Annotated in this window: 42 protein-coding genes; 10 read left to right on the forward strand and 32 right to left on the reverse strand. The window is 58.7% G+C overall.

The window, feature by feature from the left end; genetic code table 11:
* The 10 genes from OC446_RS16910 to OC446_RS16955 form a co-directional block, all read right to left on the reverse strand.
* Positions 1 to 905 (reverse strand): TadE/TadG family type IV pilus assembly protein (locus OC446_RS16910; RefSeq protein WP_262030194.1); only part of this gene is annotated, 905 nt, incomplete at its 3' end.
* A 286-nt stretch (positions 906 to 1191) separates the two neighbouring features.
* Positions 1192 to 3162 (reverse strand): TadE/TadG family type IV pilus assembly protein, encoded by a 1971-nt coding sequence (locus tag OC446_RS16915; RefSeq protein ID WP_262030195.1) that lies wholly within the window; start codon positions 3160 to 3162, stop codon positions 1192 to 1194.
* Between the two features lie 176 nt (positions 3163 to 3338).
* Positions 3339 to 4211, reverse strand: a complete 873-nt coding sequence (locus OC446_RS16920; protein ID WP_262030196.1) for a type II secretion system F family protein — start codon at positions 4209 to 4211, stop codon at positions 3339 to 3341.
* 74 nt (positions 4212 to 4285) lie between these two features.
* Positions 4286 to 5077, reverse strand: a complete 792-nt coding sequence (locus tag OC446_RS16925) for a type II secretion system F family protein (RefSeq protein WP_262030197.1) — start codon at positions 5075 to 5077, stop codon at positions 4286 to 4288.
* A 194-nt stretch (positions 5078 to 5271) separates the two neighbouring features.
* A complete protein-coding gene (locus OC446_RS16930; RefSeq protein WP_410055085.1) occupies positions 5272 to 6801 on the reverse strand; it encodes a CpaF family protein in 1530 nt (509 codons plus the stop codon).
* Between the two features lie 26 nt (positions 6802 to 6827).
* The gene (locus OC446_RS16935; RefSeq protein WP_262030199.1) at positions 6828 to 8114 is read right to left on the reverse strand and encodes a CpaE family protein; all 1287 of its coding nucleotides are present in this window, start codon (positions 8112 to 8114) and stop codon (positions 6828 to 6830) included.
* A gap of 19 nt (positions 8115 to 8133) precedes the next feature.
* A complete protein-coding gene (locus OC446_RS16940; RefSeq protein WP_262030200.1) occupies positions 8134 to 8853 on the reverse strand; it encodes a CpaD family pilus assembly protein in 720 nt (239 codons plus the stop codon).
* 29 nt (positions 8854 to 8882) lie between these two features.
* On the reverse strand, positions 8883 to 10409 hold the full coding sequence (locus OC446_RS16945) for a type II and III secretion system protein family protein (protein ID WP_262030201.1): 1527 nt from the start codon (positions 10407 to 10409) through the stop codon (positions 8883 to 8885).
* A 29-nt stretch (positions 10410 to 10438) separates the two neighbouring features.
* Positions 10439 to 11251, reverse strand: coding sequence for a Flp pilus assembly protein CpaB (gene cpaB, locus OC446_RS16950; protein WP_262030202.1), 813 nt, complete (start codon positions 11249 to 11251; stop codon positions 10439 to 10441).
* Between the two features lie 112 nt (positions 11252 to 11363).
* On the reverse strand, positions 11364 to 12146 hold the full coding sequence (locus OC446_RS16955; RefSeq protein WP_262030203.1) for a hypothetical protein: 783 nt from the start codon (positions 12144 to 12146) through the stop codon (positions 11364 to 11366).
* A 268-nt stretch (positions 12147 to 12414) separates the two neighbouring features.
* Between OC446_RS16955 and OC446_RS16960 the strand changes: the two genes are divergently transcribed.
* Complete coding sequence (locus tag OC446_RS16960; RefSeq protein WP_262030204.1) at positions 12415 to 12813, forward strand: hypothetical protein; 399 nt, start codon at positions 12415 to 12417, stop codon at positions 12811 to 12813.
* 53 nt (positions 12814 to 12866) lie between these two features.
* On the opposite strand, the gene OC446_RS16965 is transcribed toward OC446_RS16960, so the two are convergent.
* Positions 12867 to 15224 (reverse strand): type IA DNA topoisomerase, encoded by a 2358-nt coding sequence (locus OC446_RS16965; protein ID WP_262030205.1) that lies wholly within the window; start codon positions 15222 to 15224, stop codon positions 12867 to 12869.
* A 311-nt stretch (positions 15225 to 15535) separates the two neighbouring features.
* On the opposite strand from OC446_RS16965, the gene OC446_RS16970 reads away from it, so the two are divergent.
* The 3 genes from OC446_RS16970 (at position 15536) to OC446_RS16980 (ending at position 18905) form a co-directional block, all read left to right on the forward strand.
* Positions 15536 to 16222, forward strand: a complete 687-nt coding sequence (locus OC446_RS16970; protein WP_262030206.1) for a hypothetical protein — start codon at positions 15536 to 15538, stop codon at positions 16220 to 16222.
* A 568-nt stretch (positions 16223 to 16790) separates the two neighbouring features.
* Positions 16791 to 17645 carry a hypothetical protein gene (locus OC446_RS16975; RefSeq protein WP_262030207.1) on the forward strand — a complete coding sequence of 285 codons (855 nt, stop codon included), beginning with the start codon at positions 16791 to 16793 and terminating at the stop codon, positions 17643 to 17645.
* Between the two features lie 9 nt (positions 17646 to 17654).
* The gene (locus OC446_RS16980) at positions 17655 to 18905 is read left to right on the forward strand and encodes a serine protease (RefSeq protein WP_262030208.1); all 1251 of its coding nucleotides are present in this window, start codon (positions 17655 to 17657) and stop codon (positions 18903 to 18905) included.
* 289 nt (positions 18906 to 19194) lie between these two features.
* On the opposite strand, the gene OC446_RS16985 is transcribed toward OC446_RS16980, so the two are convergent.
* The 6 genes from OC446_RS16985 to OC446_RS17010 form a co-directional block, all read right to left on the reverse strand.
* The gene (locus tag OC446_RS16985; RefSeq protein ID WP_262030209.1) at positions 19195 to 22626 is read right to left on the reverse strand and encodes a DNA polymerase III subunit alpha; all 3432 of its coding nucleotides are present in this window, start codon (positions 22624 to 22626) and stop codon (positions 19195 to 19197) included.
* A 6-nt stretch (positions 22627 to 22632) separates the two neighbouring features.
* Positions 22633 to 23280 carry an exonuclease domain-containing protein gene (locus OC446_RS16990; RefSeq protein ID WP_262030210.1) on the reverse strand — a complete coding sequence of 216 codons (648 nt, stop codon included), beginning with the start codon at positions 23278 to 23280 and terminating at the stop codon, positions 22633 to 22635.
* 85 nt (positions 23281 to 23365) lie between these two features.
* Complete coding sequence (locus OC446_RS16995; protein ID WP_262030211.1) at positions 23366 to 23776, reverse strand: hypothetical protein; 411 nt, start codon at positions 23774 to 23776, stop codon at positions 23366 to 23368.
* Positions 23777 to 23881: 105 nt separating this feature from the next.
* Positions 23882 to 25750 carry a VWA domain-containing protein gene (locus OC446_RS17000; RefSeq protein ID WP_262030212.1) on the reverse strand — a complete coding sequence of 623 codons (1869 nt, stop codon included), beginning with the start codon at positions 25748 to 25750 and terminating at the stop codon, positions 23882 to 23884.
* Between the two features lie 10 nt (positions 25751 to 25760).
* A complete protein-coding gene (locus tag OC446_RS17005) occupies positions 25761 to 27422 on the reverse strand; it encodes an AAA family ATPase (protein WP_262030213.1) in 1662 nt (553 codons plus the stop codon).
* Between the two features lie 174 nt (positions 27423 to 27596).
* On the reverse strand, positions 27597 to 29207 hold the full coding sequence (locus OC446_RS17010; protein ID WP_315986519.1) for a DEAD/DEAH box helicase: 1611 nt from the start codon (positions 29205 to 29207) through the stop codon (positions 27597 to 27599).
* Between the two features lie 149 nt (positions 29208 to 29356).
* Between OC446_RS17010 and OC446_RS17015 the strand changes: the two genes are divergently transcribed.
* Positions 29357 to 30598 carry a hypothetical protein gene (locus tag OC446_RS17015; protein ID WP_262030214.1) on the forward strand — a complete coding sequence of 414 codons (1242 nt, stop codon included), beginning with the start codon at positions 29357 to 29359 and terminating at the stop codon, positions 30596 to 30598.
* 440 nt (positions 30599 to 31038) lie between these two features.
* Here OC446_RS17015 and OC446_RS17020 read toward each other — a convergent pair.
* A protein-coding gene (locus OC446_RS17020) for an IS3 family transposase (RefSeq protein WP_262030215.1) occupies positions 31039 to 32258 on the reverse strand; the annotation gives its coding sequence in 2 pieces (ribosomal slippage) (positions 31039 to 31910 and positions 31910 to 32258; 1221 coding nt in all).
* A gap of 99 nt (positions 32259 to 32357) precedes the next feature.
* Between OC446_RS17020 and OC446_RS17025 the strand changes: the two genes are divergently transcribed.
* Positions 32358 to 34097, forward strand: a complete 1740-nt coding sequence (locus OC446_RS17025) for a calcium-binding protein (protein WP_262030216.1) — start codon at positions 32358 to 32360, stop codon at positions 34095 to 34097.
* Between the two features lie 89 nt (positions 34098 to 34186).
* Here OC446_RS17025 and OC446_RS17030 read toward each other — a convergent pair whose 3' ends face one another.
* The 6 genes from OC446_RS17030 to OC446_RS17055 all read right to left on the reverse strand — a co-directional run bounded on the left by OC446_RS17030 (position 34187) and on the right by OC446_RS17055 (position 42994).
* The gene (locus tag OC446_RS17030) at positions 34187 to 34999 is read right to left on the reverse strand and encodes an outer membrane protein (RefSeq protein ID WP_262030217.1); all 813 of its coding nucleotides are present in this window, start codon (positions 34997 to 34999) and stop codon (positions 34187 to 34189) included.
* Positions 35000 to 35162: 163 nt separating this feature from the next.
* Entirely contained in the window at positions 35163 to 35657 is a 495-nt protein-coding gene (locus tag OC446_RS17035) for a hypothetical protein (protein ID WP_262030218.1), read from the reverse strand.
* Between the two features lie 68 nt (positions 35658 to 35725).
* Positions 35726 to 41866, reverse strand: coding sequence for an Eco57I restriction-modification methylase domain-containing protein (locus tag OC446_RS17040; protein WP_262030219.1), 6141 nt, complete (start codon positions 41864 to 41866; stop codon positions 35726 to 35728).
* A gap of 201 nt (positions 41867 to 42067) precedes the next feature.
* Positions 42068 to 42418 carry a hypothetical protein gene (locus OC446_RS17045; RefSeq protein ID WP_262030220.1) on the reverse strand — a complete coding sequence of 117 codons (351 nt, stop codon included), beginning with the start codon at positions 42416 to 42418 and terminating at the stop codon, positions 42068 to 42070.
* The gene (locus OC446_RS17050) at positions 42411 to 42683 is read right to left on the reverse strand and encodes a hypothetical protein (protein ID WP_262030221.1); all 273 of its coding nucleotides are present in this window, start codon (positions 42681 to 42683) and stop codon (positions 42411 to 42413) included. The genes OC446_RS17045 and OC446_RS17050 overlap by 8 nt, the downstream gene beginning before the upstream one ends.
* A 32-nt stretch (positions 42684 to 42715) precedes the next feature.
* The gene (locus tag OC446_RS17055) at positions 42716 to 42994 is read right to left on the reverse strand and encodes a hypothetical protein (protein WP_262030222.1); all 279 of its coding nucleotides are present in this window, start codon (positions 42992 to 42994) and stop codon (positions 42716 to 42718) included.
* Between the two features lie 174 nt (positions 42995 to 43168).
* Here OC446_RS17055 and OC446_RS17060 point away from each other — a divergent pair, with 174 nt between their 5' ends.
* A complete protein-coding gene (locus OC446_RS17060) occupies positions 43169 to 43801 on the forward strand; it encodes a hypothetical protein (RefSeq protein WP_262030223.1) in 633 nt (210 codons plus the stop codon).
* A 61-nt stretch (positions 43802 to 43862) separates the two neighbouring features.
* Here OC446_RS17060 and OC446_RS17065 read toward each other — a convergent pair.
* The 5 genes from OC446_RS17065 to OC446_RS17085 form a co-directional block, all read right to left on the reverse strand.
* Positions 43863 to 44809, reverse strand: a protein-coding gene (locus OC446_RS17065; protein WP_262030224.1) for an IS630 family transposase whose coding sequence is annotated in 2 segments (ribosomal slippage) — positions 43863 to 44470 and positions 44470 to 44809 — 948 coding nt in all. Because the reading frame shifts where the segments join, the coding sequence is not laid out codon by codon here.
* 115 nt (positions 44810 to 44924) lie between these two features.
* Entirely contained in the window at positions 44925 to 45422 is a 498-nt protein-coding gene (locus OC446_RS17070; RefSeq protein ID WP_262030225.1) for a hypothetical protein, read from the reverse strand.
* Between the two features lie 200 nt (positions 45423 to 45622).
* Positions 45623 to 45961, reverse strand: coding sequence for a hypothetical protein (locus OC446_RS17075; RefSeq protein ID WP_262030226.1), 339 nt, complete (start codon positions 45959 to 45961; stop codon positions 45623 to 45625).
* A 10-nt stretch (positions 45962 to 45971) separates the two neighbouring features.
* Positions 45972 to 47024, reverse strand: coding sequence for a hypothetical protein (locus OC446_RS17080; RefSeq protein ID WP_262030227.1), 1053 nt, complete (start codon positions 47022 to 47024; stop codon positions 45972 to 45974).
* Between the two features lie 31 nt (positions 47025 to 47055).
* Positions 47056 to 47874, reverse strand: a complete 819-nt coding sequence (locus OC446_RS17085) for a DUF7007 domain-containing protein (RefSeq protein WP_262030228.1) — start codon at positions 47872 to 47874, stop codon at positions 47056 to 47058.
* Between the two features lie 133 nt (positions 47875 to 48007).
* On the opposite strand from OC446_RS17085, the gene OC446_RS17090 reads away from it, so the two are divergent.
* The gene (locus OC446_RS17090) at positions 48008 to 48925 is read left to right on the forward strand and encodes a hypothetical protein (RefSeq protein WP_262030229.1); all 918 of its coding nucleotides are present in this window, start codon (positions 48008 to 48010) and stop codon (positions 48923 to 48925) included.
* A 30-nt stretch (positions 48926 to 48955) separates the two neighbouring features.
* On the opposite strand, the gene OC446_RS17095 is transcribed toward OC446_RS17090, so the two are convergent.
* The 3 genes from OC446_RS17095 to OC446_RS17105 form a co-directional block, all read right to left on the reverse strand.
* Positions 48956 to 49264, reverse strand: coding sequence for a hypothetical protein (locus OC446_RS17095; RefSeq protein ID WP_262030230.1), 309 nt, complete (start codon positions 49262 to 49264; stop codon positions 48956 to 48958).
* Between the two features lie 207 nt (positions 49265 to 49471).
* Positions 49472 to 50005, reverse strand: a complete 534-nt coding sequence (locus tag OC446_RS17100; protein ID WP_262030231.1) for a hypothetical protein — start codon at positions 50003 to 50005, stop codon at positions 49472 to 49474.
* A 114-nt stretch (positions 50006 to 50119) separates the two neighbouring features.
* Positions 50120 to 52186 (reverse strand): DNA cytosine methyltransferase, encoded by a 2067-nt coding sequence (locus OC446_RS17105; RefSeq protein WP_262030232.1) that lies wholly within the window; start codon positions 52184 to 52186, stop codon positions 50120 to 50122.
* A 250-nt stretch (positions 52187 to 52436) separates the two neighbouring features.
* Between OC446_RS17105 and istA the strand changes: the two genes are divergently transcribed.
* Both istA and OC446_RS17115 read left to right on the forward strand, forming a co-directional pair.
* Complete coding sequence (istA, locus tag OC446_RS17110; RefSeq protein WP_262030233.1) at positions 52437 to 53972, forward strand: IS21 family transposase; 1536 nt, start codon at positions 52437 to 52439, stop codon at positions 53970 to 53972.
* Positions 53973 to 53986: 14 nt separating this feature from the next.
* Positions 53987 to 54545: ATP-binding protein (locus OC446_RS17115; protein ID WP_262030234.1), on the forward strand; the 559-nt coding region annotated here is incomplete at its 3' end.

Here is a 54545-nt window from a genome sequence, read left to right on the forward strand (position 1 = left end):
AAGCTGTCACCTGTATAGGAGAGACCCAGCGGATGGACGATGGTGAAGACGACATTGTGATAAGCCGTCTGCTTGTTGATCCCGCCTCGATCAGGATCACCGCTGTCGGTGACCCCGAACGTCGTTGCGGGCAGCGCCTGAGGATTGCAAGGAGCAGTGCATCCGGGCGGCTGCGCCTGTCCGCCGACCTGGCCAGTGGCTGAGTTCAGGGTAAGCCCCGCCGGCATGTTGGCACCGACGCTATAGGTATAGGAGGGCCAACCTTTAGAGGCCTGCAGGTTGAACGGCAGCGACGGTGAGGCTTGACCCGCCCAGATTTCCGCAGTCGCCGGACCCGTAAGGGCCAATTGGTCGGCCTGAGCGAAGGCATTTGAGGTCACCGCTGCGGACGAAGCGGTCACCGTGCAGTCCTTCTTCAGAAGGGACATGAACACACATTTGTAGCCGACCTGGGCGTTGACGACGTACCGGCCGGTATACTTGTCGATCTCGACCGATCCCACAACTTGCGGCGGATTAGCTGGGTCGAAGCCCATCTGTGTGAAGTTCGATGCCAGAAGCTTCTGGGCCTCGGCCTGCGGATCGAAGGCGCGGCGATCAGCCCCGTACTGGCCAGCATTGAGGCACCCGGTATCCAGGGTGTAACCGCCGGAGCCGTTGTTAGTACGGATCGTATCCAGACAAGCGTTGATCCGCTGGGTGATCGTTTGGCTGATGGAGTCCACCGACCCCTGCAGGTCATTGTGGAGTGCGGAGGCGCGGGAATAGTCGTAGGCTACACCTGCGGCCGGGATGATGACGGGTAATGTCAGGGCGAAGATGATAGCGACGTTACCCCGAGTCTCTCTAAAGAAGGATCGGATTGCGTGGGTTCCCGACCCCGCTCCATTGCGGCGGCTGTCCATGGCTGGTCCTAGTTGTTGGGGGTCAAGGCCGGCCAGGTCACTCGCCAGCGATTGGATCGGCGAGATTATAAGTCATCTTGGGCGAATTATAAAACAGTAAATATACACTTTATTGCCGTTGGAGGAGCATCAACCTCTTTAGAACCGCGTATTCCCTGACCCCGCTGTCCGACCACCGCCGAGTGTCGCGGCAATTTCGAATCACGCAGCAATTTATCGTGCCCGACAAAAGAAAGGGCGGTCCGAAGACCGCCCTCCTGTTTTCATATGACGCTTGGCTCGAAAGTTAGCTGGTCGGGTTGCCATAGCTGTCGAAACACTGGGTACCCTGCGCCCGGGTCATCCCCCACCCGTTGTCGCGCTTCCAAACGGCACAGTACGGCGGAGGAAGTGGAGGAGGTGCGCTGTTGTTGAACTCCGCGATGTCAGAGATGTCGTTGAGATTGACGTTGCTGGAGCAGTAGGATCCTTGGCGGCCGTTCCACAGAACATCCCGATGGTAGTTGACGAACTCGCAGAGCTCGCTACGGGCGAAGTCGCGGAGCTCCTCCATTTTGGCCTTAGAGATATAGCGCGAGGACTCAACCCTCCCGTAGGTCTGCGGCTCTCCAGGGGAGACCGGGTATGCGTCTGTCCTTGGCCCGGGTCCATAGATATTCAGGTCGGAATTCGAGCCGCAGGAGACGTGGACCCGCCTTTGGTGGTTACAGCCATACTTGCAGTGTACGGAATTATAGGTCAGATCCACCCAGGCAATCCACTTTTCCTTGCCGCAGTCGTAACGAGTGACTTTGTTATTGGGCTCTAAGAGATACCGTACGGGGAATGTGACGGTGCGTTCTGTGTCGTCAACGACCGTGACGTTGAAGTATCCAGACCTATCATCCTTGTTTGTAGGCCGCCCGTAAACGGTACCGTCAAACCGGCCGTCCGACCCGTTGCCCGCGCACTTCAATCCTGCCGGGAGACCTGAACAATAGGCGCGAAGGGTGCCCCAGCCACCCGTTCCTTCGAAGGCCTGCGTTATGTTGATATCGTCCTGAATTTCGCCGGTAATTTGTTTGAGCGCACGCCCATAGAGCGGCGGCAGACGGAAGTTGTATGGAATCTGGGTAGAAGCCGTTAGACCGCGGCCGTCGCGAATTGTAACGGTGATCACACCAGAGATCGACTGCTGGTCCTTGGAGAGATTCGGCTGTCCCTTGATCACGCCGGTCGTGGCATCGCATGTAAACGGATTGTTCGAATGACCCGACGGAAGACCGGAGCAGGAGTATGTATAAGGTCCCTTTCCGCCGGAGCGGACCGGCGTCTTCGTGTAGGTATAGTGACCGGCTGCGACGATCGTATCGAAGCTGTCACCTGTATAGGAGAGACCCAGCGGATGGACGATGGTGAAGACGACATTGTGATAAGCTGTCTGCTTGTTGATCCCGCCTCGAGCAGGATCGCCGCTGTCAGTGACACCGAACGTCGTCGGGGGTAACGTCTGAGGGTTGCACGGAGCAGTGCAGCCAGGTGCCTGAGCCTGTCCACCTACCTGTCCGGACGTGGAATTTACGGTCAAACCAGACGGAAGGTTCGCACCCACACTGAAGGTATAGGCGGGCCATCCCTTTGAGGCCTGTAGATTGAAGGGCAATGAGGGGGATGACTGGCCGGCCCAGATCTCAGCTTTTGCGGGACCTGTGAGCGCCAGTTGGTCGGCCTGAGCAAAGGCGTTCGAGGTCACCGCGGCGGACGAGGCGGTGACGGTGCAGTCCCTCTTGAGAAGGGACATGAACACGCACTTGTAGCCAACCTGGGCGTTGACGACGAACCGGCCGGTGTATTTGTCGATCTCGACCGATCCCACAACTTGCGGAGGGCTGGCGGGATCGAAGCCCGTTTGGGTGAAATTCTCAGCCAGAAGCTTTTGAGCTTCCGCCTGCGGGTCGAAGGTGCGGCGATCCGCTCCGTAGTGACCGGCATTCAGACAGCCATTGTCCAAGGTGTACCCCCCAGATCCATTGTCCGTCCGGATCGTGTCTAGGCAGGCATTGATCCGCTGGGTGATTGTCTGGCTGATCGAGTCCACTGACCCCTGGAGGTCGTTATGCATCGCGGAAATGCGGGAATAGTCGTAGGCGACACCTGCTGCTGGGATGAGAACTGGTAGTGTCAGGGCAAAAATAAGGGCGACGTTGCCCCCGGTATCTTTGGAGAAGGATCGGATCGCGTGAGCTGCCGAGCGCGCTCCGTTGCGGCGGTTGTCCATGACTGGTCCTGATGGTTTGGAGGTCAGAGCCAGCCAGGTCACTCGCCAGCGATTAAGTAGGTGAGATTATAAGCCAAGTTTGGCGAATTATAAACCGGACGATTGGCACTCTAACACGATGAGAGGGGCATTGAGCCCCTCAAAAGTCGCGAAGATCAGAGCTGTTCGGTAAGCGGTTAGAGACCGCCGCTCATCATCTTGATCAAGAGTGGGCTGATGATGATCGTAATCAAGACCGGAAGGAGGGTCAGGATCATCGGAATCGTGAGTTTGGGACCCATCTGGGCTGCTCGACGTTCCGCCTCGTTCATCCTATCAAGGCGGCCCTCATCTGCCAGAGTTTTAAGCGCATCGCCGATGGGCGTCCCGTTCATCTCCGCCTGAATAAGGGTGGACGCGAAGTTTCGGACCGGGGTCAGATCAACCCGCTTGTAAAGGTTCTCGTAGGCCTGTCGCCGGGAGGAGAGATAGGCCATCTCAGCTAGCAGGATCCTGAGTTCTTCAGCAAGCGGAAACGACTGATGCCCAATTTTGTCCGAGACCTTACGGATTGAGGGCTCGATTGAGATTCCCGACCTCACGCAGATGTTCAGGAGATCCAACGCGTCGGGCCATGCCATCCTGATAGACTCCTGACGCCGCTCGATGGCCCGGCTCAGAAAGATGTCCGGCAGCTTCAAGCCTGCAAAGCCCATGAAAGCAATGAGAGCGACCTGAAAGAAGAGATTTCCCTCAAGTGCTCCTGTCACGAACAGGTAGGCCGTCGTCATAAGCGTCAATGAGACAGGAATGATGAACCTAGCAAACAGGAGGCTTACCTCATGAGCGGGCGAACGAAACCCAGCCTGAACCAAACGATCACGGGCGTCGTCGGTGCCCAGGTAGCGCGCGAGATGGAGGCGGGTGACGATCCTCCGAACCTGACGTCCGGGCATGAACCTGACGCGATCGCCGTCGGCTTGGCCTGAAGCGCGGAGTTTGTCCGGCTGGGTATCTTCCAGACGGCGGCGCCTGACATTGCCGACGCTTTCCGGTTCGAAGACCTGCATGATGAGCATGCCGACAGCGGTGAGGGTGATAGTCAGAAAGACGATGGTGAGTGCCTGGTGCATGACGAGAGCCCTTAGATTTTGACCTTCATGAACGATCTCATGAGGAGGGCACCCAGTCCGGCCCAAAGGATACAGCCGCCAAGAACTACGTGTCCGAGGGTCGTGTAGAACAGTGGCTCCAAATATTCTGGCGAGATGAACTGGACAGCCACCATCACCACAACAGGTACCGCCGCAATGATGTAGGCGGACATCTTGGGCTGAGCGGCGAGCGACTTTACCTTTTCCCGCATTTGCTTACGGGCTCGCATCATATTCGCCAGAGTGTTCAAGGTGTCCGCTAGGTTTGAGCCGGCCGATTGCTGAATTTCGATCAGAGTGATGAAGAAGTTGGTTTCCGAGGACGGGACGGTCAGGCGCATCCTGGCTACGGAGTCCGCGATGGTCATTCCGACCGCCTGGGCCTGCATCACGGCCTGAAATTCAGTCCGCAGAGGCTCCTCCGCCTCAGTTGCAATGGTGTTCAGGCAGGTTCGGATCGGGAGGCCGGATCGAAGGCCGCGGATGATGATATCCAACCCGACCGGAAACTGCTCAAGGAACTGCTGGATCCGCTTCTCGCGCAGACGGGAAACGTACATTTTCGGCCAGATGAGCGGGGCGAGGAGGGTAGCCACCGCCGTCGCCAGCAGGTTCATGGACGCAAGGTAGACCACGACCGAGGTGATAACCACTCCCGACGCCATCATGAGGTAATAGCGCTGGTTGGTCCAGTCTAAGCCGGCCTGCTTGATGAGAACCTCAATCGGGAGGTTTTTACGGTCCTTCTCCTCGGCCTGGAGATCCTCGAGATTGTGGATCACCGCACGGCGGCGCCGGCGGTCCACCACAGCGCGGGCGCTGGCGGCGGCCCCATCCTTCGTGAGTTTCGCCAGTCGCTGCGTTGAGACGGACTCGTCGGCAATCTTCGGGGATAGCAGCGCGTAGGCTACTGATCCGATGGCGATAAAACTGCAGACGCCGATTATGGCTTGGGACAAGATCATGAGCTTGCTCGCTAGACGCCGGACGAGAGGATTTTCTGGAGCCGCTCACCCTCACCATAGAAGGCTGCCTTCTCGAAGAACTTGGGCTTGATCGTTCCGGAGAACTTGTGGTGGCCGACCAATCGGCCGCGGTCGTCCTCGCCGGTCGTCACATACTCCATCAGCGGCTGCATGGAGATGGTCTCACCCTCCATTCCGGTGATCTCGGAGATGTTTGTGATTCGGCGCGATCCGTCAGGCAGGCGATTTACCTGAACGATGACGTGTACGGATTCAGCGATCATCTCTCGGACATTTCTCACGTTCAGGTTGGGCTTGCCCATGATGACCATGGATTCCATACGACTGAGGGCCAGCCGGGGATCGTTCGCATGGAGAGTGCCCATGGACCCTTCGTGACCGGTGTTCATCGCCTGGAGGAGGTCAAACATCTCCTCGCCGCGAACCTCACCGATGATGATGCGGGTCGGGCGCATACGCAGGCTGTTCCTGACGAGGTCCTGCATAGAGACTTCGCCGGTGCCTTCCAACCCTGGCGGGCGGGTTTCCATCGTCACCACGTGAGGCTGCTGAAGCTGAAGCTCGGCAGTATCTTCGCACGTAACGATCCGCTCACCGTTGTTGATGAACGCCGTCAGGGTGTTGAGAAGCGTCGTCTTACCAGAGCCCGTACCGCCCGAGACGATTACATTCAGACGGCATTTGCCGATGATCTTGAGGAGCTCGGCACCATCCGGGTGAATGGCTCCGTATTTGACGAGATCGTTAAGCGTCAGGCGGTCGCGCTTGAATTTACGGATGGTGATCGTCGTATGCTTGGTCAGTGGGGGAACGATCACATTGACGCGGGAACCGTCATTCAGGCGGGTGTCGCACATCGGGGTCGCTTCATCGACCTTGCGGCCCCGCTGCATGACGATGCGTTGGGCAATGTTGAACAGGTGGGCTTCGTCAGTGAAGCGGCAGTTTGGAGCGGGTTCGATCTTGCCGCCGACTTCGATGAAAACCTCGGTCGGACCGTTGATCATGATGTCGGCGATATCGTCGCGATCCAAGAGAGGCTGCAGAGGACCGAAGCCAAGGATATCGTCAACGAGGTCTCTGAGCATCTGGTCTTGCTCAGCCTTGGACAGAGGCAACTCCAGGTCGACCATCATCTGCCTGGCCGACTCTTGGATCTCTGCGGCGGCCTGGGCATTGTCCAGTGCCCCGAGCCGCTGCATCATTTCCGGCGAAGCAAGGAGCTGATCGTTGATCTGCTTCTTGTATTCATAGTAGTTCGCCGAAACGACAGCATCCGGCACAATCGAAGGAATCATGCTGCTTCTACCGGAAGCCGGAGAGCGCGAAGCCTGAGCCGGCGTGGGAACGACGACTACAGAACCTGTTCCCGGCTTGTTGGACAGGCCGAACCCTCCCACAGGCCGAGGTCCGGAGGTTCCGCCGAAGGCAGGCGCGGCCACACGCGAGGGAGTGGCGGCCACTGGCGTGGAACTGTCGTTGGCGGAGCGAGGGGAAATCTTCTTATTGCCAAAAGCCATGACTGTCTCGATTCAAGGTCTGGGTGTCAGTTGGACTTGGTTCGCTTCGGTACGGCGCTGGAAAGGCGCTGTACCAGTGCGGTGAGTGGCGACGCCTTGGGCACGTTGGACTCCCCAGGAGCATTTGGAGCGACAACGCCAGCCAAGGATCGGGCGAGGTCCTTGAGAGCGATGCTGGCCGGGTTGTTCGGCTGAACCTGCGCCAGCGTTCGTGCGTTCTCGGTCGCCTCGTGATGCAGTGCGCGATCGTAGGCGAGCACAGCATCGGGCTCCAGCCCGCTCAGCGCCTTGGTGATGTCGGCGACCGGTGTATCCGAGCTCTTTGGACCGCCATGCTGGTTGATGATGAGGCGAGGACGCTTTCCGAGACGGTCCAAGGCCGCCACCGCTTCCTGAGCATTGCGGATGCTTAGGAGGGTAGGGGTGACCACCAGGATGATCTCAGTCGAGACCTGTAGGGAGAGTGAGGTCCAGTTGGTCCAGACCCGTGGCATATCCAGGACAAGGTTCGTGTTGTCTCGGCGCAGGGTTTCCACAATTCGGGATACGGCGTCCTCGCGGACGTCCCAAGTCTTCTCCAGGGTGGCCGGGGCGGGGAGAATCGCAAGATTGCCATCGCACTGGACGAGCAGGCGCTCAAGGAGGTTCGCGTCAATGCGCTCCGGCGTCAGCAGAGCTTCTGAAATGTCCTGCTTCGGCTCATGATTGAACGTATAGGCCGCAGCTCCGAAACCGAAGTTCAGATCGACCAGAACCGACGATGCTACGATGCTTGCCAGATTGGCAGCGATGTTGGACGCGATTGTCGTGACTCCGGCCCCTCCGACGCTGCCGATGACTGAGGTAACGTGTCCGTGGCCGACCCCAGACTCTTCCGAGTAGATACGCGAAATCGCCCGAACGATATCAAATCGGTCCAGTTCTTCGACAACCAAGTAATCCTGGACGTTTTTGTCCTGAAGGGCGCGATGGATGCGGACGCTATTCTTATGACCGATGACGATGACGTTCGTCGTATCAGCACAATGGTTCGCCAACTCGTCGAGAATGGGGAGGAAGTTCTCCTCGTCCGGCCCGACTTCGAGCACGATCACGCTCGGAGTGCCGTTACCGGACGAGTAGTACGCGATTGCATCGTGAAGCCCACCCTCCAAAAGGTCCGATTTGGCTCGGGTTAGGATCGGATCCTTGAATGCTTCTGCGACAAAGCGAGCAACAGGCTTGCTCTGGCAGAAGGCATCGATGGTGATCCGCGGAACCGGTGCCAGTGGGGTGGCCGTGGAGTGGGTCAGGTGAGGGGTCATGTGGTTCATGAGGAGGGCCTTACCAAGATCAATTCGGAACCGAGGTCGACGTGGTGCTGTCTTCAGTTCCCGATCCCGCAGATTGGGTTGCTGTCGGTTGGCCGGAGACGAAGCGGCGCAGCATCAAGACGCGCTGAGTGGAATCGGGAGCGGTTTCGCGTGCGGGACGGATCGCATCCATCGGGTTCGCCATCTGAGCAGCGAGGTTCTGCTGGTGGGCACAACCGAAGTTGGCGGGAGTGAGGTTCTCCATCCCATTGATCAGGCTGCCCGCGCCAAGATCATCCGGCCAGTCGCCGCAAGCGTGAGGCACACCGGCCTCCAGCTGGACATAGGCGAGCTTGACGGGCTCGACTCGATCGAAATCGAGGCTCTGGTATTTCCTGACCTCGATAGCGGAGCGGGGAACGCCTGCCGTGACAAGATCTTTCACGATGAGATTGGCGAACCGGTCAACTGCGGCGTTGTCGGCGGCCTGCCCCTTGTATGGGGAGGAAACGACGAGGGATGTCTTGCCTGCAGGGATGTAGGCCCGGGCAAAATCCCGGAGGTCAACCCTCTGGCGCGCGTCCAGGCCACTGATTTGGGTCGGATAAACATCCAGGGTCGTAAGTTCATTCTTTAGGACGATGGGGTGGCGATCCCGAATATCCGGGGCATACGGAAGCGCGTAAGCAGGGGGTTCCAGATCTGCGCAGCCAGCCGCCAGAAGGGAAAGGCATGCCGCCGTGGAAAGCTTCTTGAACATGGGAGATCCTTAAACGTAATCGGGCGGCGTCAGTTGATGATGAAACCGGGCTGCTTGAAGATCGGCTTGGCCTCTCTCTTGCCGGTGGTCTTTCGGTTCACCTGGCCGAGGAACACCGCGTTGGGATCTGCCGCCGGAGCAAAGCCATCATCGGGGCGGGCAATCTTCTGAGGCGCGACAGGCTTCGCGAGGTACGGGTTCACGATGATCACCAGTTCCGTCTCCTGGCGCTGGTAGTCGCGGGAGCGGAAGAGCGTTCCGAGAATGGGCAGGTCCATAAGACCGGGAAGGCCATTGACCGCCTGCTTGGTCTGCTGCTGGATCAAACCTGCCGTCACCAATGCACCGCCAGACGGCATTTCGACCGTGGTGTCCTGCTTACGGACCTTGAAACCCGGGATGGCGAGGCTCTGGTTGTTTCCGGCCGGAACAATGATCTGGTTGTTGGGATCGATTTCGGAGACCTCAGTGCCGACCTTGAGATTGATCTTCCCAGAGGACATGACCACCGGCGTAAAGTTGAGGCTCACACCGAACTTCTTATAGGTGATCGTCGGTTGGCAGTTGCTGCCCCCGTCACCGCTACACGAAGTGCCGCTGGGAACCGGCATTTCGCCGCCCACAAGGAAACTGGCCGACTCGCCGGAGATCGCCGTCAGTGTCGGCTCGGCCAAGGTGTGAGCGACACCGGCCTGTTCCATGGCTTCGAGATTGATGGCGTCGCCGCCCGGCCACGTGGCCCCAAGCGCGGTCTTTGCAAGCGAGGAACCCGCCACGGGGTAGGCTGGGGAAAACGCTGCGTTGATTGTTGCGTCCTGCAGGCTCCAGGATCCGGTCCACTTGATGCCGAGCTGCTTCAGGACGTTGCGCTGGATCTCAGCGATCGTCACTTTGAGCATGACCTGATCGCGACCTTTGATCGTGAGGGCGCTGATCACAGGGCCAAGGGAACCATCAGTAGGCGCTCCAGAGGAGATGCCACCGCTCGAGCCGCTCCCTAGGTCGGGAGAACGCACTCCGGCAGTCATATAGGCGGTCGCCACATCAACGGCTTGTTTGGCCTGAATATCGGAATCGACCTCGCCCGAGAGGATCACGGAATTGCCGATCATCTTGGTCCGGATGGTGGATCCAGGGATGACCTCGCGCAGAACCTCCTCAAGGCGCCCAGTGTCACGGGAAACCTGCACCGTATAGCTGGTGATCCTGCGCCCCTCCGCGTCCATGACGTAGATCTGCGTCTCGCCCTCACCCAGGCCGAGGAGCATCATCTTGCGTTCGGAGCGGATGGTTGCCTGGACTACGTTCGGGTTCGTGACGATTACGTCGCGGGCATCAGCCTTGAGGTCGAGGAACGTGGATTTGCCAATCCCGACGGTGATAGCGCTCCTGGCGACGTTTACGGCGGTAGAGCCGCTCAAAGGGTCGGCCACGGGATCAGCTGCCTGAGCCGGGGAAGCCAGACCGATCCCGATCCCGAGGGCTAGGAGCGGCGCGGCTCCGCGAAGGAAAGCGCTTTGAACATTCCAAGCGCCCGGGTTCCTGGTGATTGTCATTATCATTGTCCGAATTTGAGGTAGCAATATCAGTTCAGAGTGGACGAGACGCCGAAACGGATGAGCTGGATGTCGGCAGCCTTGGCTGGTGCGGCAGCAGCGGAGGCCTCAAGCGTCTCCGGCTGCTTCTCGCGCATCGGGCGGAGGGCGAACGACAGGGTTCCGTTTCTCTGGGCCTTGTTGACCGAGACGATTTGCTCGGGGGTGAGCTCCAGGGTGGCCGTGCTCCCGATCATGGCGTGGGTGCCGTCGGTCTTCTCGATGTTCTGGTCGATGGCGATGACCCGGATGTCCTGCATGAGGATCGTGGAGTCGATGTCGGTCTTGCCGGGAAGGGGGGCCTGGCCGGTGACGTAGATATCAACTCGGTCGTTCGGCAGGATCATGCCGCCGGCGGCGTTGGCGCCACCCGCGTCAAGGCGGATGGAGAAGGCCCGGTAACCTTCGGGCAGCGCGGTAGCCACGAAACCGGATTTATCAGACCGGATCAGGCGGGCCTCGGCGATGAGCTCGCCCTTCATGAGGGTCGCCGTTGCGGTGGCCTTCTCGAATGTAGTGAAGGCGTCAGGCTGATTGTCGCGCGTAATGGCATGAGGCGGGACCGACGTTTTCGGCCAAGTCTGCCACGTCATCATTGCCGGATTGATCTGCTGACCAATCTTAATGTCCTCGTTGGCAACCAGAACCTCCGTCAACTCCCGCGGATCGGGAGCGGGGGGAGCCTGAACAACGTTCTCAGGCGCCAGAGGAGGGGGCTCCGGTGTCATGGCGTTTGAGATGATGAAGGCGAAGGAAGCCGATACGGCTGCAATTCCCAAAAACAGTGCGTTCTTCTTCTTCATGAGCCGTATCCGATTTCCATTATGATTCGAGTTCGCCGAATTAAACTGCTGTTGCCCTCCTTTTATATCTTTTTACCGCACGACAACTCGGTTTTTTGTGAGGGCAGGGCCTTTATTCAGCGTTCCAATGGTTAACGGTGAGCGCCGCTGCCGTGGCGGCCGCCAGGGTCAGGACCGGGTCGGAGAATATCTGGCTCTGTTGCTCGACGGCGGCGTAGGCCTCAACCGCATAATCGTAGACGACATAGTCGCGTCCGCGCTCGGTCGCAGCGGTTTGGCTTTCCTGGGGATTGGACTGGCTGGCCACATCCTTGAGAGTGATGAGGGTGTCCAGAAGCTCCATTTCGGTCAGCCCACGCTCAAATCCTGCCTTGATGACGGTCGTGCTCGCCGCATGGGACAGACGCAGAAGGGAGTGGGACCAAGGAAGGGTAAGGCGGAACCCCCGCCCCGAGGGGCGGATCGAGCAGCCGGCCCGCACGATGATCCCGGTATCAGGGCTAAACCATTGGCAGGGTCTGCAGATTGCAGCGAATGCGAGCGCTTGTGCAGTTGCGGTAAGGTTTGGATCAAGGACCGTTCCTGCTGCCGCCTTTCGTACACTGGAATCCCAGACGAGGTCCCTCAAGCCAGACATTGCTGGTGGCAGATCAACCATGAGGGGTCTTTTGCCGGGAAGGGACAGCGACGAGAGGGCAAACTGGGTGCGCTCGAGGACCCCGTCTGTGTCATCGGCAGCCAACAGTGCGGAACGTGCGTGGCGCATGATTTGCGTTTGGGCAGCGTTGGCGACTTTGCTCTCGTCGGATAGCGCCAGGCCCGCATATACATAGCGCATATCGAGAACGTCATTTTCGTTCTGGGCAGTGGCACTTCGGTTGACGAGGAGGCTCATGGACCTCGCAAGGATCTCAGCTGAAGCGGCACGGGCGCTCAAGAGAGCTGGTTCATAATTGCCATCTGAAGAGGAACTGACCCCTCGGTCATAGACGATTTCGAAGCTGGATCGCAGGAACGGGGTACGGGAGGTCTCTCGAATCATGGCGTTTGTTCTGCCCTTTTTTGGCTCAGATGAACGCCAATATCGCGCATTACCGGTGTCGCGCCATGACTTTTAATGTGATATTCCGAATTAAAGTTAGCAGCCAAAAAGGAGGTAGCGAATGGCTGACGAGACCTTCAGCGATGTCAAAGACCTGGTTCCGATAAGCGCCACAGGCGACGAGGAACCGGCCCCGTCGTACCCGGAGGATGTTACAGAGAGACTGGTCCCGGCCGAGGGTGATTTGCCGCCTCCGGAAGGCTTCACACCTAAGGAAATCCAGTCCTCGATCTATGGTGCGTCGGTCCAGATCTATAATAGCCGTCCGGACCATCAGGATTATGAGGGCAAAGTCCAGGCGGTTACTGACGCTGCAACATTATTTGCACTCTGCGGCAACAAGCAGTTGGTTGCGACGATGTTTGAGGAAATCACAGCGGAGCACGCCCACCCGTATGATGTTTTTGCACGAGCGCAGAGTGAAATAGAGGGCATGTTCATCCTCCCAAGCGAGAGCTAAGGAAAAGGCCGGGGAAACCCGGCCTTCTTCGTTAGGATGGATCGGTTTGCAGCCTATTTCTTCGCCCCCGCAAACCGTCTGGCCGGCGCTCCCGCTGGCCGCTTCTGGCCTCCCGCTTTTGCGGCTGCGGGTCTACCTCCAGAACTGCCATTAGCGGCTTTCTTGGCAAAGGCAGCGTCGAGAAACTTGCTGGCTGTGGTCTTCGACACGGCATCCGGGTATCCGTCTGGCGGAGTAGCGCCCTGATCGACGAGTTTCTTGACCCAGGCCATCTGGCTGTCGCTTGCAGGTTCGGACCCGCGCTTTTTGTCAGCCTCGTCGACGAACTTTTTGAGGGCGGCGCGATCCTGCTTGATGGCATCCGGCAGGGGTGTGTTGGTGGCCTGGGCAAGCCTTTGGGCTTTGTCCAGGAGCCAATCGCCGCTTCCTTCCCCGTTTTGGGGTGTTCCGTTGTGCTGGTCGATGAAGGCTTTACAGGCTTTGAAGTTGTTCGTGACCTCTCGGGGGAGAGGGATGTTCTTCCGGCCGGCGATGGTCTGGGCGAATTGAACCATGGCTTTGGTAGGAGGAGTGGCCACTGCTGCGGTGACAGACCCCTTCTTCTGTTTGATGCTTGGAATGAGGGTATAGGCGACCTTAGAGATTTCCTTGATGACCTGGTCGGCGCTTGCTTTGCCGCTCAAGATATCGTCGAGGCGCGCTTCCATGCGGGCGGTTGCGCCAGGATCGACGATCACAGGGGCGGCAGAGGCCAGGATCTGGTAGAGCTGCATGCCAAGCTCGGTCGGGACGAGGTTCTTCTTCTGAACCGTGATTTGCCCCTGGAGCTTGAGACCCTCGATGATGGTGTCACGGGTAGCAGGGGTTCCAATACCCTTGGCTTCCTTGAGACGCTCCCGCTCGGCGGGGTCGTCCACGAATTTCCAAGCCTCCTGCATGGCCTCGATCAGGCTGCCTTCGGTGTAGCGCGGGGGCGGCTTGGTCATCTTAACCTGAACTTCCGTCTCACGCGCCTTCACAGGCTCGCCATTCTTCAGGGGAGGAAGCTTGGTTTCCTCCTCGTCCTCGTCTGACTTGTCCTCGAAGATCTCTTTCCAGCCAGCGAAGACCGGAACGGAGCCGGTCACCGAGAAGGTGAACTTGCCAGGGGGCACCGGAGGGGCCTGCACGTCGACCCAAACCTTGGTCTGGTCGTAGATGTGCTGCTCGCCGATCGCTGCGAGGAAGGTCCGGGCAATCAGGTCGAAGAGGCGCTTCTGGTCCGGATTGAGCTGGCCGACCGTTTTGGCGAAACCGCCCGGGCAGTTGATGTTCGGAATGATGGCATGGTGAGAGATGCCTTCAAGCTGCTTGTCCGAGAACACCCCGCTCTTGCCTTTCCGGATCACCGGAGCCTTCAGCGAGTAGGAGGCATAATCGGAAACCTCCTTGAGCATCTCGAGGAGAGGAGCTGCCTGCGGGATCAAGCTCTCATTAAGGTAGCGGGACTCGGATCGTGGATACGTGATGATCTTGAAGGTCTCGTAGAGGTCCTGAGCGGTGTCGAGGGTCTTTTTTGCCGTCCAGCCCCATTGAGAGGCGCGCTTCTGGAGGGTCGGCAGGTCCATCGGCTTGGCAGGCGACCGTTCTTTCCGCTCGGTCTTCACGTGGACCGGGCCGGAATAGGCCTTTGCCGCCTCCGCGATCTGGTCAGCGGTGCCTCGGATGAAAATGCGGTTCTCATCAGAGGGCCGATAGAAGAGATCGGCGCTGCCCGAGGCCCCTAAGACGTTCAGCCGAACCTCGAAATACTCCTTCGGAACGAAGTTACGGATCTCAAGCTCGCGCCGGCAGAGGATACCGAGGGTAGGGCTGCGGACGCGCCCGATCCCGACGGGCTTCTTGCTCCCCTCAGGGCGGAGATTGTTGGTCGCAACGCGGGTCAGGGAGAGATTGTAGATCTGGTCGCCCTGCTGACGGGCGACGAAGGCATCGTACATGCCCTGATATTCGGAATTGGGTTTGAGCGACTTGAAGGCCGTTTGCAGGGTTGTCGGGTCCTGCGCCGTGAACATGGCCCTACGGACGCGCCCCTTGAATTTAAGAAACTCCAGAAGGCTTTGACCGATACCCTGGCCTTCGCGATCGCAGTCGGTGGCGATGATCACCTCGTCAGCGGAAGAGAGTGCTCGCTTGATCTTGTCGAGCGCCTCCTTCTTGCCGCCACCCTCGCCGGGAACATAGCCGTAGCGGCCTCCCTGCGGGTAGAGGAGATCGTCAGTCCATTTCTCCCAGGCCGGATTGACCTCACCTGGAAGCTGCAGCCGGAGCAGGTGTCCTTGGGCGGCGAGTACCTGCCCATAGGTGTTTCCAACCGCCGTGACGATGTCACGGGCTTGGGATGGTTTTTCGCAAATGACTACGGAGGGCATGAATGGCGTGTTCTGCTATCGTTCTGGAATCAACCGGTACCATGCTCGGGGTTTGTGGACGAGAGCACGGGTGTCACAGACTACATTTTATTTCGGATTGGCGCTACTAAACTCGGCCGCTAATGATGTGTGAACAGGTCCGAGTGGCGAAGCAAAGTCCGCTTTCTGTCTGCAGGAAGTAGTGGATTGGCGACGGCACACCTACCGCTCGGGTAGGGAACTGTTACAAGGCTGGCACCAACAGAGATCGATCCCACATGCGTACCCTACTCGCCTTCTCACTCTCCCTAATCATCGGAACCGGAGCAGCCTTGGCCGCCGATCCGGAGATCGTCGACGTCACCGGCATTGCGCCTGGGGAAAAGCTCATCCTGAAACGCTGGCCGGACCCCAAGTCGCACAAGGTCGGCGAGGTTTCGCACGATGCCAAGTGGCTCAAGGTCAGCGCGTGCAATAACGTCAACGCGGCCGGTAAGGTCATCATGGACGAGGACCCGGCATCACGGGGCCTCCCCCGCTTCTGCTACGTGAGCCAGGGGGACGATGACGGCGGCTGGGTTCCGACCCAGTTCATCAAGGCGAGCACGACGCCACCGCCGCGTGAGAAATCATCGGACACTTCCGGCTACCCTGCGGACGTAGTCGAGGCCTTCAAGGGGAACCTGGACTCCTGCGATGTTTTCAAGCTTCGGAAGGGCTTTGCCACGAATGAGCATGACCTGAACGGGGACGGGCTCAAGGACTGGATCATTGACTACGGCAATTTGGTCTGCGACGGCATGCATTCGATGTTTAGCGGCAGTGCCGGAAGCCTCACCCAGGTCCTGATCTCGACGGGTCCAAACAAATGGACTGAGAGGTTCAACGAGTACGTCCGCGGGTATAAGGTCGTGAACCGCGGTGGGAAGGCCAGTTTCACCCTGGAACTACACGGCTCGGCCTGCCGGAAATCGGGAGCGGCGGCGTGCTCAAAGTCCGTCAGCTTCACTAACCGCTAGAACAGCACATCGTCTCTCAAAACGTCCTTTTGACGGATCTGCTATGAATGTGGGGGATTCGTACTACGTAGGGCGCTATTCTCCCAGGCGGGATTGACCTTGCCTGGGAGCTGCAGCCGCATCAGGTTTCCTGCGGCAAGCACCTGCCCATAGGTGTTCCCAACCGCCGTGACGATGTCACGGGCTTGGGATGATTTTTCGCAAATGACTACAGAGGGCACGAGTGGCGTGTTCTACTTTCATTCTGGAATCAACCGGTACCATGCTCTGATTTCCGGACGCGAGCACGGGCGTTGCGGACTACGACCTACTTCGCCTTCTCCCACTTTATTTCTCCGCCCCGGACCACGCTATCTCACATCCTCAACTTTCTAAGCTGATGTGATCGTCTTGAGGGGCTCGGTGGAAACTGCGCGGCGGGTTAGCTGGCGAAAGCATACTTCAGCATGCTCAGAAGCAGCGGATGCTCTATCATTGCTCAGCGTGCCAAGCTCCTTTGGAATACATCCAAGTCGTTGATCTGCTGCTGACACGATGTCATAGTGATACTCCTTCTAGGGAGGGGAAAATGATCAGTCGTCGCGCCTTTGTCGGGGGTTGCTGTTCGGCCACGTTGCTTTCTTACTCTCCCCGAGTAGCTCGCGCTCAAGGTGGCGTGTTCATTTGTTCTACTCCGGACAGTGTGTCCAGTTCTCGTGACTTCGAGTTGTCACAGTTCGGCACCCAATCTGGGCCTTCTAAATTCGAGCTTGATACACTTAAACAACAATTCGACTTCTCAGATTATGGGACTTCATTCTTGAGGGATCGGTGGCTGGATTCAGATGGACAAACTCCAAACAGTGGAATGATAACTCTTGGCGTCAGTTTTCTGAACGGTTCACCGGCACAGCAGGAGATATTTCGGACTGCGGCGGATGCATGGTTTGTTGGGCCACTGAAAACTCGACTGGCGTTCCGTTACCTTCCATCAAAAGAACGAGGTAAATCGCAGATCCGCGTCGAATTCGATGCACCAGTCAATGAATCCTACATCGGACGAAACTGCCTGAGGGTACCCGATCCTGCTCCAACAATGCGGATATCTGACCTCATGCCGCACGTCATACAGCATGAATGTGGTCACGCATTGGGTCTACAGCACGAGCATCAAAATCCGAATGTCCCCTTTCAGTGGATCCGTGAGGCGGTGATTGCGGATATGGCCCAGCGCGGCTGGTCGGAGCAGAAGACCGTTCAGAACATTCTTGATCGCTACACGAAGAATGCAGCATGCATCGGTGATCCGGGATTCAACGAGAAGTCCATTATGCTCTACCCAATTCCATCTCGATGGACCAATCGGTTCTCGTCGGAAGAAAACATTGTACTGAGCGATCGAGACAGAAAGTGCTTGCAGGGTTTGTATAGCTCAACAAAATGAGGTTTGGTTATGTCGACCGCAGCCAAGCGATTTCTAGCATCGATGATTTGCGGGTTGGCTGGCGTATGCTTTCATTTGATGTCCTCAACTGGAGCTAGCGCGCAACCGGTTGTATATATCCGAGTCATCCCACCAAACGCTGCTGAGCCTATAGAAGAAGGGTCTGGGTTTCTTATCAGTTCAAAGGGATACATCGTCACCGCCCGTCATGTTGTTAAAGCAGCGGTAGAGGGGAAATCCCGTTTAAGGGTGTCACTTAAGCACAAGGATAGCAACCAGATCCCGGCTGATGTGTTCCGCTGTGATCGATCCGAGATGTACCCGGATATCTGTATCATTCGGATCAATGCAGACGTTGTCCCAAGCGAGCGCATCACTGGCATACCGGAGGTCGTTTGTCGCGACCTTAACCGCGGTGAGGATCTGTCAGCATTAGGATACGCTCAGGGAGAAAAGAACACTCTGTTCACGGTTCTCGGTAAGGTGATCGGTGATATTGGACAGTTCGATATGTACCCGTCAAGTCTGCCACTAACGTACGGGATGAGTGGCGGCCCGGTGCAGGATCAAAACGGCAACATTGTCGGTGTTGTAGCTGGTGGCGTAAAAGGCGGGACACACGGGTATTTCACTCCCATTTCTCAGTTCAGCAGCAGGCTACAAGAAGCCGGAGTGCGGTGCACCAATGCACCTAACGACACAGGAAGGCAGGCCCAGTCGCAACCTCACTCAGAACCCCGGTATTTGGGACCTCCTTCGCGTGAGGCTACACTTCAGGCTGAACCTCAGCCGGAATCAGAACCGCTGTATCTAGGGCCACCGCAAGACGCTCGGAGGGCGGCTGCCTTAGAGAAATTGCGAGACATCGATGTAGTTTATTGGCGCAAGAAGCGGGACGAGGGCCTCGTAGAGCGCGTGCTAAGAAAGTACAATATTAGATATACCCCAAGGGAATCTGGTTTCTATGATGGTACTGATTTTAGCCAGGACAAGACAGATTCAATCGCCTGCACGCCGGATGTCCCAGGCAACGTGATCCGAGAATTCGCATTACTGCTCTTTGACGAAGGCGTCCCGCTTAAGTTTATCTCTGAGATGGACAAAGCTAACTCAGCGATCCGCAATAGGTTGACGATCGAGGCGCTGGATCCTGATAACGAGAAAGAGTTGCTTTCTCGGCAGGACATCCTGAATATCAAGCAATGCCCAAGTTGGACGGCTAGAATATACGGTAGGCATTGGCTACGCAGTGCTCGCTAGGGTCTGTTCAAAATGTTTTCACCCAGATTATTCAGGAACGTGTGAAGCCGTAGCGGTATCAACGGCGGGTAGCTCTGTGAGTGCTGACAGGAGATCGGGGGATACGTTAAGCCTGCGCACCTGTGTGTCGATCGTTACGTCAGCACCTTCAGCTGGAACTATAAAGACAAGCCCCGAGGTTCCAGGCGGGCGCAGCGCTTTCTCCCGGATGACGTCCCGAATTTGGGCGAGGCCGGCGTCCCCGCAGTTGGGGGAGAGCCGGATCTCAATTCTAGATGGGTTCATGGTTCTATCCCGTCATTTCGATCCCGATGACGCCTTTCATGGCTTTGATGGCTCCAAGGCTTACATCATCGGTTTTGATGGTGAGGCTCGTCTCTTTGGGTGCATTGCTCCCAATTGCGATAAACAGGCGTGAACCATTTTCAGCCTGGGTTCTGAGAGCAGTGTGCGAGCGGATCTGACCGAGAACCTGAACAGCCAACGTCTGATCTGCACAGCGGACTACCGCGCCGTTTCCTGCCTTCTGCTGTTCGGCATTGGCGGGCGACCAGCGCGTGATCACGGGACCGCTCTTGGACCAGTCGATCTCAACCACGGCGATCAGCGGATCCTTAGAAAGGATAGGCGGAACGACCTTGTTCGAGAATTGAGCCCGCATCGCTGAGCAGGCGTCACCGACTTGAACCTCGGTGATCACCGTTCCATCGACATTGCGGTCCTGGATGCTGACGATTTCGACCAGAGCTTTCAGAGAGGTCTGGTCAGGAGTGATCTCCCGCATGGTTCGGCGGGCCGTCGTCAGTGAGACAATCCCATTCGTTCCGATCAGGTCGGCATAGATGTCGATGGGGTGCGCCGCAAATCGATAGCCGAAAGCCTTCTCCTCACCGGCAATTGCATCGGCCGTAGAAAGAGGCTCGACCGTGAATTTTAGCGGTACCGGCGCAAAGCTGCCGAAGAGATCGCCTTGGTTCACGCCTGCCGACTTTCGGCTTGTCGCCTGCTTCCGTAACGCTTCCGTAGCAGAGAGGTGCTTGGCCCGCAGATCGATACGGGCCTGGTTGTCCTTTGGAGCCACAGACTTGTCGGTGTTCTGGGTCTGGAGACGGTCGAAGGCGCCGGCCAGGATCAGGGTGAGGATGTCAGATTGTTTGACGGTGCCCAAGGTCCGGTCGATGAAATCCTCGAGAGACTTGAAGGGGCCGGCCTCGCGGATGGTAGCAATCTGAGCTGCCAGATCCCGGCCGATGCCGCTCAGAGCGCAAAGAGCATACCGAATGGCTTTAGAGCCGTCCTGCCGTCTCTCGATCTGGAAGCTTGCGCCGGACACATTGATATCGGGTGGGAGAACCGTAATCCCGATTTTCTTGGCCTCATCCACGGTCCGCATGAGCTTTTCGACCTTGGTGATCTCCTGCTCCATGTTGGCAGCGAGGAACTCATGGGTGTAGTGGCGCTTCAGGTAGGCCGTGATCCAGGTGATCAGCGCATAGGCTGCGGCATGACTTTTGTTGAAGCCGTAGGCCGCGAAGGGCAGGACGAAGTCATAGAGCTCGTTGGCATCCTTTTCCGTTTCGCCCTGCTCGATGCATTTCTGGACAAAGATCGTCCGCTGCTTAGCGATCTCCTCGGGGATTTTCTTACCGATGGCTTTACGCAGAACATCGGCCTCGGCGAGGCTGTACCCGGCTACGATCCGGGCCATCTGCATGATCTGCTCTTGGTAGATGATAATCCCGTAGGTCTCTGCCAGCGTTTCGGCCAGCTTTGGATGGGGATAGGCTACCTTGGCACGGCCGGCCTTTCGAGCGGCATACTGCGGGATGTACTCCATCGGGCCGGGGCGATAGAGGGCCACAAGCGCGATCAGGTCTTCAAACCGGCTCGGCTTGATCTCCCGGAGCGCCTTAGTCATCCCAGGGCTCTCGATCTGGAACACGCGAAGCGTCCAGCCGCGATTGAGCATGGTGAAGGTCGCTTCGTCCTCCCATGGGAGCGCATAGGGATCGATTTCGATCCCATCGGCCTTCAGGAGGCGGCGGGTATTCTCGATGACTGTCAGGGTCTCAAGACCCAGGAAGTCAAACTTGACGTGTCCGGTGGCCTCGGCGGCTCCCATTTCGAACTGAGCGACTTTGAGGTCGCTCTTGTCTGGCGGGTAAAGCGGACACGTCTCGATCAGCGGACGGTCTGCGATAATGATACCGGCGGCATGCTTTGTGGCATGGGTGACCGATCCCTCGACGACCTGGGCGGCCTTGAAAGCCTCTGAGGCCTCCGGCTGTGACAGCGCTCGGGCTACCGCAGGGAGTTGGGCTGCATCAGCAAGGGTCTTGGCATCATCAGGGATGAGCCTGACGAAGGATTCCACCGCACCCGGGGTCATGCCTCGGGATGCGGCCGCTGCCCGGAAGGCGCCCTTGGCTGCCAGCGTGGCGTAGGAGCCGATATGCGCCACGTAGTCAGCTCCATAGCGCCGGTGAACGTAGTCGAGGACCTCCGGGCGCCGAGCTTTGCAGAAATCGACGTCAAAATCCGGCAGCGAAATCCGCTCGGGATTGATGAATCGCTCGAAAAACAGACCAAAACGGATCGGGTCTAACTCGGTGATCGACAGAGACCATGCCACAAGTGAGCCTGCACCGGAGCCGCGCCCAGGTCCTACGGGGATGTTGTTCTGCTTGGACCAGGTGATGAAGTCGGACACGATGAGGAAGTAGCCAGAGAAGCCCAGACGCGTGATGTGGTCGAGCTCGAATTCCAGCCGGTCGAGATAGGCCTGTTTCTTCTCTTCGATGTAGGGATTTTGGGAGATCCGTGCGGCCAGTCCTTCCCGGGCCCTTCTTTTGATCTGCTCGATCTCATCCTCAGCGGTCAGACCGGGCATATGAGGGATGCGGGGCTGGCTCGAATTGACGAAGGCTTCCGACCGGCTTGAAATGGCATCGGCGTTAATGAGGGCCTGAGGTACGTCCTCAAAGAGGGCCTCAAGTTCCGCCGGCGTCTTGAAGGTCACTCCGGCAGTCAGATTGCCTTTCTCGGCTAGGGCCTCGGCGACCCCGGTCTCCTTACGACGGGAGACGAAGTCGATGATCTCAAGGGCCTCGCGGTCTGCAGCGGTCCCGTGACGGATTTCGCTGGTGGCGACCACAGCCGGTTCCAGGCCGAGCTCGTCCAACAGGTCGAGGATACGAGCCTCAACGGATTCCGGTCTCTGCCGACGCTCCAGCTCGACGGCGTAGGTGACGCCGCTGGCATCCAAGGTGGAAAAGAGGGTTCGGACGTAGGCTGGCGCGTTGCTGGATCGGGTCGCGTTCGGCAGGAGGCCGTCCGCAGTAGGCCCCGTGAGGAAGTAGATCGTATCCGCTTGTCCCTCGACCAGAAGCTCCAAGGGCAACGGACCTGAATGGCAGTCTGAAGCCACCTTATAGAGATGCTTCAGCCCGGCCTCGTTGCGGGCATAGAGGGTCACCCACCCAGTAAGGGTCGTGTTTGCTTCGGCTCCCTGGATGCTGGCTTCGACAGAAAGGCCAAGGATAGGCTTGATGTCCGCCTTCTTGGCGGCTTTGCAGAACTCATATGATCCTGCCATCGAGTTGCGATCACAAAGACCGACGGCGCTCTGCCCTGCAGCCTTGGTGAGGCTGACAATAGCCTCCGGCGACAAGCAAGATCGGCCGAAGGAGTAGTAGGACTCGGTTTTAAGGTTGTTCGGCATCAGAGATCACAGAAGCTTCGTGGACCAGCCGCGAACAGCCACGGCAGGCGAGGTAATCTTGGAGGCTTGGGAACCGGCGAAGAGATCGTTCTGAGACTGCGGGTTCTCCCGCAGGGCCAGCATTCTGATCCAGACTTCCGCCAAGAGGGTGCAGTCCTTGATCGCATCGTGCTTCTTCGCCCGCTCGGGATCGTAGAGGCCCAGGCGCCCAGCCACTGCGTCGAGGTTCACCGTCCGGCCTGGCCAAATGAGCGAGGCGGTGTCGATGGAATTGATGATTGGGTTCGGGAGTGGCGGTAACCCATCCCGCCGACAGGCGTCATTGATGAAGCCGACGTCGAACGGAGCGTTATGGATGACCAAAGGAGCGTCACCGACCATGTGGCAGAATTTCGGATAGACCTCGCCGAACAGCGGAGCATCCTGAACCACTGTGTCATGGATCCCATGGGCCTCGAATGAGCCATAGGAGATCCGGCGCCCTTCGGGATTGATATAGGAGTGGAATGTCCGCCCGGTCCGGACGCGGTTCACGACCTCAACAGCGCCGAGCTCGATGATCCGGTCGCCATCTTCGACGCTGAGACCGGTGGTCTCGGTATCAGCAATCCAGAAGCGTTCGACCGTTTGGTTCTGGGGGTCGGATGCAGGCATTGGCGGGTTCAACTTTTGAATTTATTGGGGTTTTTGCCCTCTAAAGGGGAGAGGGCAAAATCTGGAATGATGAGCTTTGTGTCCCTTATGCACCCATTTGGGCCGTGGGAGGGCAGGCGCGCTCTTCAGAGGCAGGGGTCGCTTTGCGTTTGTTTTCTCCCACTCGGATGACCTCCCCATCTGGTGTTGAATTGTACCAGCCGGCGATGTGGTAAACCTTGCTTCCTCGATTGAGCTTGCCTTTGAAGCAGGGGCGCTTGGCCTTCTTGTCGGCATCTGTCAGGGCGAACGTGAAGATCGCGCCTTTGAGCAGTTCTCCAGCAGCGCTCCTTCCGGATACCGCCTGATACCGTTTTCTATCCCTGGACACCTTTTGCTGGGTTCGAACCTCAAAGGTCACCCCTTCCAGGACGATGGTCCCCGTAAGCGAGACAGAGGTCTGCGAGGTCTGCTCATTGAGCGTTCCCGAGATCACGAAGGTATGCTGGGGGGCCATTTGTGCTCCTTATTGCTGCAGCGATCCGGGAAGCACCCGTTCTCGAATCGCGAATTAAATTGCAGTTCCGCCGCGTTATCCCTCGCTTTTAATCCAAGGCGAGGGTCAGAGAAACCTGCGAACAGCCTCAAGGAGTTGGATTGGGAGCTCACTCACATCATTTATGACGAGCCACCCGGGGATGTTCATGGATGGAGCTTGCTGGCTGATCCCGATGCCGATCAGATGAATGCCACAGGAGATGGCGACGTTTGCCGCCTCTTCGGCTGCGATCGGATCGTTGGCTTCCCCATCGGTGATCAGGATGAGAACCTTCTTGTCGTGTTTCAGCCGGTAAAGTTGGTGGGCTCCCTCGAGAATGGCCTCGGCCGTCGGTGTTCCGCCGTTCCTTCGGCGCAGGACGGACCCGAGAGCCGGCCGCATCGTCGAAGGGGGCTCTCCGAATGCTTTGTGGCGAACAATCGTCGGATTCAGTTGATCGTCGGTGGTGTAACTGTCGATGGCAAGGTCAATCTGGCGTTGGTGGCCGATAGCCTCGATGACCGCTCCGGCGGCCCGCAGGAGAACATCGCGACGGCTTATTCGAGCTTTCGGCTCCGACTGGCCTCTGTTCGGCTGCTCCTCAGACGTGAGCATCGATCTTGAGGCGTCGAGCATCAACTGGACGGCGGCGCTTGTCCCGGCACGGCGCTCAGTGCGTCGGAAGATATCCGGATCGCGCATGGCGATGCCCATGATGTTCTGATCGTCGAGTTCTCCTTCTAGACGGTGGCGGCGGACCACCTTCCGCTGGCGCGAGATAAGGAGTGACCGAACCGCGGCGGCGAGTGTTTCAGCGTCCCTGCTCGCGTTTTCCATGATGGACCGGAATTCATCTCCGTCCTCCGGTTGCCGGGTCTCTGGAGCGATGATCAGGGGGCTGGAGAATGCTCTTCGATAATGGCTGGGCAAACGCCCGGAGGCCTCGGCGCGGGCAACCGATCGGTTGTAGGTCCGAACATCGATCTGAGTTCGGCTGACGATCCTCGTAACCACATCAGAGATGTCGAGCAGAGGCGTGTTCAACTGGTCCGCGTCGTCTCCCTGCCAATCAGGCTGACCACCGTCATCGGCGAGACCCGGATTAGGGACGCTCGCTGTCCCACCGTGGGCGGCGGAGCATCCGGAATCCTGCTCACCAGGTGCGTTTCGTCCGGTTTGGGGCCCGGGCGGGTTGAGTGTGTCGCCCCCGCTCTCCTGTCGGCTGTCTTGCGGTCGATTAGCCTGGGTTCGCTCACGGGAAAGGCGGATCAACAGGTCGGAGAGGTGGAGGGCAACTGGGTAGAGCTCAGGATTATCCCTGCAGCGGGAAATCACAGGCCAATAATGCTGGACGATCTCGACGGCCTCCGAATCCACATGCTCACGCATGAACTCGATCGCAACCTGTGCTGTCGGTGCACAGGGATAGGCATTGGCGATTGTACCGAACCAGGTGAGCGTCTGGTGGACGTTGGGGATCAGGCGAGGGGGAACAGAGGGATCACGGGCTTGGAGCTGGTTGAGTTCGCGAGATACGATGTGATTGCGGGTGTAGCCGATATTGACGTGAGAACCAGGAAACTCCCTGGCGCCAATGGACTCTATCCTCCAGTCATCCAGACAATTCTCAGTCTTGAGCCAGACTCGAAGGCGATGCTCCTGGGATTTGTCCATCTCGGCCGCAGGAAGCCCAATCGCCGTCTCGATCCAAGGGAGGCGTCTAGAAAGGGTGCTGTAGAGGGGATGGAACACTTCATGGTTCCCATATCCTCTCAGGACCTTGGCATCCGCGTCGCTGTATTCGCTTTGCGGCCAGATCGCAGGTAGATTTATGTGCACGCCATCAGTGAAAGCTCGGCTTCCTCTGAACGTGATGTTGAAGCGTCGGTTCCCCATCGCCGAGAGCGTTGAGGCAATCTCCCGGCGCAGGATGTACCCTGGAATGGTGGTCATGAGGGTCTGCTTAGAAAGGGGCCGGAGGATTCCAGGACGGTCCGTAAATCTGATGAGCGAGCTCATAGATTGTCTTGGCATCGACCAGCGTAGGTGCCCGGGCATAGAGAATCCGCCGGACAGCTTCGCATTCGTCACCGTAGAATGAGGCGAGGTCCGCAGTCGCTTCGAGCTGACGGAAGCTGCAGGTGGTGCTGATCTCGCCTTTCTTGTAAGCGGCACGGATCAGGTTGGCCACTTTGATGATGTTGGTCGCGGCCGAGGGGTTCTTGATGACGCCGCGTTCGGTCAGGATTTCAGCCTCCTCATCGGGCGGCGCATAGTCCATATCGACCCAGACAGAGAAGCGGTCGCGGGTGGCTTCCGACATCTCATTGATCATCTGATAGCGGTTTAGGCTGTCGGCCCGGCCCTTTGTGTTCGCCGTTGCCAACAGCGCAACCTTCGGATGGGGAGGCACAAAGCGTCCTTCATCCTCCAGGATGGTGATGCCTTCGCCCTCGTAGAGTTGGTGCGCGATGTACTGGAGATCCGGATCGGCCCGGTCGATTTCGTCCACGTCGATGACGGCCGGCTGGGTGATCGCTTGAGTGAGGAGCCCGTCGAACCAGCGGGTTTCCGGTCCCTGGTGGGTGCTGATCTGCTTGAAGCCGCCCAGCATGTCACGTTTGCCCATGTCACCGTGCATGGGGATCCGGTACCAGGGGCGCCGTAGCCTGCCGGCAATCTCTCTGGTCACCGTGGTCTTCCCACATCCTGGCGGGCCAGTGAGAACTGAGTTGTACCCCCGATCCATTGCCCAGAGGATGAGGCGAAGGTGCTCGATGTCGAAGCGGTGGCTGTGATCGATGTTCGGAACGCGAGGATGCTGGCCGGACCATTCGAAAACGGTAACAAGAAAATCCAGCTTGTCTGCGTCGCTCGGGTGGCGCAGCGCATCCGCAAAGAGATCCGCGGCTTTGACCTGGTGGGGGCGCCCCTCTGGATAGCTGCCGTGAGCCAGGACAGTCTGGGCTGACGGTACGATCGCGGGTTTGGAGATTGCGATCCGGTCGGCCTCAACGAGCTTGCTGAAGACGCTCTCAAGGCTCCGGAACTTGCCGCTGGTAGCTTTTTCGACCAGGCGGTCACCGCTCGAGAGGATCTCTCGGTCGAGAGCGAGGCGGCCGACTGGTTCATAGCCGCCTGACGGCGCCGAACCGACAGAAGGCGGAGCTGCCGTCGTAACAAGGTTGGCGACTGGCTCCTGAGGTGGCGTCAGATGGGGCAGGGTAGTATCCGCTTGGGCCAAGGCGCTGATAGCGTCGGCGAGCGCCCGATCGCTAGCGCTCTTCATACGCTCGCGAAGCGCCTCTATCGCGTCCGCATTGGCAGGGTCGGTCAGTGCTTTGCAGAAACCGGTATGGCATTCCGAGGCTGGATCGAATCTTACCTGGCCCATCGCCTTGTGGACGAGGGTTCGGGCGGCGTCGATGCAATCGGCTAGGATCGCGTGCGCTTGCTGGGGCCCAAGAGCCTCCGCCAGGATGCCACGGAACTGGTCAGCGACTTCGTCCTGACTGGGGAAGAACACACCGCCGCGGCTGCGTGTGATCCGGAAGTAGGTCTTTTTAATGTAGAGACCGACCAGGAGGTTGATGAGGAATGATTTTTGTTCGTCGATCTCGGACATTGGGGTTTACTTCAATGAGTAGATTTGAACTCATTTCAGGAAACCAGATTCTTTTGTTACTTCTTTCCACGTTCGGAATTCGTCACGACGACGATGGGAAGGACATTGGGACCGGCGCAACTTTGAGAGGAGGGCGCTGTCTCCTTAGACATACGCCCTCCTGAACTTAGCATGTTATCTTGCAGCAGCCTGTGCGTTCCTCGCGTGCTGAACCTGCAACCGGGTAAAGGTCATCAGCGATCCCCTGGATTCCCTGAAACTGTCGATCAGGATCTTCGTCATCTTCCGGGTCCGCTTACCGTCCCCCTTGTCGACGCGGGTCGATTCAAGAACCGTGAACAGAGAGATGTTCCGGCGCACGGCTTCATGGCCAATCTTAGAAAGGTCGATCCTTGTGACGGTGCTGGGCCGAGCAGGTTTGATGTCACGGACCTGTCCTTGCTTACGCCCTGCAGTGTTCTCCGTCTTTTCATAGAGAAGATATGAGCGTGAACCCGGAGGGCGAACGGCGAACAGGCTCTTGTCCCCTGTATGGAGGCCAAGAACCTCAGTTTGATCGCTCTCCTTGGTCAGACGGCGCCAAGGGCGATAGTTGCTCGCATTCGGGCCCTCCACCACATAGGCCTCGATCTCGATGTAATCCTCCATTCGTCCGTGAAGGACGGTCGAGGCTCCCATATCGATGACCAAGCACTCCTTCTTATCGAAGGTCACAGCCCCGGAACCGTCTCGTTCCGTGTGGGCTCTCATGCCGCGACCTTCCATCTGCTGCTTTTCGGCGCGGCTGGTGATCTCTTTTGCGTTGAGGATGCAGGCGGTCTTTGTCTCGTCCACCCCTTCGATGAGCATATCGACGCTGCAGAGGACTTGGACGGCACCCTGCCGATAATCGCTGAAAGCCTTTTCGACTTGAGTGGGAGACAACTGGGAATGGACAGTCTGGGCCGCGAAGCCGGCATCCTTGAAGGCTTTGGCAAGACTCTCGGCGTCTTTGATAGTGCCAGCATAGGCGAAGGTTGGCATGGTAGAGCCCCCCTCCTTAGCCCATGCCTGAACGCACCGCTTATGGTAGTCCGCCGGCCGATTGTTTCGAATATGGCTTTGGATGCCGGACTCTGTTTCGACCGGATTTCTCGGATCGATGTATTTGCTGACTGCCGCCTCGATCGAGGATCCGTCTTTGAGGGCGACATAGGGGGTGACCGTTCGCGTCGGCACGATCGCGCCCATCTTCAGAGCTTCCTGATAGGAGACCCTCAGGAGCTTTGCATTCGCCAGATCCGGATGGAGTTCCTTGCCGTCAGGTCTCTCGTGAGTAGCCGTTGCTCCCATCACCACTAAGTCGGGATTGATGGCCCGAGCCGCGTTGATGATGGCGGAGTGCTGGGAGTCGGCATTCTCACTTGCGTGGTGGCATTCGTCGACAACCAGGAGGTCATAGGGCTTCAAAGACCGGATGTTTGCCATCACGGTTTCGGGGAGCGCGTAGACAATCTGACCGGTCTGATCGAGTTTCCCGTCGATACCGAGTGAAGTGCTCTTATGCCCCAGGCTTTCAGCACGCCGCTTGTTCTGCTGCGCGACCGCGATCAGATCCTGCATGACGAGGATGTTGGCATCAGGCTTGCGCTGGAGCGTCTTGTTGATGACGTCCGTGAACATATTGGTCTTGCCCGACCCTGTAGGCGAGACGACCAGGACATTCTGGCCGGTTGCCAAGAGTTCCGAGGCCTGGGTGGTCACGCGATCTTGCATCGCCTGCCGGAGTTCGTGATCAACGGGCATCAGAGAATCCGAAACTGGGAGTTTGGAGCCAAACGCAACTACGATTCCTGATCATACCATTAAAATCGGCTTTCCTGAACCGGAAAGCGTAAATATGTGTTTTTAATTCGGCCTTCATGTTAAAAGCGGCACGTTCATAGGAGTGCCCGATGGCAGTAAAGAAATCACATATCGACGGCTTCGGCGTAAAGGCGGACAGGCATTTAGATAGCCCGTCGGCCCATCAGAGGCCCCATGACCGGCCTGATGATTCGAGAACGCCTGGATCCAGCGGCCACCCAGAGCGGAGCTCGCGCAGAGACGGTAACGATGGCGTCGGCGATGTAGCCAATTCGTTTCTGAAGAGGGCGGAACGGAACGACAAGCTTTCGGGGCTCGCTGAGGGTGCAGCGCGGTTCGGCGCCTATGCTGGCCTTGCATATGGCACTATGGAGCTGGTCATTCTCGCCCGCCGGGCCATGGTGAAATACCTGACAGGGGCTGATCCTGACGCTCCACAGGCTGCGGAACAGGCGAAGGCGGCGGGGTTAGACCCGCAAAAGGGCGAGTGGGCGGAAAAGGCGGTTCGGCTCGACCAGGCAGGGATGCAGCAGGCGAACGGCAAGCTTGCGGAAGTCGCTGGCGCGGTCGGGATCAATCTTCCTGGACAAAGCCAGGCAGAGGGCGGAAGGCTAGTCTCAGAAGGGAAGCTAGCCTCACTGGAGCCGACAGATACTAAGACGTTCGTCCTTGGGCATAAGGACCCTGGGAGTAAAGAGGATCAGAGCGTTATCGCACTTTCCACCGGGGCCGGCCGAGAAACCATGTCGGCCTATTCCCAGAAGACCGAGGACGGTCTTGTACGGAAGCGCAATTTCGTCAGCGAGTTGCCGGAAGGATCGCTCAAACTGGGAGAGAACGGCGTGGATCTGTCCTCCCGGGCCGACAAGGCTCTCCAAATCGGGAGCAAATCGATGGGTGAGAGCTCGCTGGAACAGATCGTCGGCGTCGGCAATCGCGAAACCGATGTGGCGACCATGCTCAACAAGGACGGACGCGTCAGCAAGGAGGCCCGGTTCTCTGGGAGGGGCGGGCAGGGCGCGGTGGAAATTTCCGAAGGCCGAGCTGTGTTCTCGCAATTGGACGATCGCGGTAAGCCCATATCCACTCGCGAGTTGAAGGATCCCGGGATTTCGGTTTCGCCGGAAACCGGGGCTGAGAGCCTTCCGAAAAGCGCAATTCACCAAATCGGAGCTTTCGCGGCTGATCCATCCAAGTTCCCAGCGGGAATGGAACCGACAGGAGCGGATAAGGTGCTGGATCAAGCCAAATCGATGAACTCACGTCCGGTCGATATTAATTTCGACATGGGACGGTTCGCTCCGGTTCGCGATCTCGGCATATCTAGGTAGAGTGAGTGGGAGCCTTAAGGGGCTTTTGCTCAAGCAACGAGAAGGCCCGGAGCGAAAGCGCCGGGCCTTCTCTTTTGTCAGAAGGGGCGGTTGAAGCTCAGAATCTGCAGTTCATACCAGCGAAGTTGGCGTCAGCTTTCGCCGCGAGCTGGCCTCCCGTATGTCCCGCTAAATTTGGTATCTGCCATAGTGCCCGTCGAGAATCTTCAGACGGCCAAGGCTCCTAAAGCGACCTAACGCGCACTACCCCAAGATACCCAAGAACTAGGACAAAATGCATCATTCCCCCCATGTTTTGCTGTGGTATGGCCAGATCAGCATAGCCTGCAAAGCGAAAATAGGGTCGACACGAAGCGATGGCCGATACCAGCCCACCCTCCCTAACCTTCATCGGACTCCCGTCGGATCTGAATGTTGTTGCCCCCGAAAGATCGGACAGATCATCCCGGTTGACGTGAGGCAATGAACTCACGCGGGGAACGATAGCCGAGTGCCTTGTGCGGGTGAAGGCTGTTGTAATGCTCGAACCATAACGGCAGGCTGACCAGCACCGTCCGGGCGTCCGGGATCGGACTGACGCGGACGTAATCGCGCTTGATCGTCCGCACGAAGGCTTCGGCCATGCCATTGCTCTGGGGGCTCTGTACGGGTGTGGTCCTCGGCTCCAGCCCCATCTCTCGCGCCAGGCTCTTCGTCTCATGGGCGATGTAGCATGAGCCGTTGTCAGAGAGCCATTCGATAGTCTCTGGCAGACGATTCACCGGCCCGAAGCGGTACTCGACGGCGGTGACCATCAGATCCTGCACATCCTCACCCTTGATGCCCTCTGTGGTGGCCACATGCCCGAGCACCTCGCGGTCGCAGCAGTCGAGCGCAAAGGCGACCCGCACCTTCTCGCCATTGTCACAGCCGATCTCGAACCCGTCCGAGCACCAGCGCAGATTGGAGCGATCCACGGCCACGCGCCCGTCGTGCCGGCGCGCCTCGGCGCCGCCGGCATGGCGCTGCAGCAGGAGACCGTGCGCCTTCATGACCCGGTAGACCCGCTTGTGGTTGGGAGCAGGCCGACCCTGCTCACGGGCCTGGCGCACCAGGAGGGCGTGCACGCGGCGGTAGCCGTAGGTCGGCAGGCTGCCGATGATGGTCTGGATCGCCTCCACCAGGTCCTTGTCCGGCCGAGGAGGACGGCCCCGGCGCTTTGGTGGTCGCCCGGCCGCTTGCGCGGCGATGTTGGAGCGGGCGACCTGAAGGGTGGCGCAGACGGCGCTCATCGCAAACCGCCCTTGGGCCACGACAGCGAGCGCAACAGCTGCTTTTTTGGCCCGGTGGCGACCTCCAGCGCCTCCTTGAGGATCTCGGCTTCCAAGGTCTTCTTGCCGAGCAGGCGCTGCAGCTCGCGGACCTGGTTCTGCAGGGCCCGGTACTCGGAGGCGGCCACCACCTCCTCTTGGGCACTGGTGGCCGTCAGTGCTCCCTGGGCAGCAAGCTTGCGCCAGCGGAAGAGCTGGTTGGGGGCCACTCCATGCCGGCGGGCGACCAGGCTAACCGTGGCGTCCGGCTCGTAGGTCTCCTGGACGATGGAAAGCTTCTCGGCGGCCGTCCAGTGGCGGCGGCGTTGCGGTCCGTCAAGGACCTCAATCTTGGGGGAAGAACCAGTCATAGGCCTAACACTACTCCTATCTCTTAGCGAGGTGGGAGATCGTGTCCGGTCAATTCGGGGGCTACTTCACTGAATATGAACGGCCAAGATCAAACGGTCGTGTTCTCGGTAAAGGCCACTGATGCCGAATCGGGCGTTAACTTCGTCCAAGTAAAGTTGGATAAACCAATCTCCCAAGTCACACCCGACGGGCGGGTGTTCGAAAGCGAGTACCTGACCTTTTATGACGAGATTGATGTCGCCAGCGATGGCATGTCTACGGAGCAGGTCAGGCTGTCGGCCTTCAACGCGTCCACCACGTTCTCCATTGCCGAGGTATGGGTTGGGGACAATGCTGGGAACGACTATACATATCGTGGGACGGAGCTTAGCCAGATTGTTGATCGGACAAGCTTTACGATCTCAGGCAGTCTGCCTGATGAAAGCGGCCCGACACTCACGTCCCTTACGATTCCAAACTTTGTTAACCTGAGCAAAGGCCATCAGTGGATGAGTTTCACTGTTGGCGGAACGGACGACAGTTCTGGCTTAGCAGAGGCATGGATCCAGTTTAGTGAGGGCGCCAATACGGTAAGCACAAGCGGCAACGGATCGTCTAGCCGGTTCGGCGTTCTGCTCGGGTGGGACGGCGACGACTTTAGCGACGGGCAGTCTACACAAGTTGTGGGGTTAGCCGCGGACAACTGGCATGACCGGTATACGATCGATTTCGTCGAGTTGAGGGACAAGGCCGGTCACACGACCACATATACAGCCGCAGAACTAACTGCGCTGGGCTTCTCCACTGGATTCAATGTCGTTACCGCCCCAGAAGATAAAACTGCTCCTACGCTCAGCACTCTTACGATCCCCTCGAGGGTTGAACTAACTGGGAAGGCAATTGCCGCGACGTTCACAGTCGGAGCATTCGATTATCACAGCGGGGTAGCGTCTGCTGAAGTGGTGTTCGATAAACCGCTTACATACTCACAGTGGGGGGTGACTCAAACATCTCAGATATTCCAGTTCGAGCGGTTCTTCTTTCCGATTTTCGCGGAAACGACCGATGACCAGGATCTGTATATCAGCCCGAACAATCAGCCTGGGACCTACTCGGTGACCAAAGTCACCGTGACGGATATTGCAGGCAACGTGAGAGTGTACACAGGGGCGGAAATCGCGGCCTTGGGCCTGCAATCCCGCATCACGCTTACCACGGCGACACCGGATGTGCCGAGCACGCCGCCGACAGAGGATCCCGGAACCCCTGTGATTGTGCCAGTCACAGAGGTTGTGACTGCAACGAGCCTCACCCTTGAACCCGGTGTGAAGAATGTCGTGGCCCAAGGGAGTGGGAACGTGACCCTGATCGGGAACGCCCTCGACAATCAGATGACTGGCAACAAGGGCAGGAACGTTCTTGAAGGGAAGTCCGGCAAGGACAAACTGAACGGCGGAAATGGCGATGATAAGCTTGACGGGAGCATCGACAACGACATCCTTGTCGGCGGAAGCGGGAAAGACGCCTTCAAGTTCACAACGAAGCTCGGCACATCGAAGACCGACCGGACATTCAACTTCGACACGATTAGTGACTTTTCGGTCAAGGACGATAGCATCTGGCTGGATAACGCGATCTTCAAGAAGCTGGGATCTGGCTCCTTGAAGAAGCCCAAACAGTTGGACAAGTCGTTCTTTGTTACTGACAAGGCCAAAGAGAAGAACGACTATCTGGCCTATAACAAGAAAACGGGCGTCCTGTCGTATGATGCCGACGGCTCCGGCAAAGGACAGGCGATCGAGTTCGCGCAGTTGAAGAAGGGGCTCAGCCTAACTTACAAAGATTTCTTTGTAATCTGAGACCCTTCGGGGCGTTTACTCGAGCATAAAAAAGGCCCGGTGCCAAAATCACCGGGCCTTCTCTTTTCCTCAAAGGGGGCGTTTGAGGATCAGAACTTATAGTTCAGACCTGCACGGAGGACCGTGAACTTGTTATCCGCTTTGGCGGTGAAGGTGTCTTCCGCGAGGATGTCAGTGTCACCCGTGTAAGTGCCGGTGATCTTGGTGTCCTCGAGGTCGACATAGAGGGCTTCGCCGCGAAGGGTGAGGTTGTTGGTCAGCGCGTACTCGGCGCCGCCGCCGATGGTCCAACCGAACTTGGTGTCGGACTCGGTGCCTGCCCAAATGTCGGCCGGACGAGTGGCGCTGGTGGTCAGCGTGTTGGTCGCGGAAGCGTCGATCGACCCATAGGCCAAGCCACCGGTCGCATAAACGAGGAAGCGGTCGACCGGGACGAAGCCTACACGGGCGCGAACCGTGCCGAACCACTCGAGTTCCGAACGGAACTCCAGGGACTCGTCTGCGAAGCCGGTATCGAAAGCGCCGAAGGACTTCAGCTCCTGGTCGGCATAGTTGATGTCAGCTTCAGCGCCGACCACGAACTTGCCAATCTGGTAGTTGTAGCCAACCTGGGCGCCACCGGTGAACCCGTCGCCGCCAGTCGTATTGAAGCCGCCGAAGGCTGCGTCGTTGAAGAAGAAGCCCTCCGAACCGGACACCGTCACGTCATCGCTGTTGTTCCAGCCATACCCGGCGTTCACGCCAGCGTAGAAGCCGGTCCAGTTATAGCCCGAGCCGACAGCCGTGAAGGCCGGCACCGGAGCAGGCTGGGACGTGAAAGGAAGATCCGCGGCAGATGCGGGCACAGCGAACATCGCCATAGCAGCGCAGGCGGCGAGCGAAAGGAAAGAACGGTAACGCATGTCAACCTCAGTGTGACTGTTGGAGGGGATGATCCGGCGTCAATGTTGGAGCCGGGATAGCAACTGCGGGGAGTTGTTGAGCAGCTGGCTATTTCGAGCGTTCAGGGAACGCTTTTTTGGGGTTTTCAGATTGTCTCTGGCAATTTCCTACTGGGAGATGGGATTACGCGGTTCCAAGAACGTTCCGCGCAGCGACAATCCGCTCGTGTTCGCGTACGGCGAGCCACCGTGAGGTGGCGACGAACGTATGCATAATGAGAATGCCGACGGCGAAAACCGGAGGCATGTTGAAGCCGTAAGGGACGGCGGCGAGAATGAACGTCAGGATGTAGAAAGCGCGGTTCTGGTAGAATTCCAGGTTGCGACGGAAGCGCTTGAGTGCATCGAGTTTGCTCAGGTTGCCCTTGGCTGCCATGCGGCTTTGCGTATAGCGGACCCGCCAAGCTCTATAGAGATCCTGCTTCCAGGTAATCCGCTCCAGACCGAAGGCTTGCAGGAGGGCTCGGCGTCCCGGAGAGCGGAGCATCGCGGCGATCCCGAGGAGCGCCAAGATGCCGAGTGTGAGCCATCCGGCCAGACCCACAAGGTTGAGAACGAGCAGCAGTGCTAATGCCACCCGCTCCTCAATTGCTGCCGAGACCGTCCTGTCGTCAATCATCGATGTATTCATGTTACGATTCGCAAACTCGCGTTCGCCTTATTTGCACTCTATAGCACTATTCCGAATTAAAGTGCATACCCGACTGCCATTTCGGTAAACGCGAGGTCATCATTGGCAGGCAGGGGCGGTTCCTCGAACTGGTTGAGGTCCGATGAGGCTAAAGGGGCTTCTAAGGCAACCTCCTCAATGCCGTCTTGCACTGCCTCGTCGGGTGCGGTTTCAACCGTTTCCGCTTCCCCGCCTTCATCAGCGTCCGCCGCTGCTGCGGCCTCCGCTGCCTTCTCGGCGGCGAGCTCTGCCTCAAGAGCATCGAGTTCAGCCAGCTTTTCGAGCAGAACCGCCTCTTCGGCGAACGGAGCGCCAAGGCGGTTTCTGATCTGCTCGATCCTGCGCTGACTGCGCTGGATCTCGTCCTCATGGCGGTAAAGAAGGCGTTCCAGGCCACCGACCTGGTTCAAGCCACGGGTTGCGATGCCGCCCGGGGCGAGGTCCTGATCGAACGGGTATGTGACGATCGGGTCAGGATCTCCAGGGAGATCCATGTAGACCTCGGCGCCGTACTTCGTGAAGTTCGTCGCTCGGATGCCCACGAACACGATATTGAAGCCGGCGAGAGTGCCGATTTCGCGGTTACCGACTGTCTGCCGGTTCACATGCTGTGCAACCGCCTTAATGATAGCGTTGCCGAACGCCTCGCGCTTGTCATAGACCACGCCCTCGACCGTGCCGTTGAATTCTCCGGCCGGAACGGGTTGGCGTTGTTTGATGGCCTCCCTGATTACATCGACGGTGGATGTAGAGGTCTCGATGGTCTTCTCAGCCCACCGCTTTTCGGAGCGCAGTTTACCCTGTTCAGAGTTGTGGGCCTGGCGGAGGCGCTCAAGGCGCTCCACATCAGCCCTCAGGCCGGCAACGCGCATATAGCGCTCGTCGCCGGACGCCAGAGCAGCAGCCATCTGGAAGGCTGAGGCCTCGGAGACGTCGTCCATGCTGCGGATCGTATCGTCGCCGTTCATGGCCTGCTCAATGAAGCGAGCCTTGCGAGCGTTCATTCCCCACATCGTGGAGTCATAAGAGCCTTTTGTCGCATAGGCACGGATACGAACCGAGCTATTCTGGTTGCCCTGACGCTCAATGCGACCCTCGCGCTGCTGTACCGAGGCGGGGAACCACGGCGCATCCAGGTGGAAGAGGTCATAGAGGCGCTTCTGGACGTTCACGCCAGTCTCCATATCCTTTCCGCCGATGAGGATGCGCTTCTTGCCTTCGCGCATCTCTGCGAACAGGCGTTCCTTCTTGGCATGCTGCTTATGATCGCGCATGAAGGCGATGTGCTCCGGTCGGACTCCGCTCTCGACCAGGCGCTGCTGCATCCAGGCCTTCATGTCGAAACCGCGATTGATCGCAGATTGCTCGCCCAAGCCAATATCCGTGAAGATGATAGAGGTAGCGCCCTTTAGCGGCTCAGGCCGCTTCGTGGCCGGGTCGAAGAACTCGAAATCGGCAGTCTCATGGTAGGCTGCGATTGCATCGTCGAGCATCCGATTGAGTTTGCTGTCGGGATCAGCCGGCCAGTTGGGATCGACAAAGCGCATATCGATGGCCGAGAAGCGCCCGTCGGCGATCACGGTCAGAATGATGTCATCACCCTTCTTAGGGGCGCCGGAGCGGTTACGGATCGCCTTGATCCGAGCCTCAAGCTCTTTCTGATACTCCTTATAGCCGGTGGGCACAGGGGTCACGACGATCTGGCGCTGACCGCTCTCAATGAGCGGGCGCTCTACCAGTTCGCCAAGCTGCTTGCTGGACAGGATGTCCATGAAGCTCCGGACACGCCGCATAAGCTCCGGCACATTGTAGAATTTGGCGAAGCGGCTCACGATCTCGTAGCCACCAGCTGCGTTCTGCTCGAAGCCTGCAACGATGTCGCCGTACTGGGCTGCCCAAGCGTCGAAGCTAGCCAGACCATCGGCTTCCAATTGAGCCGGTTGGAAGAACCGCTGGACCGTAAACAGTTCGCCCATGGTGTTGGTGATCGCCGTGCCGGAGGCCATCACGATGGCACGTCCCTTATTGGCGCGGCGCAAGTAGTCAACCTTCATGAACAGATCGAGTGCACGCTGCGAGCCAGCAGGGTCGATTCCCTTGATGTTCCCCTGGTTCGTTGCGAAGTCGAGTTTGCGGAATTCATGAGCTTCATCAACATTGATGAAGTCGACACCGAGTTCCTCGAAGCTCAGGACCTGGTCCTTCTTGTCCGAAGCCAGGCGAGCTTCCAGACGACGCTCAAGCGCTTCGATGCGCCGCTCAATCTGCTTGCGGGTGCGGCGGTCTGAGTTGTCGACATCCTGGAGCAGCCATTCCCACTCGCGGATTTGGTCGTCGATGAATTCCTTATAGAATTCGTTGCTCATGCCGATGCGCCCGAATGCCGAGTGCGTGATGATGATGGCATCGGGATTATTCAGAGCGGCCATAGCCACAAAGCGACGGCGGTTGTGGGTATGGAAGTTGTATTCGTCGGCTACGAGGATGTTTGCCGCCGGATAGATCTCGAGGAATTCCCGCGAGAACTGCGCGAGCATGTGGTTAGGAACCACAAACATCGGTTTCGAAATCAGCCCGAGGCGCTTCTGTTCCATCGAACCGGCGATCATTTCGAAGGTCTTGCCCGCACCAACGGAGTGCGCCAGGTAGACGTCACCCTGCTGGATGATCCGCCAGACAGCCCGCTTCTGGTGGGCATAGGGCGAGAACCGGAGCGAAAGGCCCGGAAGGGTCAGGTGCGAGCCGTCGAAGACACGCGGGGCGATATTGTTGAAGTTCTCGTTATAGTAGGAAACGAGGCGCTCCGTGCGGTCAGCATCGGTCCAGAGCCACTTCTGGAAGGCTTCGCGCATCTTTGTTGCGATGTCGTTGGCCTTCTCGGTGGCTTCCACATTGACGGTCGAAGAGCCGTCCTCATGGCGACCCACGATCTTGATCTGCTTGCTGTTGAGCAGCGCCTGGAGGACGTCGGAGGATTCCATCCGGTCGAACGTCCATTCGGACACGGCATGATGGTGGCAGGTGACCGTCCACGATCCGAGAGATGCCGTATAGGTAACCTTCATCCGGTCGCCGATGACTTCCTGGGCGAATTCCTCGATGTCGGTGGTGGGGATCCAGTTGGCGCCGAGACGGACCATAATGTCCGAGGCGGCCAGTGGCTTCGGCTGTACCTCCATCAGGGCTTCCACGTTCCGCTTATAGCTCGGATCGAGGCTGCAAGCGGCCATCGCATCCTTCAGCTTCTGGGCCACGTTGCCCGACAGGTATTCGTCGGCCATGACCCACTGACATCCTGCCGGATCCTTGAAGATGGAGGTTCCAAGATCGGCGATCACCTCCTCGCGGCTGAGTTGAGCAAGGCGTGCTACATCGTCGACATCGAGACGGCCCAGACGGTTCAAGGACACGAACAGGGCATCCTGGGTCGTGTTGATGGCGGGTTCCTGATCCCGCTTGAGCACCCGGCCCTGGAGGACCGGCCCGCGGCGGATTTCCCCGTCCTCGGCGATGGTTTCCAGGGCATATGCAAGCGCGCCTTCGGCGTCGATCCGGATCAGGGGATCGTTCTTGAAGCGCTTGGTCTCGGTGACGGTGCCATCGGGATTGGACCGTTCGATAACGGTGTACTGCAGAATCCGGCCGTGGGATTTGACGAAGGAGTCATAGGTCTCGTTGAGGCGAGCCAGCGAGAACTCCCAGTTTCCGTCGTTGAGCTGATCAGCCTGAGCCTTCTTCAGGGCGTCGCGCAGCTTGATATAGCCCTTCAGCCAGAAGAGCTCGCTCGGGCGCAGATCGATCGCCTTGCCGGACGAGTTGTAGCGTTGGGTCAGCGGCTGGCCGATGCCGTTTTCGAACTGCATGACAGTCCCGTCCTCGGAGAGGTACAAACCGCCGACTTTCCGGTTGCTCGGGTCGAGGTCGATGGTCGGGCCGCTGGCGGCGGTAGAGGCGACTGACGAGGATTTCGGGCGCCTGGCATAGATCCCCTCAGGGAGGGTCAGGATAGCCGTCTCGAAAGCATCCTCGATGGTTACGTCAGACAGAGGATCGACGGAGTATTCAACCGCCCGGTGCATCGAGCCGCTGACGCTGTGGCGGCCGAGGACCATATTCGGGTTCGAGACGAAATACTCATTGATCTCAAAGTCGTAGCCTTCGACCTCGATCTTGGAGGTCTCCATCCAGTCACTCAGGTGGAGAACCGGCTCGCCGACGGCTTCCCCGCGCTCGTTCGTGCGGTACAGGGCAGCGCCCATGCTGGTCCGGCGAACCTTCTCGCCAGTCATGCGCTTGCGCAGGAAGAGAACGTCGGTCACCACCTGGGTGCCGGCGTTCTCCTTGAAAGCGGTCTGGGGCAGACGAATGGCCGCCACAAGATCGGCACGCTCGGCCATGTAGCGGCGGGCCTTGTCGTTCTTCTTGTCCATCGTGCCCTTGCTGGTGATCAGGACAACAATGCCGCCTTCGCGGACGCGATCGATGGTCTTGGCGATGAAGTAGTCGTGCAGGAGGAATGCCTGCTTCTTGTACTCCGGATCGTTCAAAACCTTGGTGGAGCTGAACGGCGGGTTTCCGATGGCGGCGTCGAAGAAGTCCCGCGGAAGGGCCGTCTTAGCGTAGTCGCCCGTGATGATATGGCTGCGGGGGTAGAGGAGACGGGCAATAGAGGCCGAGACCGCATCGTATTCGATGCCGGTGTAGGTGCTGGCTGCGGCCATATCCTCGGGCATGAGGCCGTTGAACAGACCGATACCCATACCGGGCTCAAGGATCGAGCCGCCATCGAAGCCCAGGCGCTGCATGCCCCTGAAGATCGAAGTGATCACCGCCTCGCTGGTGTAGTGGGCGTACTGGGTGGTGCGCTTGGCCTCCTGGTACTCGTCGTCCGTCAGGAGAGCCTTCAAGCGGTCGGAGAGCTGGTACCAGTCGTGGCGGTAGCCGACGCCGAACATGCCATTGGCGACTTCGCTGGCGCCCCAGCCCGTGTACTTGGTGAGGAGAGACTTCTCCTCGTCCGTGGCCTCCCGGCCCTCAGTGGTGATGGCCTTGGCGAGTTCGATGATGTCGATGTTCCGCCTGGCAGTTTCCTTCCAGGATCCCTGGCGCTTCAGTTCGCCGGGCTGGATGCGATAGTTGCGGCGCCCGTCGAGCTCGGCGTCCGGAGCGATCGAAACAAGGTCGGCCTCGTCCAGAACAGTGTCGATAACGACATCGCCGACGAACGGGTCCGTATTGTCCGCGGGCGCTTCGGGGGGAACCACCGGTGAGGTGCTTTCAGCCTCAGACAGCAGGGTTTCTCCTGCCGGAGCAGATGCCGCCTCAAGAGAGGCGGAGATCTCATGCTGCTCGATCTGCAGCGGGAGAGACAGGGGCTCGGTGACGATCTCGACCCTCTGGGCGGCCGGGACATTCTCATTCGCCGATGCAAGTTGCTTTACAGCCTGAAGGTCCTGAGGCTTTACGAGACCGCGCTGGATCTTGAGCGCGCCCTTCTCGTCAACACCAATCAGGGCACCGGAGACCGCAATCCATTCGCTCGGGATTGTGACGGCGGTCAGAGGAGCCGCAAGCGACAGATCCGGGGAGCGATAGGGGATCATATCCCAGGCAGCGTCCGGAGCGCTTCCGGTCGTAACCCATTTCCAGCCTTCCGCCTTGACCTGGCCTGAGATGGCGTTGAGCCTCCGGGAGGCCAGCTGAACCAGCAGGGACGGATCGGACAGGGTGCCGTTGCCCGGTTCGCCGAAGAGGTCGCGCTGAACGAAGCCGCCGGCGGCCTTATAGGCATCAAGGCCGACGAACCCGACCAGCCGGTGCCCCTCGGAAATGCCCATGGGGCTCAGGATGAGGCGGATCTGATCGGGCTCGGCCGCCCACTCATTGAGGGCATGGAAGATGACCTTTTCCTGGGCCTTGAAGTCGGACGTGATGCTCAGGGCCTCGATCTGCTCCAGATCCAAGTGGCCCTGCCGAAAGAGGGCGATGATCTGGGGAGCAACCGTCGTGAGCTGTACGCGGGAGCGGGCCTCTTTGAGGCTGATACCGAACCGAGTGGCGATCTCGCTGATATTCACGCGCTTCGAGCGCGAAAATTCACGGCACTCGTCGATCTGATCCGCGAGGTTGATCGCGACAGTCGAAGCTTCTGACATCATGGACAATCTCATTCGTTTGGCTTTGGCCGAAGGCCGCGTGGCCGAAGCCAGCGTTTGGGGGTTTTGATGTGGGAAATTCCAACGTTTGAATTGGCTAAAAATAAAAAAGGCCCAGGCGTTTAGCGCCCAGGCCTCATCTCAACTCTGAATCTGCAACGGGTTCGTAATGAAAGGATCCGCCTGGTGCGGACAGGAGGTGGTCTAGTCTTCTGAGGGAGCGTTTCGTTTGGCGAGGGCAATCGCAGCCCTGATCTTCGCCAAGGATTTCTGCGCGAGGCTGTCCTCTTCAGGTTCCTCGGTGAGATCCGACAGGAGGTTGTCAATCTCCTGTTCGGCATCTTCCAACGCCGCCAAGAGGACCGGAGCCGCTGCCATTTGGGTGGCGAGTTGGCCCGATGGGGTCTCCAAAGGCTCCAAGCCCTCAACAGGCTGGTACCGAACCTCGGCGACGATCAGGTCGCTATCGGGATCGCGAATGGCGAACGTGTCGCCATTCCCCTCGATGATGAACGCCTGTTGTGAAAGGTCGGGAATCGAGTTTCGGTCAGACATTGACGAACCGATCCAGCTTCAGCTTCCGAAATCCATTGGGAGCACGGTCACCCTTCCTGAGGCTGGCCGACACCCAGGTCCCTTTCGAAGTGGCTATCGCCTTCTCGGCATACTGTTCGAACGCCGCCGACGCGTCGGCGGCAGTCCGGATCTCCACGGCTTCCCGTGGGAGGGGCGCTTCCTCATTGCAGAGACTGAAATGGATCGAGTTGAAGCCGGAGCCGTCTGATGAGGCGGGGTGACTGGATAAGATGAGTGTTGCCATAGGGCTGTACCGTCGCTCTAGAGGCCCGAGGATCAGACGTTGACGTAGCGTTCGAGCTTAAGGGCCTTGAACCCACGGGGAGTCCGGTCGCCCTTCTTGAGGTCGCCGAACGCGTGCGCCGGCTTCCCATTGGCGGTCGCATCTTCGCAGTAGGTTTCGAATGCGGCCTGGGCGTCGGCAGCAGATGTGATCGTCACCGACCGGTCAGGGAAGGGGATCGTCTCGGGAAGGCGGGCGAGAGCCGTACGCGGCGCGCCGTGCGGCCCTTCGGCAGGGAAAGCCTGGAAAGTCTTCAAGATCAGGGTTGCCATGGGTCTGTTCTCCTCATTTTGGGGATTTGTTGAAAGTCGGTCCGTCTAAGGATTGACGGAAAACCTGCGGAATCAGGGGAATTTGCTCGGACTGCGGCTTTTGACCGATGCCGGGCCGCATTATAGTGCGCCCTTGCCGCTATTTATTTCGGCTACGCAAATCAGGAGTGATCGTTGCGCTATCTCGCTTTGGCGACCGTCGCCGTCGCCAGTATTGTATCCACAGGGGCATTCGCTCAGTGTCAGCCTGTCCCTGTTCAGGTGAGCGTGCAAACTCCTGAGCCCCAGGTCGTAATCAGCTCAACGGCCAACGTCGTGGCGGCCGCTTCAGCCCCGCAGCAGCTTCAAGCAATGGCTGGCTGGCACATCAATGGTTTGGCCCAAGCTCGCCCGAGCTACGATCTCAAACTGCAGGGAGAAGTGATGCAGGATTGCTATCGCCCCAGGGCGGTCGCTGTCACACTGGGGTTCAAGGAACCGATCCAGGTGTTCATCGCGTCGAAGTACCGGCAAGGGACCTGTGAGTATGAAAACATCCGGCAGCATGAGATGCAGCACGTGCGGATCTACCGGAACTCGATCATGAATTATGCGGGACGGCTGCAATTCGACATTAACAATGCTGTGGCCTCGCTGACCCCACAACAGCTGAGTTCGACCCAAGCCCAGCAATTGTCCTTCAACAAGGTGGTCGAGGCCACGGCCCGGGTGTTTAATCAAATGATGGAAGAGTCACGGCGCCTGAACGCTTCACTGGATACGGTCGAAAACTACCGATACGAGCAAAAGCGCTGTTCCAACTGGTAGAGACGCTGGGGAGCGGGCGACTGCCGGGACCGCGATCAGATGGCTCTAGAGCAGTTTCGATTTAGACGGGCTCATACCCGCAATTCCTGAGGTAGTTCCGACACTCCTCTGCTGGGAAGCAGTCGAGCAAGTCGCCGATGGTGGTCCAGAGCACCTCCTTGGTGCGTGCGCCCGCTTTGCGCAGCAGCGCCTTGAGCTTGGCGAAAAGTTGCTCAATCGGATTGAGATCGGGGCTGTAGGGCGGCAGATACAACAAGCTGGCGCCGACCGCTCGGATCGCCTCCTCGACGCCAGCCACCTTGTGAGCGGCCAGATTGTCGAGCACGACGACATCGCCAGGCGAGAGGGCTGGTGCCAGCATCTGCTCGACATAAGCCTTGAAGATCTCGCCCCGCATGGGCCCGTCGACCACGAGCGGAGCGATGATCCCGTTCTCGCGCAGGCCCGCCACAAAGGTCGTGGTCAGCCAATGTCCGTGCGGCACAGCGTCGATCACCCGCTGTCCGCGCGGTGCCCTGCCATAGCGCCGCGACATGTTGGTGGCGGTTCCGGTCTCATCGAGAAACACGAAGCGGCTCGCATCCATAAAGCGCTGCCACACGCGAAAGCGGCGGCGCTCCTGGGCTACATCCGGCCGGTCCTGCTCGGCCGCCCGGAGCGTCTTTTTTTATGCGTCAGGTCCATGCGCTTGAGCATCAGATGAATGGTCGAGAGCGCCTGCACCACGATCCCGCGGACGCGCAGTTCGGTCTGGATCTCGGCCAGCGTGATGCCGGACTTGGCGTCCACCAGGGAGCGGAGCAGATCCTGGTGCGGCTCAAGCACGGGGCGACGATGGCCGCCGATGCGCTCCGGCCTGACCGAGCCGGTCTCGCGCAGCCGCCGCATCAGCTTTACGGCGGCCGAGGGGCTCACTTCGTAACGAGCGGCCGCCTGGCGGATCGAGCTGCCCTTCTCAACAGCGCGGACAATGCGCCGGCGCAGGTCCTGGGACAACGGTGTGGTCATGGCGAGCCTCTGTGCTCACGCCCCTGACCGACAGGGAGTCAGATCTTCCGATTCCGTTCAACCCCAAACAGCTCTAGGCCCGAGGATCCTCAGGCCTAGAGCGAGCTCTAGCTAGCTAACCGCCGGCATTATCGATTGTCACGTACACTTCGCAAGATTCGATATGCTCACGGAAATATTCAAAGGGAGGCTTCATTTTGCCGAGCCTACGACTTTCCTCGCAGGACGCTACACTCCGCGCATACCTCTCAGACGGGAAGAGCCCGGACTTTAGGTAGAACTCTTTTGGCCCGAAACCCCAGTACTTCTTCATATTTATACCGAGGCCGCCATTCCCTATCACTTCAAGCGTCAGGTAGGCTGCCGGAACCAGCAATAGGGCGATTACCGCGGATATCTTCCGGGGGATGATCCGTTTGAGGAGAGCATATGCAATTGCAGCTATGCTTGAGAAGACGACAAACGCACTCCAAAACATTATCGTGAATTGAGTGCTTGCCTCGGCCTGCTGATAGCCAAAGATGATCGCCGCGATGGCGACGCCAATGACGACTACAGCCGTAATGATCACGCCTAAAATGTCTTCGGATTCGCTTCTTATATAGACCCACATTTTGTTTTTCCCCGCAGCCTTATCTCTGCCTATCCGAGCTTTATCCAAGTTTGATTAAGAATGCTGTTTAGGTTAGGCCGAGATGACTTGTTTTATCCCGGCGCGTCTAGGGTCGGGAGTGGTTATTCAGATGGAAATTCGCGAACCGGACAGATGTCGAGTTGGCTCCTTAGATAGTGAGCTTAGGCCGGCCCGGTCCATCACGGGTTTCCATTGTAATTCTCAATCCGGGCGGTGAAGGGTTTCTCCGATCCTGCTCCGTCGTCCCAGAACTCTCCCTGGTCGCCCACGTTAGAAATGGCGTTGCGGAGCACCGTCTGCTCGGCTGCGGAAAGGTCCACTGGAATGCGAGCGGGGTAGGCCAGTTCCTCGACCGCTTTGGAGAGCCAGACGCGGGCTGCTTCCAAATCGTTATAATCTGGAGAGTCCTGCAGTCCGTCGTCCTTGAGGACGTCCAGCATGCCTTCCATCATGGAGAGAATTGCGGTTGCTTCTTCCTCTGATGCCAAGAGGAGGAGCGGAGTATCAGTCGCTGACATAGAAATGTCCTTAAGCTGCTGCGGCAGGAGGGGTATCCTCGTTTGCTGCTGATGGCACTTCCATCCCGACGTATAGCGATGGGGTCGATCCAGTCCGCATTAGGTCACCGGAGGTCATATCGAAGAACTCGATCCAGCGGCGCATCTCCGGTCGCTCGGAAATATCGATGTCGGCAACTGAGGCCTGCCATGACATGAGGTGCTCTGGAGCCAATTCCACAATCATGCGGACTTCGTCCTCGGGCAGGAGGCCTTTGTCGACGATGTACTCCGTCATCGAGCCAGGACGTGGTGTAGCCCCGCGACAACCTTTAACTGGGGTACGCCAAAGTCCGTCCACTGCCTTGAGGCGGGGTTTCGCCCTTGCCTCCATCAAGACGATCCGGCGGAGCAGCGGCTTTTCAAGCTCGTGGAGCTCGTGTGCCTTCGTCACTGGGCAAAAGAAGCAAGCGCTCTTAATCGGGACGGGTAGGCCGGCGTTGCGAATGCGCTGAATGCAATCCTCTCGCTTCCAATTCCATTCCCTGAGAGGGTATCTGTATTCGTACTTATTATCTGTGAAACCTTCACGTTCCCTATAGCGTTTTTGATCAGCTGGGCTACAATCATAGCCAATAAGCTTGATTACTTTGCCACCAGCAGCCCAACAGCGCCGAGCAGGCTCCCAATTGTCGGCCCACTGATCTTGAGGCTGTATCTTCCACTTCTGCGAACAACTTCCATAACCGAATGTTTTACTTGGAAGCGTACCATTTGTAAGACAATTTTCCTCTAAAGTTCTATAAGGAGGAAAGTTCTTATAGTTCTTCGGCTGGTATTTGACAACAATCAGAGGGACGCCCCGCTCCTCGAGCCACTGCTTGAAAACCGGCAGGTATTGGTAGGTCTGCGGGCGTTCGCTGCCTGTATCGGCGAATAGCGCGACGTCAACACGCTCGCCACGTTCTACCATTTCAATCAGCATCGCAACACTATCTACCCCAAGCCCAAGAGCGGCCATAACGGGCGAGTTGTTGTCTGCAAAGAAATCCAGCTGCGGCGGTCGTGCCGTCATTTCGATCATAGCGAATTCCAGAAATAAGGAGTGAGGAGCGTCAGGCCGCGGCGAGAGTTGTGCGCGCTGGCGTGGTTTCCTTGTGCTTCTCAGGGTCTATGATGAGACCGAACTTTGACCGGCCATTGTATTCAGCCTCGGTCACAAGGAAGGTTCGCTCTTTCCGATTGAGCCGACCGGATACGCGATCAGCGCCGATAACGGCCGTAACCTGAACCATGGCGTCGGGAGCGCTCCTGGCCGAGATTGAAATCCATTTGTCCTTAGTAGACTCGGCGAAGGCTTGCTCTTGGAGCCGTACGCTATCGGTGACCGCAAGCACTTCTCCGGTCACAGCCATGTACTCATGCGGCATGTAGTTGATTAGGGTGAGCTTCGCATCCCGGCGATCACGCGTGGTAAACAGATCTGGGAAATGGTGGGCTACGATTGCCCAACAGACATCCTCCTCGTAGAAGCCTGCTGAGTTGCGCCAGGCTTCGTGGATCGTCTGGTTCCGCTCCTCATCGAGGACCATATAGCCGTGGCCCGGAGTGTTATATTTGCACACTCCCTCAGCATACCTGTAGCCATAATCAGCCCCGCCATCCGGGGTGTGGGGACGGGGATATCCGAACGAGATGTATTCGCGGGTGAGGGACTTTAGTTCGACGCCTGCCAAATGAATGAGGCGTACCTCCTCGCGAGCTTCCTCCAGCGTGTCAACGAACGCGAGTTGATACCAGTAGGGCTGGCTCGGCAGCACTCCTTCTTCGAGGCGCTGAACACGGAACCCAGGATATGCTCCCGACAGTTCAACAACTCGCAGGGTATAGCCAGAATCCAGATTGGAGGACTGTTCGATTTCGCGCTCGCTCATGGCGGCTCCTGCTTTTGGGGATTAGGTTCTGTCTTTCTCCAGAATGGCTGTTGGAAGGGAATTCACTCCGCTTTAGGTTAAGGCCCTCTGCGGGCGCGAATTGCTCGCGGCGTTTGAGCGGGGCAGGGGCAGAATGGTTTTAAGAGTGGGAGCCAGATGGGCTGCGGCGGTGGCTGTTGCCTGGAGTTTTCTCGGAGCATCGCCAGCGACAGCGGCCACGATACAAAGGGTAAGCCCTAACTGTTTCCAGTTCGCCGAGTGTGGCGATACCAGTGACCACGGGATCCTGATCAGCGGCGAGATCGTCAAGGGCGATTATTACAAGTTCCGGGCTGTGTTGGCAGAAGGGAGGTCGGTTCCAAGACTGCTGTACCTGCGATCACCTGGAGGAGACGTTAGCGAAGCGCTGCAGATCGGTCGGCTTGCAAGGGAACTCTATCTGGAGGCCGTCGCCCCTGCCCAGATTGAAGAGGGTAAAGGTGTCTGCTTCGAGAACGATGCAGCGACTATGAGGCGTAGCGGTCGCAGGCGGCCGGGCCCTTGTGTCTGTGCGTCTGCATGCTTCTTCATTTATGCAGGCGCTGTCAGACGAAACGAAGCTGCGGTGGGCATACACAGGTTTTACATCGATCCCAGCACCAACGCTAAGCTCACGTTACAGGAATCTATCAGCAGGATGCGGGCTGTGCGGCAACCCGTCATCGACTATCTTCGGGAGATGGGGGTGCCGGGCAAGTACGTGGACATCATGTTCGCGACATCATCCCGTGAGCTTTACGTCCCGACGACGGCCGAGATACGGGCAGACTTCCTAGGCTACCCACCAGAGATCATGGAGTGGCTCATGGCCCAGTGCAAGACAGGTAGCGATCGGGAAGCTGCTGAAGTCTTGGAGAAGAAAGGATTGTTGAGCGCTCTCAACAATACCTGGGAACGGACGGGGTGTCTCGCGGATGCGATGGCGGGAGACCGCGTAGCTCGGTACAGGCAATTCAGACAGAGCTACGATCAGTTTGAAGGCTTTGAGCCAGTAAGTCCAAAGGCAGAGTAGATAGGACCCAGCATAGGTACCGGGCCCGACCTACTGGATCCGGTAGGAGTTGCCCCAAGTCCAAGGGCTGGTGTAGCCGGCGAGCAGGTTGGCGGGGTCTTCGACGATCTCGAGGTCCCAGTATGGATCGACATGGGTGTCGCAGACCCGGGTGACGTCAGATTCGATGGTCGGCTTCACCCGCGCTGCAACTTTCCCATCTGTCCTGATGTCGTGGGAGCTGTCGTCCTTGTAGGCAACGATCCATTCGGGATGGATGACCGTACCGAGGACTGCCTTATAGTCGGCAAGTGCCCTTTGCTTCGCCTCAGCTTCGGGAAAAAGCGGATCATCGCTCACCGGACCCTCTCAAGTTCGCCCCGGAAGACACCCTTTTGCTGGCCGTTATCCCAGTTTACGAAGACCATGTTCTTTCCTGGGTCGCAGTAAACCGAAGGGCCACGGCCCGTGGCGACCTTCCCGACGGTTCCGAGGGTGTCCTTGGGAATACCAGCGAAGAGGGCGGTGCAGCGGACGCGCATCCCCTCTTGAAACCGTGTGCGGGTGTCAGTCATTGGCGCCGGTCTCAGAGAAGATCACGAAATCGGACCAAGTCTGGCCGTCTTCGGTATGCCAGAGCCCGTCTTCTCTGAAGTGTGCGATCTCCCGATCTCCGTCGGGGCCGACCCGGATGGCCCCATAGGTGGCCTGGACAAACTCAAAGGGGCCATGGTTCTCACTGAAACGGTCCTCACGGCCGCACTCAAAGCGAATAAAGCTGTTGGGCTTCGTCTCTGCCGCAGGGTGCTTCTGGGCCGACACCTTGCTGACCAGGCTGTGGAGTTCGAAGTAGATCTCGTTACGGCGCCAATCGTCCTCTGGCACGTTCTCGATGAACCACCAGGTAGCCTGGAGTGCTCGGTTGACGGGAGAAAGGCCGGGGAGATTGGATAGCCCGGCTAAGAAGCCCTTAAAATCTCGTAGGCTGTCCTTGCGGAGCTGATCGAGGAATTGCTGAACCTCCTCCTTGGGATGATCGTTCAGCAAAATAAGGAGCTTATCGCGGAGGTTTTCAGAGATCTCAATGACAGGATTGCTCACACCTGATCCTTTGAATTTTGGGGTTTTGTAAGGAAATTGCGCTCGAACAAGAAAGGCCCGCAGGATTCCCTGCAGGCCTGATCTTGCTTAGACTTCGCGGAGATCGGAGGCCGCCTATGCAGCCTCGACAAATAGTGACATCTGCTCGATGCTCGCCTGTTCCTGGCGGGCGATCAATCGTGCCTTAAGGTTAGCGCCCCATGCACGATAGACAGGTGGCGGCTCCTTAATCATAGACGCTACAACGATGTTGGCATGTACCAGCGCCTTAGCGACACCTGGGCACACGGAGTTGCCGATCATTCGGGTCTGCGAAGTCCGCGTGAGGGGCTTCCCGTCATGGAGCGCTTCGAGGATATAGTCTTCGGGAAAACCTTGACCTCTGGCAAGTTCACGGGGGGTCAACATCCTGAGGCCGATGTCCACCACGACGTATGAATCAACAGTAACGAACTCCCCACCGTCCCAGCAGCCAAACTCGCGGAGGAACTCGGCTACTTGACGCGCCTTGTTCATTAGCTCGGGGGCAAGTGGCGGCATACCACCCTTCACATCGGCGAGACCAAAGCGATCATGGGTGGTGATAGTGTGGAGCGGATCGGTGACAGGGGTATCCTGATCCGAACCGTAGTAGGCGACAAGCGAAGCTCCGACCGTTCCAATGTGATTGCCCTGTGCGGTAGCCGTGGGCATGGGGTCGGTGGCGGCCGAAGACCGCATATCCGAACCCTTCATGTTGATCACATGCGGAGCAGTGACCATGTGGGTTTCTACAACCCCATGACGGGGAGCCCCCGCCATAACAGTGTGGATCGGCTCGTCCGGACGTTGACCGATGCTGTTCTCCTGAAACTTGGTCAGGTGCGCAGCAACGACACTTTGGGTACAGCCCTTTCCAACGATCGTCGAAAGTGGCTCATCGGGGGAGTGTCCGATAACGCCGGTATTGTTCTGAGCGAGGAACGTCGCTACCAATCCAGTCTTTCCGCCTCCGCCGGCAGTCGCAGTCCCGACGGGCTCGTTAATATCAGACCCTACAGAGGCGCCGAAGTGACGAACCAATGACACCGCCGCCAAGGAACCTCCGTTGGCGTCAGGAACGATAGTTGGGTTCGGCCGGTCGATCGGGTACGTCCGCGGCTCCTGGCCAGGACGTTCGCCATACCGGGGAACCAGATACGGGGCGATAAGCGCGTTCTGGTCTTTTCTGCTCGCCGTGACAGTATGGAGCGGTTTTTCCGCCGAGCGGTTAAGACCACCCTGCTGGGCGTAGGTCATCACAGGCGCAACTAGCGCTTTCTCGCCGCGGCGGGCTGCGGTTACTGTCCGAAGTGGGTCCGTCAGGTCCTCGATCCGATCCCCGCCATGGTGGGTGAGCGAGACCAAGAAGGGAGACTTGGAATCTAGGACGTACCGCTTGACGCCCTTGGCTATGCGCTGAAGCGTCGCCTTTTCGAGTGGACGCTTCGTCTGGATCCCCGTGTCCTCTTTAAAGCATTGAGCTTCCGCCTTCGTCATGAAGATGGACGGGCAGGGACGATTCCAGTCGATGATTTCCGCAGCGGTGCGCCACGGCAGAAGCTTGCCCGACTGAACTTCTGCGCTTCCAGGATCACCATGGGTCGGCTCTGGCCATACAATTGGCTTACCGTCGCAGCGAGCCACCATGAAAAGCCGCTTGCGAATGGTCGGATCTCCGTAATCGCAGGCGCGGAGCTCTTTCTTCTCTACGCGGTAGCCGAGGCGCTCCAATTTGGACACCCATTCTGCAAATGTCTGGCCTTTGCGCTTCGGGCAAGGCATCTGGTCTTGGGTCAGCGGCCCCCAGTCAGCGAATTCTTCGACATTCTCAAGAAGAATGACCTTCGGGCGTACAACCTTGGCCCACCGAACAACAACCCAGGCCAGATCGCGGATGTTTTTAGCTCGCGGTTTTCCTCCCCGGGCCTTCGAGTGGCTCCGGCAGTCAGGACTCGCCCAGAGGAGACCCACAGGTTCACCCTCTGTATACTTGCGAGGATCTACGCGCCAGATGTCGTGACGGACGTGGATGGTGTCGGGATGATTGGCTTCGTGCATCGACAACGCTTCGCCGTCATGGTTGATGGCGATATCAGGTTGCCGTCCTAGGGCCAGAAAAATTCCGGTACTTGCGCCGCCACCTCCGGCGAAGGAATCCACAATTTTCCCGCCAATTGCCGCATCAAGCGCGCTTTGTGAATTGTGCTTGATGCAGATTCCGATTTCATCCGGCCAGAGATTCCGAGATGAAGTCGGCCGCGATTCCGATCAATCCCCGGCCACCGTTCCGAGATCAATCCGGCCACCATTCCGATCATTGTCCGGCCAGGGGCTGAGACAGCGTCAAGAGGTATTCCCAGGGTCCGCCGATCAGGCATGAAGGCTCCATTGTTGCAAACAAGGAGCGGCCATGCCGGCAAAGAGAAGGCTGACCATGAGAGCCATACGTCACATCCTGCGCCTGCACGCCAGTGGCGCGAGCGACCGGTCGATCGGACGATCCGTCGGAGCCGCCCGCTCCACGGTCCAAGACACCCTCAAACGGGCCAAGGCTGCCGGGCTGACCTGGCCCGTGCCCGCCGATCTCACCGACACCCTCCTCGAGCAGCGCCTGTTCGCCAGGAGCGGCGTCAAGACCGGCCTGCGCCGGCGCCCCGAGCCGGACTGGGCTGCTCTTGCCAGGGAGATGAAGCGTCCGGGCGTCACCATGACCATCCTGCACGAGGAGTACAGGGCAGCCTGTCCTGATGGCTACGGCTACTCGCGCTTCTGCGACCTGATGCGCGAGTTCGAGCGCCGCCTGTCGCCGACCATGCGCCAGAACCACGTGGCCGGCGACAAGGTCTTCGTCGACTACTCGGGCAAGAAGCTGCCCATCGTCGATCCCGCCACCGGTGAGGTGCGCCAGGCCGAGATCTTCGTGGCGGTGCTCGGCGCCTCCAACTTCACCTACGCCGAGGCGACCTGGACCCAGACCCTGCCGGACTGGATCGAGGCCCATGTGCGGATGTTCCGCTTCTTTGGCGGCGTGCCAAGGCTCGTCGTGCCGGACAACCTGAAGAGCGGCGTCCACAAGGCTGCCTTCTACGATCCCGAGCTCAATCGCAGCTACGGCAAGCTCGCTGCCCATTACGACGTTGGCATCCTGCCCACCCGCAGCCGCAAGCCTCGGGACAAGAGCAAGGTGGAGGTGGGCGTGCGCTTTGCCCAGTTCTACATTCTCGGGCGTCTGCGCAACCGCACCTTCTTCTCGCTCGCCGAGGCCAATGCCGCCATCGCGGGAGCAGTCGAGCGCATGAACGCCGCGCCCCTGCGCCGCCTCGGCATCAGCCGGCGCGAACTCTTCGAGACAGTGGAGAGACCAACCCTCGCGGCCCTGCCGGCAGACGACTATGAGTTCGCGCAATGGCAGTTCGCCCGCGTTGGGCTCGACTATCACATCGAGGTGGAAGGCTTCTTCTACTCCGTGCCTTTCGGCCTCATCGGCGAGCAGGTCGACGTGCGCCTGACGCAGCGCACCCTCGAGGCCTTTCACAAGGGCGAGCGGGTCGCCGCTCACAGCCGCCGCTATGGCGGACAGGCGCACGGCACCAAACCCGAGCACATGCCGGCCTCGCATCGGCATTATGCCTCCTGGTCGCCGGAGCGCTTCCGCTCCTGGGCCGCTGCGTTCGGCCCCAACACCGAGATGCTGATCGGCGCCATCCTGGCCTCCCGCCGCCATCCCGAACAGGGATATCGCACCTGCATCGGCGTGCTGCGCCACATGCGTGGTCTTTCCAAGGAGCGGGTCGAGGCGGCATCGGCCAAAGCCCTGGCGATCAGGGCCTTCTCCTACAAGGGCATTGCCTCTCTGCTCGATGCCCGCACGAGCCCCGAGCCTGCTTCCCCCGAGCATCCTGCCATCACCCACCGCAACATCCGCGGACCGGGCTACTTCCACTGAAGGAGACGACAAGCATGTTGACCCACCCCACTCTCGAGTTGCTGCACGAGCTCGGCCTGCATGGCATGGCCAAGGGCTTCAAGGCGCTCAGCGACAATCCCGAGGCGCCGGCCCTGGGCCACGCCGAATGGCTCGGCCTGATCCTGGATCACGAGGTGACGCTGCGGCAGCAGAAGCGCTTCGAGACCCGCGCCCGCGCCGCCCGGCTGCGCCATCCCGCGAGCGTAGAGGATGTCGACTTCCGGGCCCCGCGCTCGCTCGACCGGGCGTTGTTCCTCAAGCTGTCGTCCTGCGACTGGATCCGCGAGCGGCGCAACCTGCTGATCACCGGCCCGTGCGGCGTGGGCAAGAGCTGGCTCGCCTGCGCGCTCGGGCACAAGGCGTGCCGTGAGGATCTGTCGGTGCTCTACCATCGGGTGCCGCGGCTGTTTGCGGCTCTGGCCCTGGCGCGCACGGAGGGCCGCTATGCCCGTCTGCTGCGGACGCTGGCGCGGGCGAAGTTGCTGGTTCTGGACGACTGGGGCCCGGAGCCGCTCACCCCTGAACAGCAGCGGGATCTGATGGAGATCGTCG

It is taken from the genome of Microvirga sp. Mcv34 (genome assembly GCF_024519725.1).
Taxonomy (GTDB): domain Bacteria; phylum Pseudomonadota; class Alphaproteobacteria; order Rhizobiales; family Beijerinckiaceae; genus Microvirga.

Excerpts from the sequence above, each read along its gene's own strand:
- OC446_RS16915 (WP_262030195.1), bottom strand. The coding sequence starts at position 3,162 with ATGGACAACCGCCGCAACGGAGCGCGCTCGGCAGCTCACGCGATCCGA.
- OC446_RS16920 (WP_262030196.1), bottom strand. The coding sequence starts at position 4,211 with ATGCAGGTCTTCGAACCGGAAAGCGTCGGCAATGTCAGGCGCCGCCGT.
- OC446_RS16930 (WP_410055085.1), bottom strand. The coding sequence starts at position 6,801 with ATGGCTTTTGGCAATAAGAAGATTTCCCCTCGCTCCGCCAACGACAGT.
- OC446_RS16935 (WP_262030199.1), bottom strand. The coding sequence starts at position 8,114 with ATGAACCACATGACCCCTCACCTGACCCACTCCACGGCCACCCCACTG.
- OC446_RS16940 (WP_262030200.1), bottom strand. The coding sequence starts at position 8,853 with ATGTTCAAGAAGCTTTCCACGGCGGCATGCCTTTCCCTTCTGGCGGCT.
- OC446_RS16945 (WP_262030201.1), bottom strand. The coding sequence starts at position 10,409 with ATGACAATCACCAGGAACCCGGGCGCTTGGAATGTTCAAAGCGCTTTC.
- cpaB (WP_262030202.1), bottom strand. The coding sequence starts at position 11,251 with ATGAAGAAGAAGAACGCACTGTTTTTGGGAATTGCAGCCGTATCGGCT.
- OC446_RS16955 (WP_262030203.1), bottom strand. The coding sequence starts at position 12,146 with ATGAGCCTCCTCGTCAACCGAAGTGCCACTGCCCAGAACGAAAATGAC.
- OC446_RS16960 (WP_262030204.1), top strand. The coding sequence starts at position 12,415 with ATGGCTGACGAGACCTTCAGCGATGTCAAAGACCTGGTTCCGATAAGC.
- OC446_RS16965 (WP_262030205.1), bottom strand. The coding sequence starts at position 15,224 with ATGCCCTCCGTAGTCATTTGCGAAAAACCATCCCAAGCCCGTGACATC.
- OC446_RS16975 (WP_262030207.1), top strand. The coding sequence starts at position 16,791 with ATGATCAGTCGTCGCGCCTTTGTCGGGGGTTGCTGTTCGGCCACGTTG.
- OC446_RS16980 (WP_262030208.1), top strand. The coding sequence starts at position 17,655 with ATGTCGACCGCAGCCAAGCGATTTCTAGCATCGATGATTTGCGGGTTG.
- OC446_RS16985 (WP_262030209.1), bottom strand. The coding sequence starts at position 22,626 with ATGCCGAACAACCTTAAAACCGAGTCCTACTACTCCTTCGGCCGATCT.
- OC446_RS16990 (WP_262030210.1), bottom strand. The coding sequence starts at position 23,280 with ATGCCTGCATCCGACCCCCAGAACCAAACGGTCGAACGCTTCTGGATT.
- OC446_RS16995 (WP_262030211.1), bottom strand. The coding sequence starts at position 23,776 with ATGGCCCCCCAGCATACCTTCGTGATCTCGGGAACGCTCAATGAGCAG.
- OC446_RS17000 (WP_262030212.1), bottom strand. The coding sequence starts at position 25,750 with ATGACCACCATTCCAGGGTACATCCTGCGCCGGGAGATTGCCTCAACG.
- OC446_RS17005 (WP_262030213.1), bottom strand. The coding sequence starts at position 27,422 with ATGTCCGAGATCGACGAACAAAAATCATTCCTCATCAACCTCCTGGTC.
- OC446_RS17010 (WP_315986519.1), bottom strand. The coding sequence starts at position 29,207 with ATGCCCGTTGATCACGAACTCCGGCAGGCGATGCAAGATCGCGTGACC.
- OC446_RS17015 (WP_262030214.1), top strand. The coding sequence starts at position 29,357 with ATGGCAGTAAAGAAATCACATATCGACGGCTTCGGCGTAAAGGCGGAC.
- OC446_RS17030 (WP_262030217.1), bottom strand. The coding sequence starts at position 34,999 with ATGCGTTACCGTTCTTTCCTTTCGCTCGCCGCCTGCGCTGCTATGGCG.
- OC446_RS17035 (WP_262030218.1), bottom strand. The coding sequence starts at position 35,657 with ATGATTGACGACAGGACGGTCTCGGCAGCAATTGAGGAGCGGGTGGCA.
- OC446_RS17040 (WP_262030219.1), bottom strand. The coding sequence starts at position 41,866 with ATGATGTCAGAAGCTTCGACTGTCGCGATCAACCTCGCGGATCAGATC.
- OC446_RS17045 (WP_262030220.1), bottom strand. The coding sequence starts at position 42,418 with ATGTCTGACCGAAACTCGATTCCCGACCTTTCACAACAGGCGTTCATC.
- OC446_RS17050 (WP_262030221.1), bottom strand. The coding sequence starts at position 42,683 with ATGGCAACACTCATCTTATCCAGTCACCCCGCCTCATCAGACGGCTCC.
- OC446_RS17055 (WP_262030222.1), bottom strand. The coding sequence starts at position 42,994 with ATGGCAACCCTGATCTTGAAGACTTTCCAGGCTTTCCCTGCCGAAGGG.
- OC446_RS17070 (WP_262030225.1), bottom strand. The coding sequence starts at position 45,422 with ATGTGGGTCTATATAAGAAGCGAATCCGAAGACATTTTAGGCGTGATC.
- OC446_RS17075 (WP_262030226.1), bottom strand. The coding sequence starts at position 45,961 with ATGTCAGCGACTGATACTCCGCTCCTCCTCTTGGCATCAGAGGAAGAA.
- OC446_RS17080 (WP_262030227.1), bottom strand. The coding sequence starts at position 47,024 with ATGATCGAAATGACGGCACGACCGCCGCAGCTGGATTTCTTTGCAGAC.
- OC446_RS17085 (WP_262030228.1), bottom strand. The coding sequence starts at position 47,874 with ATGAGCGAGCGCGAAATCGAACAGTCCTCCAATCTGGATTCTGGCTAT.
- OC446_RS17090 (WP_262030229.1), top strand. The coding sequence starts at position 48,008 with ATGGTTTTAAGAGTGGGAGCCAGATGGGCTGCGGCGGTGGCTGTTGCC.
- istA (WP_262030233.1), top strand. The coding sequence starts at position 52,437 with ATGCCGGCAAAGAGAAGGCTGACCATGAGAGCCATACGTCACATCCTG.